Genomic DNA, 57671 nt, shown 5'->3' on the forward strand with positions numbered 1-57671 from the left:
CACACCTGTTCCCATGCCGAACACAGCAGTTAAGCTCTCTAGCGCCGATGGTAATTGGGGTGTTTCCCCTGTGAGAGTAGGACGCTGCCGGGCAAACAAAGGCTACTAGATGATGTCTAGTAGCCTTTGTTTTTTTGTAAGAATGATTAATCTAAATTAGGGTATACAGTAAATGTTGAATATTATCATCGAACAAGAAATTATGGTATTTTTTAAGTAGGTTATGCTAAGAGTGAGGTTAGGAGGATACATACATATGACCCGAGACCATCAAAATGAAAAAGAACAATATCGTGCCACAATAGAAGGACTTGATCGAAGAGGATCTGGTCAAGCAGTTGTCTGGAGAGAAAATGAATTAGGAAATCCAAAGAAATTAAAATTAGTTGTACCGCGAAGTCTTCCAGGTGAACAAGTTAAAGTTGATGTTGATTATCCAACAAAAAAATGGAGTAAAGCACATATTCAAGAAATTATTGATGTAAACCCTGAACGAACGATTGCCCCTTGTCCGCACTTCGATATATGCGGAGGCTGTGTGTGGCAGCATTGGGACTATTCGGGTCAATTAAAACATAAAACAGAGCATGTTAAAAAAGCCATTACAGAACAAGGATTTGATCCTGATTTAGTCAAAGATGCAATTGGGATGGACAGACCATGGGATTATCGTAACAAAATGGAATTTACCTTTTCACCTGAAGGCGCTATGGGACTGCATGAACAAGGTAATTTTAGAAATGTATTTGACCTTGAGACATGTTTAATTGCTGGCGATGATATGGTTGATGCCGCTTTAGAAGTTTCAAGATGGGCGAAAGATCACCAATTAAAAGGATACGAAAAAGAACAGCATGTAGGGTTACTCCGACATTTAATGGTGCGACAATCCTTTTCGACTGGTGAAATCATGCTTGCGGTCATTGCAACTGAACCGCCAGCTGGAGAGCTAGCAGAAATGGTAGATGATTTAGTTCAAAGGATTGAAGGTAAGAATGCTAAGGTAAAAAGTTTATTGTGGATAAAAAATACACTTTGGGCTGATCGTGTACAGGCAGAAGAAGTCCATACATTATTTGGCCGTGATTTTATTTACGATGAAATAGCCGGATATCGATATCGCTTATGGTTCGACACATTCTTTCAGACTAACCCAACGCAGGCTGAAAAGCTTGTTGAATTAGCCCTTGAAGTGGGGAACCCTAAACCGACTGAAACCATGATTGATTTGTTTTGTGGGGTCGGAACCTTTTCCTTACCATTTGCGAATCAGGTAAAGGAATTAGCTGGGGTTGAGATTGTTGAAAGTTCAATCGAATCAGCCAAACGTAATGCAGTCGAAAATGGTCTAAATAATACTTTTTTCTTAGCTTCGGATGCACGACGCGGAATTGATCAGGTATTAGAGAAGTTTGGTCAGCCTGATTTATTGTTACTAGATCCACCTCGTTCAGGTGCGGGAGGTAAGGTGATGCGCCGCATTGGACGTTCCAAACCAAAACGGATTGTTTATGTTTCGTGTAATCCCGTTTCATTTGCCGAAGATATAGCTGAATTAAAACAGTTTAATTATGAATTAATATCCGTTCAGCCAGTTGATTTGTTTCCACATACAGTGCATGTGGAGTTGGTTTCGGAGATTGTATTGAATGAAGGAGCAGAATTCTAATAAGGGTTCTGCTTTTTCTTTATATACTTGTAGACATTAATCTCTAAAGATCTTCTGAACCTCAACATCGAGTTCATCGAAAATAAAAGATTGTGCTTTATCATTGTTTTTATAGGTCTTTAGGTCATTAATACTCTGATCTTCAAAGTGGTACATCGTTAATTCTTTGTTATCAGGGTTTACAATCCAGTACTCCTTCACACCACAGGACATGTAGAGATCGAGTTTCAGGATTAAGTCTTTTTTTCGTGTACTTTTTGAAAGGACTTCAACCATTAAAGATGGAACACCTTTATAGTAATCGTCGTCACCTAATTGTTCCTCAAGGTCACATATAACCATAAGATCAGGTTGAACCATATTAATCTGATCAGGCGTTCTTTTAAGTTCAATGTCGTATGGGGCAACAAAAGGTGTGCACTCACTTCCTTCAAAAAAATTATAGAAGATGGCAAGTAATTTAGTAACTGTATACTGATGCGCTGTCTTCGGTGAAGCGAGTAAATAAATAAACATGAAGCAGCTGCATTTTACGATTTAGAAGAATGGTTTAAAAATAATAAAAAACCGAAGCCAATAAAGAGTTCACCAACCAAGAAAAAAGTAGATTTAAAAGATATATTACCAAGTCTATCGAAAGAACAACTGATAAATATCATCTTATCGATTAGTCATGAGCATGAACAAATTGAAAAACAGCTTTTATTCCAACTTTCCCCTCAGGAAGATGAAATTAAAAATAGTAAATTGCTTATACGAGAATATATAAATGACGCAAAATATCAGGGTTTTATTATTTGGAAAAGAGTACCCGATGCATTACGCGGGGCTGATTTGACATTACAGAAAGCACGAGAGCAGATTAAAAACGGTCAAGAAAAGACGGCCGTTGATCTTGGCTTAACTGTATTACCTATGGTAGTAGACATGCTGCAATTCACCGATGATTCAGGCGGGGAAGTGGGTTTGACGATTGAAGAAAGTTTTAACATCATCAATGATGCACTTGCCTCAAGTATTAAAAAAATTGATCTCGGAACCCAAGAAAAATTATTCCAAGCGATCATGAAGGAAGCGACTCATAAAAGGTATGAAGGTTGGGACGAGTGGCGAATTCGTCTTATGGAGAGTTGTATTATATTTTGTCATAACGAATCGATTAGAGAACAACTTGAAAATCACATCCAAAAGTTGACTAAACAGTATTCAAAAGGTTCATGGTACGAACGGTACCAAGTAACAAATCTTAAGCAATTACAGTTACAAATTATTGAGCTTTTTGATAACTCGCAAAAAGCAATAGAATTTATCCATGAATATATTGAATCTTCTCCTTTTCGCGAGAAAGCTGTGAACGATTACTTAGAAAAAGAAGACTACCAAAAGGTCGTAGAATTGTGTGAAGCGGGGATCGAGCATGATCAACAATATCGAGGATTAGTAAAGAAGTGGAAAGAATATCAACTTCGAGCGTATGAAGGACTAGGTGATTTGGAACAACAGCAAAAGATCGCTTTGAAATTATTATATGGAGGCGATTTTTCTTACTATAAAACATTGAAACAACTCTATCAACCGGATGAATGGCAAGAGATTCTCACAAAGATTTTAACAAAGTTTGAAAAGCAACATTTTGTACCAGTCATTTATACTGATATTCTCATTGAAGAAAAACGGTATGAAAAACTATTGAATTATTGTAAAGAGGATCTACATTCAATCAGACTTTTTTACCCATATTTGATTGAAGATTTTCATGATGAAGTGGAAAACTTATATAGATAATATATTCTACAAATATCGGAGCCCTCTGGTTCAAGATCCCATTACAGAAATATTTGCAGGGAGATAAGAACTTATAAGGAAATCTTTGGAAGTGACCTTGCTTAATCATTGATTGATAAACTTAAAGAAGACTATAATCGTCGACCCGCTTTTATGGATGAGCTGAGAAAATTAAATTGAAATAGATGTGAAATGGACGGGTTTGATTAGTTTGGAAAGAGAAAAGAGCCGAAAAATTAGTAAAGAAATATATCGTAATCTTGAATAAACTTCAGCCTCTCGATTTAGTCGAGAGGCTGTTTTGGATAAAGTTATTTTTCTTTGTGACCTTCTGATTTCGTATCTTCAATCGGTAAGAATTCAAAGATCTCACCGGATTCGACGGACTGGACAAGTCTTTCCAACCAATGGCAATAGTTTTTATAATCTTCAAGTTGCCGTAAATCTTGTTCAGCTCGTTGTTTCGTTTCTTCGCTGATTTCATCATCATTTAGTACTTGTTGCAGTTTCTCTATAGCATAATTGATCGCCGAAAGATTTAATTTAGCTTCCCTTTCCCACTTATCCCCGAAGAAATGGGAGAAATATTGGAAGAAATTTTTCTCAGCCAAAAATAAATCCTTACGGGAACCTTTTTTCCAGATTTTCTTTACAATATTGATGTCTTGTAATTTTCGAACGGCTGTGCTCATGCTCGGCTTGCTCATGCCAAGATCATCTTTCATATCATCAAGTGTCAAAGGATCATGCTTGAAATACATGGTTGCGTATAATCTTCCGATGGATGGTGTGACGCCGTATAGATCCATGGTTTCGGCAATCGCATTAATAACTGAGCGCTCTGCATCCTCAAGCAATTCCTCTGCGTTCTGCTGTTTCTCTCCTTTATGATCTTCCAATGTAATCCCTCTTTTCATATTGTGTTTGGTAGATTTATAAAATTAAACGGGTTAAATATATATTTAACTTCTTTAATTTTAACTATATCGCATCTTGAGTGAAAGTCAAAAAAAATTAATTGAATATAGTCGCTAGTTTACAAAAAATATCCACTGTGGTATATTAAAATTATTAAATACGTTAAAAAATAATTTAACAAAATTAATATAGGAGGATAATGAATGAAAAGATTATTCATCAATGGGGAATGGGTTGAGGCTTGTTCTGGAAAGACGAGAAACATTATCAATCCGTTTAATCAGGAAGTTATTGCAACAGTTGCTGAAGGGGATGTAGAAGATGCGAAGCTAGCGATCTCTGCAGCTCGAGAAGCCTTTGATCATGGGGAATGGAAACATACACCGGCTACTGAACGAGGGGAAAAAGTCCTCCAAATCGCTGAATTGATCGAGAGGGATAAGGAAGAACTAGCGGAGCTTGAATCCCTTGATACCGGAAAAACAATCACAGAAAGCCGTGCCGATATGGATGATATTGCAGGTGTATTTCGTTATTTTGCCGGTTTAGCTGGTAAAGATGGCGGAGAAATGATTGAATCACCGATTCCGAATAGTCAAAGCAAAGTTGTTCGTGAACCGGTTGGCGTTTGTGGACAAATTACACCTTGGAATTATCCACTATTACAAGCCGCTTGGAAAATTGCTCCCGCGCTTGCGACTGGAAATACCATTGTGATGAAACCAAGTGAAATTACACCACTAACTACAGTAAAAGTAACAGAATTAATGGAAGAAGTTGGTTTTCCAAACGGTGTCGTTAATCTGGTTCTCGGTGAAGGCGCAACGGTTGGTAATGAATTAGCTGTGAGCCACGACGTTGACCTAATATCTTTCACGGGCGGTATTGTGACAGGTAAGAAGATTATGCAGGCGGCAAGCGGAAATGTGAAAAAGATTGCACTCGAGCTTGGAGGGAAAAACCCGAATATTGTATTTGCGGATGCTGATTTTGATACAGCGGTTGATCAGGCGTTGAATGCGGTTTTCTTCCATGCCGGTCAAGTTTGTTCTGCAGGGGCTAGGTTGCTCGTTGAAGATTCCATTCATGACCGTTTTGTCGAAGCTCTTGCTGAAAGAGCCAAACGAATTAAATTAGGCAATGGATTCGATGAAGAAACGCAATCTGGTCCGTTGATTTCGGAAGAGCATCGAGCAAAAGTCGAAAAATATGTAGAAATCGGAAAAGAAGAAGGAGCCACCGTGTTAGTTGGCGGATCACGTCCTGATGATCCTGAACTGCAAAACGGCTTCTTCTACTTGCCGACGATCATAACCAACTGTCGTTCTGATATGCGAATCGTACAGGAGGAAGTGTTTGGTCCCGTTTTAACAGTTGAACGTTTTAAAGATGAAGAAGAGGCAGCGCGACTTGCGAATGATACCATCTATGGCCTTGCCGGGGCAGTATGGACGGCCGACGTAGATAAAGCAGAACGTGTGGCATCTCAATTACGAATGGGCACCGTATGGATCAACGACTTTCATCCATATTTTGCACAAGCTCCATGGGGCGGATATAAACAGTCTGGCATCGGACGTGAGTTAGGCAAACCTGGATTGGAAGAATACACAGAAACGAAACATGTTTATCGCAATCTTGATCCTGAACCACTCAATTGGTTTAAGTAAATTTCAAACAAGAATTTGTAAGACTGCAAGGAGGTTCATAACATGAGTGAAACATTTGATTATGTAGTAATCGGCGGTGGAAGTGCAGGTTCTGTACTCGGTAACCGTCTTAGTGAAGATGGGAAACGCAGTGTTTTGATATTAGAGGCAGGACGGAGCGACTATCCATGGGATCTATTGATTCAAATGCCAGCAGCTTTACCGTTCCCAGCTGGTAAAAGCTTATACGACTGGAAATACGAATCTGATCCTGAACCATATATGAATGGACGCCGCATTAAGCACGCTCGCGGTAAAGTGCTTGGCGGTTCAAGTTCCATTAACGGCATGATCTATCAGCGTGGTAACCCACTGGATTATGAACGTTGGGGCGCAGACGAAGGTATGGAGACGTGGAACTTTGCGCACGTACTTCCGTATTTTAAACGTTTGGAAAACGCCTTAGCAGCTGACCCAGACGATGAATACCGTGGCCATGATGGTCCGATTAAACTAGAGCGTGGACCAGCTAAGAATCCTCTATTCCAGGCCTTTTTCGATTCGGCGGTTGAAGCGGGATATAACCGTACGCCTGATGTGAACGGTTATCGTCAAGAAGGGTTCGGACCATTTGATAAGCACATTTATAAAGGACGACGCTTTTCAGCTTCACGTGCCTACTTAGATCCTGTTAAGAGTCGTCAAAATTTAACAATTAGAACACGTGCGTTTGTTGAGAGCATCGATTTCGATGGTACCCGAGCTAATGGCGTGACCTATCGTCGTAACGGAAAAACCCATCAAGTTAAAGCCGGAGAAGTTGTTTTAGCTGGAGGTGCCATCAACACACCACAGTTACTTCAATTGTCAGGTGTGGGTGATGCCGAGCACTTGCAATCACTTGGGATTAAACCGGTCGTTAATCTTCCAGGTGTCGGTGAAAATCTTCAGGATCACCTTGAAGCTTATATTCAATACTCTTGTCCGAAGCCAGTGTCTGAACAACCAAGCTTAAATAAATTACGTATGCCTTGGATTGGCCTGCAGTGGTTACTCGGCCGAAAAGGACCAGCAGCAACCAACCATTTTGAAGGTGGCGGTTTCATCCGTTCCAACGAAGACGTTGACTATCCTAACTTAATGTACCACTTCCTTCCGGTGGCGGTACGCTATGATGGACAAAAAGCGGATACGAAACACGGATTCCAGGTACACGTTGGCCCAATGTACTCTGATGCTCGAGGATCCTTGAAAATTCGCTCGAAAGATCCTAGAGAGCACCCAAGTATGATCTATAATTACTTATCGACTGAACAGGATAGACGTGAATGGATTGAAGCAGTAAAAATTACAAGAGAAATTATGTCTCAGCCAGCCATGGCACCATACAATTCAGGAGAAATCTCACCTGGATCGTCCTTTCAAACGGATGAAGAGATTTTAGAATGGGTGAAAAATGATGCCGAGACAGCTCTCCACCCGTCTTGTACAGCTAAAATGGGACCAGAATCAGATCCTATGAGTGTTGTCGATCCGAAAACGATGAAGGTTCACGGACTCGACAATGTACGAGTAGTAGACGCATCGGCTATGCCATATGTGACGAACGGCAATATCCATGCACCAGTCTTAATGCTAGCCGAGAAGGCAGCGGACTTAATCCTTGGAAAAGATCCACTCAAGCCTGAGAATGTTGATTATTACCGTCATGGAGTGGATCAAGCTGAAGCAGGTATAGTAACGAGTTAAACTATATTAGAACGCATTCTGAATGAATTACCCCCTTTAAAATATATTTATGATAGAGTAAGTAGTTCAATTTTGGATTTATATCCTTAATTGGACTACTTTTTTTATATGAAATTGCACAACTAATTTTAAAACAGAAGGGTGTTCGGTATTTTGTGGCAAAATAAGTTAAAAAACATCGTGCAACTAACTGGACTGCCTAGTAGAATAATAGACAAAGTTTGAAAACAAAAGGACGGTTTAGGAGATGGTTTTTAAAGATATTACTCTATATACTGAGAAAGTAAAACAAGACATGTACGCATCTGGTGCTGCGTTAGTCATTATGAAAGATAACCATATCGTGCACGAATGGTATTCAGGTACCCATCATTTTGAAAAGGGAGCCAGAAATATTGATTCTTCTTCACAGTTTAACGTTTATTCAGTAAGAGTAACTTATGTCAGTTTGGCATTCGCAATAGCTATATATGAAGGCTACATAAGGCTTGAAGATAAATTAAGTGACTATTTAATTGAATTTAATAAAGAAATTCTTGGGGAAACAACTATAAGGCATCTATTGACTCGTAGTACTGGTTTGAAAATAAAAAATAATTCAGTACAACGTGTATTTAAAGCAGGAAGCGCCATTGAGGGAAAAAGACCTGATTTACTAGCGAATATCTTGCTCAACATTACGGGTAAAACAGTTAATGAAATACTTAGAGAAAAAGTATTTAAACCTTTAAATTTAACGAGTACGGAATGGGTAACTGAAGGTAAAAATAATTTAGTATGTGACATACATTCACCTGATCGTTGCCCAACATTAAGAGTAGGATCAAATATAGGTGACGATCGAAATTTATATGTCAGTGCTAAAGAATTGGCTTTGTGGGGTAATTTACATTTAAATAAGGGATCATATAAAGGAAAACAAATTCTTCCTAAAGAAATTTTTAACTATGTTACAACAATACAAAGCCCTACTTCTTTACCAAAACACTTTCCAAAGTTTGGTTTTCTTTGGTGGATAAAAGATAATGAATTCTCTTGGGAATACAACGAATTAGGTTCAGACTTACCAGAGGGTTCGTATCAGATACTTGGAGCCTCAAGTTGTTCGTGTACAGTTATTCCTAAATTAAATGTAGTTGCTGTTAGAATGTACAATAGCTTATACGAAGATTTTGACTATGTAAAAGATATTCAAAGGTATAGTAACTTATTAGTTTCAAGTTTAAAGAATCTTTAATCATAGTCTTCATTAATATTTCGAAAAGCCCCATTGCAATATAAAAGAAGCTAGCCCTCCAAAATGAGGGACCAGCTTCTTTAAAAATTTATCTTTATTTTACCCATTCATCAACTAATTCTTGATTCTCTTCAACCCATTTCTTAGCACCATCAAGTGGTTCTTCGGCATTTTCAACATAGTCTATTAGTTCACCGATTTGTTCGTCATTCATCTTCCAGTTCTTAAAATATTCGCTTACGTTTGGATAATCATCCGCAAAATCTTGTCTTGTCGCATGGTGAATTTTCTCTACACCACCGTAAGTTTCTTGTGGATCTTCTAAGAATTTTATATCATATTTTGAGAAGATCCAGTGTGGAGTCCAAAGTGGTGCCACGATTGGTTCTTCATTTTTAACTGCTTCCCCAATTTCAGCTAACATGGCAGGTTCAGAGCTTGGTAGTAATTCAAAATCAAGGTTATAATCTTCAATTAATTGCTCCGTAACTTCCATCGTACCTGCACCAGGGTCAAAACCGACAATTTTTCCATCAAACAGTTCCTTATGTTCATTTAAGTCTTCTACACTATTAATATCTTCTAAATAGGTTGGAACGACAAGTCCTACTTTGGCATTATCAAACCATGTAGCCTCTGAGAAATTAACGGTATCTTGATATTCTTCTAGATAATTCGCATCTTGGACTGGTAACCATACTTCTAAACTAACGTCGAGATCACCGGTCTCTAAAGCTTGCATCATAGTACCCATGTCCAATACGCTTAACTTCACGTTATAACCTTTATCTTCTAAAATGGCTTTCCACATATTTGTTATGGCAATATTCTCAGCCCAGTTAATTTGACCAATCGTGATTTCTTCAGCATTAACTTCTGTTTCTGAACTTGCCTGTTCACTTTCTGCACCAGCTTGTTCTGCTTCTGCTTGATCACTGTTTGATTCCTCATTATTGTCTCCACATGCAGTCAACACAGCAACCACTAGCAGAGCTAAGCTAAAACTAAGTGCTTTTTTCCAATTGTTCATGGTTAAAAAACTCCCTTTTCTTTTTGTATATTAGTTTAAAATGTTCCAAACGTTAAATCCGTTTAGAAATTTTTTAACAAAATATCAAAACAAAAACTCATCTCTTATTTAGAAGAGATAAGTCAAGCATTCATATAAATGGATAGATTTGCTAACCTTATCTGAAAGCTTTTTTTCTTAAGTAGCTACTTCAATAATTCTGATAACCAATTATTGATTATAGTACTTTTTTGCCTCTTTAACAACACCAATACTTAAGGCTTTTATGAGGTTTTTAAAACGCCTAAAAATTATAAAGAAAATTTCATTAAATATTTTTTAAACGTTCTTTATAGTTTTTATGTTAACGTGTTTAGATTAAATGTCAAGGGGGGCTAGTGATTTGTTGAAAAATCAGTAGAATAAAACGTTAAAAATGAAGTTGCAATAAATTGCGAAAAGCTGATTAGGACAAGTCTAAAGTGTATTCTTTACTTTTTTTATAAATCGTTTGAAATTAACTATTATTAAAATCTATAAGCACTTTCGCATGTATTAGCCATTGGTTCATAGTAACAATGCTGTTTATATTGTCCTGTGATTGGTTGACCGTACCATGTAGATGGACATTCGCCATACGGATTAAAATACCACAGCGCGTATTTAGCAGGATGTTGTCTCCAATATTTTAATACTTTTCTGGCTAACTTTTTTTCCACACCTCTTGCTGGATTATAAAATAGATCACCCTTTTGGACTGCTTCAAAAGAATAATTTCCTCCTTGCACTTGATAAATGACATCCTCTATTGATCGCAAGCCTTCAAAATCTAAACAATCAGCCTTTCGTCGATTGACAATGACATTTCCGACCATAAGCATCCCTAGTCGACCTTCACCTTCAGCTTCTGCCCTCATCATCCTTGCAATTAAATTAATGTCATTTTGATTATGAGCCACTCTAGCCAATTTTCCTCACCTCTACAAGTAATGAATTTAAAAACGATTAAAAGTTCGTATACCAATATAGATATTATTTATGTTGTATAGTGTTCTTGGCATCTGGTGTGGTGTCATTTTAATTGGGCTTTGGTTAAAAAAGTTAGGTAAAGAGGTATATTGAATATGAATGAGGGATGCGGTTCATACAATTGACTATTCATTACTGACGATTGTTTATATGGTAGATTTTAAGTTGCCAAATGGAAGAGAAGTGACCAATCATAAATGGGTAGTGAAAGAAGAGCTTAAGCCATGAGGATTTCTCAAGAAAGTAGAATCCTTCTATAGACGTATCAATTTTTCCATCTGTCCGTTTAAAAAGTAGTTTAACCTACGCTCAAGTATTAACATACTCTGAAACAATGAACTTGTTGGTTCTCTTCTCTTGTGGAGTATTCTCAATCAAAATAAGAATCTAGTTTCAAAGATTCTATTAATATGTTTAAAGCTAATATGGAGGATTCTTACAAATGTTGTCGAAGGTAATTTATAACAATAATATTTTGGGGTAAAAATAAATGGGTAAAATTTATGTACCTTCTAATGGAGTAGATTCATGGAAAAAATTATTAGCTGATTGTGAATCAATAAGTAAGGAAGGAGGATAAGTTTGGATACAGATAAAGCAATTGAAATTGTAAACTTACTAGCAAATGGCGTGGATCCAGAGACAGGAGAAGTTTTTCCTAATAATAGTCCATATCAGCATCCTGAGGTAATAAGATCATTATTTTTAGCTATTAAAGCGTTAGAGAAGATGGATAAAAGTGAAAAGCGTCAAAAGAGGCTACCTAGGAACGCAGGGAAAAGTTGGACTGAAGAAGAAGAATACTTATTAGTAAAAGCTTTCGATGAAGGAAAATCAATTAATGAATTGTCAGAAGTGCATAAGAGGACAAAAGGTTCAATAAGGTCGAGGTTAATTAAGTTAGAGAAAATAGAAGAGTTCAAGATTTAAGTTTATCATTATACTGAAATGGACTTACTTCGTGCTACAGGAGGTCGACTAGCACCTGATAATTATGAGTTTGTTACACTTATTTTACAAATAATAATCATTTGATTTTTATACTGCCTAGTGGAGGTACAATGAAAGCGATCAAGTCATTGATGATTCAGAGCCTAGAGAACTGATGGCCATGGATTAATAACGCTGAGAAGAGGCTTGGAGGAACAGAAATGTATACAATTATTGATTTTGAAGATAACATTAGTCGCTTAGGTAAACCACTAGCTTATACAAGGTTTGAGAACTTCTGGGTTGGAAAGGAAGTATTATCAAAGTAGAGGTGTTAAGATGTTAGACGAAAACACACCCATAAATGGTCTATCTAAAACGATTGTTGATTTTTGGAAATGGGCTTATTCGGATTTATTGATGAATAATCATCGTGGTGTATTTGCAGAGTTTATTGTTGCAAGTTCTTTAGGTGTTGAAGAGACACAACGGATTGAATGGGACGTTGCTGATGTTAGTTTTAAAGGACATTCTATAGAGGTAAAGTCATCAGCTTTTGTTCAATCTTGGGATCAAAACAAATTAACAACGCCGGATTTCGATATAAGTAAAAAACATGTTTTTGGTGAGTATGGTCACTCAAAGAAGAGAAATTCAGATATTTATGTTTTTTGTTTATTAAAGGAAAAAGTATATCATAAGGTTGATCCATTAAATTTAGAGTAGTGGGAGTTCTATATCCTAACAACAAAATTTATCAATGACTATTTTGGTAATCAGAAGAGAGTTTCAATAAACAAAATAAGAAAAATCTCCAAACCTTTAAATTATAGTGAATTAAAAGAAAAAGTTAATAAGTTGATTATCAACAGCCCTTAATATGGGTTTTATGTTTTTTATAATATAGAGAATATTAGAAATGTTTAGTAGAAATGCTATAACCTAAAATAATCGGGAGAAGCTATACTGGTCTCAAACTATCACCTTCACAATAACTATGGTAGCAACCTAAAGGAGTTTACATATGCACTACATCAAACAACTTTTTCATTTTGGGTATCAACAGGCCTTGGCTTGTTTGTTCCCGGGTTTAATTTTTATAACATTAGCCGTAACCAATCTGGTATCTGTTCCTGGAATCCCTCGTTATGATGTGATTTTGATCATTTGTTTACTCATTCAGGTTGTCATGGTAAAGACGGGGTTAGAGACGATAGATGAATTGAAGGTTATAACTTTATTTCACATCATCGGATTGACGTTAGAAATCTATAAGGTACATATGGGTTCGTGGAGTTATCCTGGAGAGGGTTATTCAAAGGTTGCGGGTGTTCCGTTATATAGTGGATTTATGTATGCTAGTGTGGCTAGTTATATGGTACAGGCTTGGCGGCGGTTAGATTTGAAAATTGATAAGTGGCCGTATTTCTTATGGACGGTTCCGCTTGGTGCTGCAATCTATTTAAACTTTTTTACGCATCACTTTGTGTATGACATACGTTGGTTTTTGACAGGTGCATTATTCATTATTTTTTGGAAAACAGTCGTGCATTTTAACGTTAATGGTGAACGTTATAAAATGCCTTTATCGCTTTCATTCTTTCTGATTGGATTTTTCATATGGGTAGCTGAGAACATTTCCACTCTATTAGATGGATATCGCTATCCTAATCAAGGTGACACATGGGAGCTTGTCCATGTCGGGAAGATCAGCTCGTGGTTTTTATTGGTGGTCGTTAGTTTTATTATTGTTGCGCAGTTGAAACGTATAAAAGGGGAAGGGTTTACAGATCAAGAGGTCAAGCCAATAAAGGGCGAACGCAAAAAAGTGCTATAAACTTTAAATAAGCAGGATCCTCAGAAGGGATTCCTGCTTCTTTACAATTCGATTCCTCATACATTTATTAATCATACAACCCATAAGTTTGGTTTATATCTTGAATAAAAATGATGCCGTTACCGGGTTCATCTATTTTAAGCTTTTTCCTAATTGAAGATACAATCGCATCGGTGCTGTCTCGCTCTGATAGGATCATGACGATTTCTTTTTCGGGTTCAATATTCATAGAAAAAAGTTTACTAGTTTCGTGGATGCCTGAGCCTCTTCCGTTTATGATGGTACCACCTTTTGATCCAGCTTCCGATGCTGCATCAATGACATCTTCAGCGTTTCCTTTTTCTATAATCACTGTAATAGCATGATACATTTTTTGATCTGCACCTCGTCTTTCTAACATGTGATCGCTTTTTAGACTCCTTGCACCAATTACGCGGTTGATTGAGGTAGTAAAGGCTATGCCGTGATTGGGTTTTGAGAATTTGAATTTTTGATCGAGTTTTTCAAGAACATAGTTAACTGTTTTTCTGTCGGATCCCATTAGGACGATTTCTTTTTTGACATCGTTTATCGCTAAAAGCTCAAGGAGATGGTTTTTGATCGTCCCTTTTCCTAATAGTACAGTCCCGCCTCGCATACCGTGTTTCTTGGCGGTTTGCAGTACTTTACTTCCTAGTCCAAAGTTGACGATAATACAAACCAAATTAAGATCTGGATTTTTAGTATCAGTCGACATTGTACTTTACTCCCCCTTTGCTTTATTGGATTTATATTTAAATGCTAGACCTAGTATTTGTAAGGCGATTAATGGTGTCATGGCTACTAATGCAATCATACCAAAGCCATCAATTAAAACACTAGCTCCTTGTGTCGCTTCTGCAGCGCCCTGTACAAAGGCTAAAATAAAGGTTGCGGTCATCGGGCCTGATGCTACACCACCTGAATCAAAGGCAATCCCAACGAATAGTTTAGGCGCAACATATGTCAATGCTATGGCAATGATATAGCCTGGTAAAAGGTAATGCCATAATTGAAGTTCTGGTATGAGTACTCTTAATACGGATAAAAGAACGGCCAAGCCAACACCAATTGATAGCGTCACTAATACGGCAGATCGTTTTACATAACCGCTCGTCACATCTTCTATTTGATGTGTCAGAACATATACGGCTGGTTCAGCTAATATCGTAACAAGACCTAGGGCAAAGGCTATGACAATAATATATGCTTTATTATCAAGGTTTGCTATATTATAACCTACAAAGCTACCAACGTCCATAAAACCAGCGTTAACACCTACAAGGAATAATACGAGTCCAATAAATGTAAACAGCAATCCCATTAAAATCTTTCTTACGCCTTTCATAGACATTTTAAAGGAAATTTTCTGAAATACAAGGAAAATTATAAGAATAGGTAATAAGGCTACAGTTATTTCAAACGTTATACTTGGGAATTCGTGTAAGAACGGCCCAATAATAGAGTTTGAGACGGTATTTCCTGCTAGACTCCCGGTCATTTCATCCGTTCCTGAAATGATATTCATAATCATCACGGTTATAATGGCACCTGTTGACGCAATGGCTACTAATCCGAAACTATCTTTCTCGGAGGCTTTACTATCCTTTTTTAGAGCGGAAATACCTAAAGCAAGAGCTAGAATAAACGGTACGGTCAATGCGCCAGTAGTTGCACCGGATGCATCAAAGGAAATGGCTAAAAATTCAGGAGACGTAAAGATCGCCAGTCCAAAAACAATCAAATATAAAATCGTTAACAATTTATAAAGTGGAAAATTATAGACTATTCGAACAAGCCCTGCGGCAATGAGTAGTCCAATGCCAATTGAAACGACTACAACAACACTGGTTTTTGAAATGAGACCTGAGGTTACCATGTCAACTTGATCTGCGAGGATGTGTAAATCTGGTTCTGCAATGGAGATAAAAAAGCCAAGTAATATACCGGCAATCAAAATAATCCAGATTTTATTTGTTTTTGCAATAGCTTTCCCCATTCTTTGGCCGATGGGCGTAATACCAATATCAACTCCAAATAAAAAGATAGATAATCCAATTATGATTAAAATCGCACCTAAAACAAATCGAATCAGTAAAGGGGTATCTAGAGGCGTTATCGTAAAATTTAAGATTAATACCATGACGGTAATGGGGAGAACGGCTATTAATACTTCTTTTAACTTAGAAACGAGTACGCTAAAAATGATTGGTCATTCCTTTCTATTAATTTAGCAAACTATGAATACGAGATCCATAGTTAAGCGCTTACAGATTGACATCGACTTTAATGAGTCGCGCTTCATGTTTATCGATCCCAATATAATGCAACGTATCTGAGGTCGAATGATGATTTAAAATTTTTGAGATGATCGAAATCGCAATCCCTTTACGATAGGCGTGATAGGCAAAGGTTTTTCTTAATGTATGTGTACCGATTTTCCCTTTGACACCTGCTTCTTTTGCGGCATGGTTAATGATACGATACGCTTGCTGACGAGTGATCGGATTGTTATCCTTCTTGGATTTAAAGAGGTAATTCGCTGGGTCAAAATCATACATAGACAGATAGGTTTTTATTTCCTTCTTTACACTAGTATTTAAATAGAATGCCTTCTTCTCACCAGTGTGTGTATCTGCAACATGTATAAAATCCTTGATTCCCTTACCATCCCATACGTCCTCAATTTTTAAGGTTAGTAAATGACTAATTCTTAACCCCGTATTGATTCCGAGCACAAAAAACAATAAATCGCGTTGTGAATGTTGTTTTAATATTTTTTTAATGGTTCTAATGTCATTCAAATTCTTTATAGGATCAACGAATTCCATGGGTTTCCTCCGAACATAATGTTACATAACTATATTATATTTTAATTTAAGTAACATTACAATTTATATGCTTGATATAAAATTATTAATCACCTAATAGATACAATCAGTAAAAATGGAATAAATGTTGGTAATAGGTCATATGATTTAATTGGAATTTATTAAAATCATGGGGTGATTAAGTGTCTAAGGACAAAAACAGCAAGAAGCCGACGGACGAGGACCGTAACAAGAAGTCCATGGACGATGACCGTAACAAGGGTCAGGTACATGGCGACCGCAAAGACGAACAACTGGAATATTACCGTAGAAGAAACACTGGCCCAGGCAAAAAAATGACAGATGATAACGGTGTAAAAGTTTCTAATGACCGGTGGACCTTGAGAGCAGGTAAGCGCGGGCCAGCGTTATTTCAGGACTTCCACTTTTATAAAAAACAATCACATTTTGACAGGGAACGAATACCTGAAAAAGTTGTTCATGCAAGAGGATTCGGGGTATATGGGGACTTTGAGTTGTATAAATCAATGAGAAATTATACAGTAGCAAAATTTTTACACGAACCTGGCAAAAAAACGCCATTATTTTGTCGATTTTCTAATTTTATCGGAAATAAAGGTTCAAAAGATACTGCAGTAGATATACGTGGTTTTGCGGTTAAGTTTTATACAGAGGAAGGGAATTATGATATGTTATCACTCCAATTCCCTGTCTTCATTCTAGCAGATGGCATGAAATTTATGGATGTGACACATGCGGCCAAACCTGAGCCGAAAACACATGTTCCACAAGCAACGACTGCACACGATAGTTTTTGGGATTATGTCGCTAATAATCAGGAATCGGCACATATGGTAATGTGGTTGATGTCCATGCGGGGGCGTCCAAGAAGTTGGCGTATGATGGCAGGTTGGCCAATCAATACGTTTAGATTTATTAATGAACATGGTCAATCGACCTTTGTCAGATTTAAATGGGTGCCTAAGCTTGGGGTTCATTCATTGTTACTTGACGAAGCGAATATTATCGGAGGGGTTGATCCAGACTTTCATCGCCGAGATATAATTGAAGCTGTTCTAAAGGGGGCATATCCAGAATACGAACTTGGGGTACAGCTCATTGAAGAAGGCGATCAATATAATTATGATTTTGATATTTTAGATGATACAAAACTCTGGCCAGAAGAAGTCGTTCCGGTTGAAACCATCGGTAAATTAACATTGAATCGACTTGTTGATAATTTCTTTGCAGAGGAAGAGCAATCAGTATTTGACCCTGCTAATCTTGTTCCGGGAATCGACTTCACTAACGATCCTGTTTTACAGAGTAGGGCATTTCCATATAGGGATACGGAATTACATCGCCATCATTCAGCGAATTTTGAGAATCTACCCGTTAACAAACCTATCGTAGAAAAAAACTATAATCTACGAAGAAGTTATCTGAGACACCGAATTGATGTTGATTCCGTACACTACCATAATAATTCATTAGCTGGAAACACGCCAGAAGAAGCGTCTTTTGAAGAAGGTGGATTTGTCAGTTATCCTGATGAAGTCGAAGGACACATTACGAGAGAACGTCCGAGTGAATCGTTCTATGATTATTTTTCACAGTCACGCCTTTTCTGGAACAGCCTATCAACAGTTGAAAAACAAGATCTAGTGGACACATTTATTTATCACCTCCAATATGTTAAAAGTAAATCTGTTAGACAGCAAAATGTCGATATGTGGGTTAACGTGGATAAAGAGATGGCCTGTACAATTGCTGACAATATCGGTGTGGATCGTCCTAAAGGTTCTCATGTTCCTGTTAGCAAAAGTTCGCCAGCGATTAGCCAAGCGAATACGCCGCATTATGCTTTTACACAAAAAGTTGCAGTCTTAATTGGTGATGGTTTTAATGGTCGTGAGGTCACGAGCGTTCTAGATCTACTTCAGCAAAATGGCGTTTTTATTGATATTGTTAGTGAGAAGCTCGGTACCGTAACGGGTTCGGATGGCGCCACACTTGAAGTGGATGAAACATTTACAACTAAATATCCAGTTCTATATGATTCGTTTTATATTGTTGGGGGACATTCTCACAATCAAGAAAAATTCAATCAGGATATTTTAGAATGGGTCAGTAAAGGATACAAACATTATAAGCCGATTGGTGTGGCCTCAACTGGACAGAACTATATCAGGTCATCAGACAAAAATAACTTAGCTGGCGTCGTTTTTGCGGGGAACAATCCTGACTTTGGAAATAATTTTGTTGCTGCCATTGCACAACAACGTTTTTGGAATCGAACTTAATAAAAGTAAAAACATAGTTTGATAGAAAAGTAGGAATCCAAAAAGGGTTCCTGCTTTTTTTATTCAGAAAAATTTAAAAAAGTACTAAAGGTTGGTAAAATTTAGTTTTAATTATGTTATACTATTAGCAGTTTAGTCAAAAGGGGGATGAAATAAAAATGAAATTAAAGAAGACAAGTGCAGTGGTACTTTCTTCAGCCGTTGTTTTTGGTGGTTTGGCACCAGCTGTAAATGCTGCAGAAATAGCAACGGTTGAGTCACAAGCAGTAGAAGTCGAGCAGAATGAAACGCAAACAACAGCAAACGAAGACTCTTTTACAGTGGACGAGCTTATTCCTAGAATTAAAGAGCTTTTCCCTGAAAAGTTTGAGTCGGCATCTGATGAAAATTTCCACCTAGATTCTTCACCTTACTTTCCTGAGGAAGACATTGAACGCTACCGCGTATCTTACTTCTCACCAGAATCAGATAGCGACCCGAGACATGCTAGCTTTGAATTTGTGGGTGACGACTTAGAACTATTTAACTTTTCTATTGACCCACAGGAACGCTCAGAAGCTCTTTTCCCACCTGAAGTTTCAGAAGATGAAGCTTTAAATCTGGCAAAGTCATTTATGGAAAAGATGAATTTAGACGGCGATTTTGAACTGAGAGAAAATACTAATATTTATTACAACGATATCAACCGTCCATTAACTGAACCGATTGAGTATCAATTTACTTTTGATAAGTTAAGAAGTGGTATTCCGATTCAAAGCCAAACAGCACGTGTTACGGTTTTAGGTAATGGGGAAGTCACACGTTTTAGTGCACCACGTCAACAAGGTGAAGCGGACTTTGAAACGAGGACTGGTGTGATGTCCAAAGATGACCTTCTAGAGAAGTTAAAAGGGGATCTTGACGTTGAGTTGCAGTATATGGTTAGACACGATTATCTGTCTCAGGAAGAAGAGGTTTATTTAACTTACCGTGAATCACCTGCTATTCATGAAGTCTCAGCGAAGGACGGTCAGTACTACATGAACGGTGAATATGTTGACGAGATTCCGGAAGAAGAAGACATCCAAATGCTAGCTGACCAAGCGAAGGCTACTAGCCCAATTACAAAAGATGAAGCGGAGGAGCTAGCTAGAGAACTTCTTGCAACCGATGATGAAAACACGACATTGCATATTGATCGCATCACAGAACGTGAAAATCCAGATGGTACTGAAGTTTACTCTATTAGTTACATGTATCGGACTGGGAATAGTGGATATGGTTCTTCAATCGAGATCAATAAGAACACGGGTGAGCTTGTCAGATACCACAATTCAAGAGGTTTAAATCCGAATGAAGAAGTAGATGAAAATGTATCTTATGAAGAAGCACTAGATTTAGCGGTCGACTATATTAGTGATTATGCCTACTCGAATATGGATGAATATGCTTATCCTGTCAATCGTATGACGACAGTTGCGAATGACCGCGAACATCGTTTTACATTCCCTCGAGTTAAAGACGGACTTGTTGTTGCTGGCGATAGAATCTCTGTCGGTATCTCAAAAGAAGATGGAAGTTTAGCATCCTTGTCTGTCAACTATAGTAATTTTGATGATTGGCCATCAGCTGAAGAGGCAGTAAGTCAAGAACAAGCTTTAGAAGACATTAAGAGTAAATTAGATTTGAAATTGTATTATGTCGATCGAGATAGAGATTCAAACGAACAAACATTACAGTATAAACTCAACTACCTTCGAAATGATAATGAACCAACTTTCTATAATGCCGTTACGGGTGAATGGGAAAGCAACTCTCCGTTTGGTCAAAAAGAGGATGTTGTGATTAGTCACCCATGGGCTGAGGAAGAGCTTAATTTCATGATTAGTAATAACATTTTAGAGATTGACGATCCAGCCAATTTTGATGCTGATCAGGCAGTCACAAAAGGTGAAGCCTTAGAGATCTTAACTAAGTCAATCGATCGCGTATATCCTCGTCCACCGGTAAATGAAGAACGAGAACAGAGTCCTTTCAGTAATATTGATAGTGAGCATGAACTATATAATATTATTATGCAATCCGTGCAAAGAGGTATTGTAGATGACAGCCAGGATACATTTGATGTGGATAGCCCATTAACGCGTGAAAATCTAGCATTCTGGTATGTTCGTGCGCTAGACCTTGATTCTGTTGCTAAACGCTCTGAGATTTTCAGCTATAACTTTAACGACTTAGAGGATATGAGTGACGAATATCGCGGATATGTTGTACTTGCTAACTCGTTAGGACTTCTAACGAATGACGGAGAAAATAATTTCTTACCGCAGCAAGAAGTGACTTATGCTCAGTTAGCAGTTGCCAATTTACGATTGGCTCAGCTAATCACATCTGGGGATTTTAGGTAAGTTGATTTAAGCAGATCTTCCTTTTTAGTGTTAAAGGAAGGTCTGTTTTTTTTATTAAATATTATTAAATGCACCGATAGAAAAGCGATAAACGCCATAGAATTGGGAGATACACCGATAGAAAAGCGAAAAACACCGATAGAATTGGGAGATACACCGATAGAAAAGCGAAAAACGCCGATAGAATTGGGAGATACACCGATAGAATTGGGAGATACACCGATAGAAAAGTGAAAAACACCGATAGAAGTGATAGGTGCTGAGACAAAACTTTATTCACTACGTCAAAATGCTTCGCTTGCCGTGGGCACGGCTCGAGCCTCCTCGGCAGAAAAGCGCTGCCTGCGGGGTCTCGAGACTCGTGCTGTTCCCGCAGGCGTCTTCGCATTTTGACTCCGTTCATTTTCAATTATATGAGATGATATTGTTCGCCTTTCATCACCCTCTAAATATTTTTGTCCCATTCTCTATAAATCAATGTCTAAATAAATTGGACAGTGGTCACTTCCCATCACGTCTGAATGAATTTGAGCGTCATTTAGTTGGTCTTGCATTCGTTCGGAAACAATAAAGTAATCAATGCGCCATCCGATGTTTCGTTCACGGACGGTTTTCATATATGACCACCAGGTAAAAAGGTCATCCCGATCCGGATAAAAGTATCTTAATGTATCGATAAACCCGTGATTCAATAAGCGCGTCATTTTCTCACGTTCTTCAATTGTGAATCCTGAATTGCCTTTATTTGATTTATCATTTTTTAAGTCAATTGGTTTGTGCGCCACATTCATGTCACCGCACAATATGACGGGCTTTTGCTCGTCTAACTTTTGTATGTAATGATAAAATTGATCCTCCCATTCTAATCGAAGCGGAAGTCGAGCTAAAGTACGCTGGGCATTAGGCGTATAAACGGTGACGAAATAATAGTCTTCGAACTCAAGTGTTATGATGCGCCCCTCTGGGTGTGACGCCTCTTCATCCATACCATAGGTCACGTTTAACGGTTGTTGTTTTGTGAAAACAGCTGTACCTGCATAGCCTTTTTTCTCGGCATAATTCCAGTATTGTTCGTAACCTTCTAAGTCCAGGTCAATCTGGCCTTCCTGTAATTTGATTTCTTGTACGGCAAAAATATCTGCTTCTATGTTATTAAAATAATCTAGAAAACCTTTACGGATACAAGCTCGTAATCCGTTAACATTCCAAGACACTAGTTTCATGTATGTATTCCCCTTCCTATTACTCAATCGAACTTGGACACTCACACGGCAAACTTGGCCAGTCACGCGCTTAGACACTCGAACATTACAATTCTATCACATCGAATAAAATTTTTATAAAAACATAGTTGACTTTTAAAGTGTATTAAGCATATAATACACACATACGGTGTATTAAGCGTCTAATACATATTTTTTTGCGCAGGGTGTATTAACACCTTAATACACTTGAACGAGTAAGCTTACTTCAAAACGGGAGTGTGTGTTTTATGAAGATACAGTTTAATAATCGAGATCCCGTCTATGTGCAAGTGATTCGTCATTTTAAAAATCAAATTGCGAAAGGATTTTTAGAGCCTGGGCAGGTCATTCCATCTAGGCGTGAATTGGCCAATCAATTAAAAATTAATCCGAATACAGCACAGCGGGCATACAAAGAAATGGAGGAAGAGGGTTTGATTAAAACTGAAAAAAATCAACCGAGTCGTGTGACCTCTGATGAGCAAATTTTACAGGACTTAAGAGATGAGTTGATTTTACAGGCTGTGAGTGAATTTGTAACCTCTGTAAAGTCGATCAATGTCCCTTTAGATGATGCTTTAGAGTTAGTTAAACAGAAGTATCAACGTGAAACTCGAAAGGAGGATTCCGATGATTGAAGTTAAAGATGTCGTGAAAAAGTTTGGACGGAAACAAGTGCTAAACGGTGTGAGTTTTACCGCAAATAAAGGTGAAATCACTTGTTTAATCGGAATAAATGGAGTAGGTAAAACGACGATTCTTAATTCGATTATGAAATTAACACCGATTCAATCAGGTGAGATTTTAGTTGATGGGAAAAAGGTGACCAAGGAGACGTTTGAGAAGATAGCCTTTATTCCGGATGCTACCATCATGCTACCGGGTATGCGAATTAAAGAAGCGATGGATTTTATGAATGATTTTTACAAAGTGTGGAATCAGCAGCGCGCTGATGAGCTTCTTGAATTTTTTAAATTAAATCGGGAAGATAAGATTTCGAGCTTATCAAAAGGTAATACAGCGAAGATCAATTTATTATTAGGACTAGCTTTAGATGTCGATTACATTTTAATGGATGAGCCGTTCTCGGGTATTGATATTTTCAGTCGTGAACAGATTGCCGAGGTTTTTACAACCCATTTAATTGAAGACCGAGGGGTTATTATTACGACACATGAAATAAATGATATTGAACATTTAATTGATAAGGCTGTGCTGCTTGATCATGGTGTAATTCATAAAGAATTTAGCACAGAAGAAATTCGTGAACAGGAAGGTAAGTCAGTTATCGATGTGATGCGGGAGGTGTATCGCCAATGAAAAACTTTATCAAATTAACGAATTTTGAGATTAATCGAATGTCTAAAGTGTTGTTTTCGTTAATGGCGTTTATGTTGGTCGTTCAAATAGGTGGTGTTATTTACGAATCACTTGATTATCTGAATCGTGTCGAAGAGCGAATGATGGAACAGCAATTAACGCGGGCAGAGGTTCTAGATTCAATTGGGCCGATGAGTTTTCACCCAATTATAAATGGTATTTTCTTTATTGGACCCATCTTCATTTGTGTTGGTGCGATATTATTTTATATCTTTTTGATTTGGTATCGCGATTGGTTTGGGAAGAACACGTTTATTTACCGACTTTTAATGCTGCCAACTGAGCGGATTAATATTTATTTATCTAAGCTAGCAGCGATTGTTATGGCTACGTTAAGCTTAGTTGCGTTTCAGTTAATGGCCATACTTGTCGAGCGGTTCGTGTTTCAAATGATGGTTCCAGATGATTTAAGGACAGATGATTCCATCACCAATCTTATTGTTAATTCGATGACAGGTCAATTGTTTATACCGAATGGATTTGACGCTTTCCTGTTGATCTATGGCGTCGGGGTTATGACGGTGATGGTGCTCTTTACGATGATTTTATTCGAACGAAGCTATCGTTTTAAAGGGATTGCGTTTGGTGTTCTTTATGGGTTACTGTCGGTCGCGCTATTCATATCGCCAATGATTTTAAATGAGTTGTTTCTTGATAAATATTTCTACTTAAATGAGTTGGTCTGGATTGAAGTGATTGTAGGTCTCATCATTATGGCAGTCTCTACATGGGTTAGCTTTAAACTACTGAAAGATAAGATAAATGTGTAAGGAGGGAGAATATTATGAAAAAATTTTGGAAATCGATCTTACTCTTAGTTGTCATTGTCGGAGGGATTGGGACGTATTATGTCCAATCAGCCATCGCCACGAATTCACTTCCTGACGTGACGATTGAAACGGTTGAAGGCGATGAAAGCTTAATAGAACCTCTCGTGTTTGAGGGACTTGTTAGTCATGACGAAAATGAGGAACAATTTCTGTTAAGTCAAGGTGAGACACTTTATAATGGTGATCTATCCTTTGTTGAGCGGTTTGAAGGGGTACACAATATGACGTTGAACCGGCTACGTCAAGGTTATCGTGATTTCATGCGAGGCGTCGATTACCTTTATCGTAATGTCTATGAGGACAATCAGCGTTTAATTTTGGTCAATGTTAATGAGTCATATTCGGCTTATGGTGTGGAAGATATTGAATTAGAGGTTAACATGTTAAATAAAGGTACAGAGAAATCGGAAACCTATACGATGGAAATCGATAGTGAACAAAGAATTAATTTTTATAACATTGCCGATGTGCAATATTCTGATGGTAAGGTTATAGTCTTAACGGATTTATCGGAAAGATACCAGGATGGTTCTAAACCGGGAATCACTGAACTCATTTTTGACATCCAATCAGGGGAATTAGTGAGTCAGGAGACCATCATTTCGTTTGATCAGCTAGAGCAGGATAATATTGATCAAAGAATTAGTCAATTAGGTGAATCTGTTTTATATGCACCAAGTGAGTATGTTGTGTTTCGAAAAAGTCAATATGAGATTGTTAGAAATGAACAAGCAGACAGTCTCACTGAAGAAATGATCGAAAACGAACTTTTAGCCTATAACGTTAAGACCGGAGAAATTGAACAACTTGAAATTCCACAAAATGAAAATTCTGATGTTCGGTACTTTGATGGCTCTAACCTTTATTTCGAAAAGACGAAAGATGGTGAGAACTTCCTTTCTGTTTATAATATTGCGGAACAAGATTTTCAAAAGGATGTTCCGATCGGTTCCGATTCTCACCCATATCCATATATTTTAGTTAACGCTGGCTATATTTATATGTTAAATCAGGAAGAGAATCATTTAAATGTGATTAGTGTCGATACGAATAAATCGGTGTATAAAGGTGAAATAAAAGTTAAAGATGAAGCGGAAATGAATATTTATAAAATGAGTTTTGAGTAAAGAGTAGGATCATGCGGGAGTTGCGCATGATCCTTTTTCTGTAGGAGCTGGGTTTGTTGGGGAGTCAGGAGGCAATTATCTTGTGTCATAGGGGAATTATTTTGGTTTAATGGGCAAAGGTTGAGGGGTAATGGGGAATCAGAGCGATACATTGGGGAATTTCCCCGGTTGATTGAGCAAAAAATGACGTTGAATGGGGAATTATCGTGATACATTGGGGAATTTTCTCTATTTATCGGGCAAAAATTGAGGCCCAATGGGGATTTAGCCTAGCCCATTGGGGAATCAAAAAATCCGTACCGATTATTGAGGTACGGATTTTTTCCTTAAACCTGACCGTCTTCAGCTGATCGATTGGCGGCATGCAAACCAGCGACAAATCCAGTCGAAAAGGCTGCAGTAATATTAAATCCGCCTGTATAGCCGTGAATGTCTAAAATTTCACCGCAAAAGTAGAGGCGGTCCATAAATTTTGATGCCATTTCATTAGGGACGATTTCTTTTAAGGATACACCGCCACCAGTGATAAAGGCTTTTTCAATCGATAGGGTTCCATTGACTTTCATTGTAAAGCTTTTCACCAGATGAGATAACTCTATCACGTTTTTCTTTTTTAAATGGTGATAGGTTGTGCTGGGATCTAAATCGATTTGGTCCATTATAAACAATAAATATCGTTCGGGTAATAAGCTTTTCCAGACTTGTTTGACTGATTTGTTTGGACTGTTTTTAGCTTGTTTCATCAGCTTGTCTATGATTTGTTGCTCACCTTCATCTGGAAAACAATCAATGGTGACATCAATCGTATCGGTTTTGAATTTCTTTAAGGCTTTGACCACAAACTGGCTTAAACGTAAGGCAGCAGGTCCTGATAAGCCTTGATGGGTAAATAAAATATCCCAGCGATGTGACTGAATGGGTTTACCGTTCGGTTTCAAAGCTGTGATTTCTACGTCACGTAATGATAACCCTTGTAGCGTTTTATCTTGAATAAACTTTTCATTCGACGTCATTGGAACTTCGGTAGGGTAAAGCTCAGTAATGGTGTGGCCAGCTTTTTTCGCCCACGCATAGCCTTGTCCTTGACTGCCTGTGTTGGGAACTGATTTCCCTCCGACCGCAATTACGACACAAGCGGTCGTCACCTTTTCGTTTTCTAAAATGATTTCATGCGTCTCTTCTCCATAATGGACAGCCTCAACCTTAGTATTTAACCTTTGATCCACACCGTGTACATCGAGTTGTCTGACTAACGTACTAACGACTGTTTTGGCACTGTCGCTGACGGGAAACATCCGGCCTTTATCTTCTTCTTTCAATTGAACGCCTAGAGATTCAAAGTATTCAATAATCGACGCATTATTAAAAATAGAAAATGCGCTGTATAAAAACCTTCCGTTACCCGGAATATGAGCAATTAGCTCATCATCAGGTAACACATTCGTGACATTACAACGCCCTCCGCCACTGATCGCAAGCTTTCGTCCAAGTTTATTTCCTTTTTCTATAAGTAAGGTTTTGGCGCCATTTCGGCCCGCGGTAATCGCAGCCATTAATCCTGACGGTCCGCCACCAATTACGACTACATCATATGTCAATTTGATTTCATGCCTTTCTGTTCGTTCAACTGTTTATAATATATGATAAAATAAAAGTGATAGATTGAACAATAAAATGTAGGTGAAAACATGTCAAATTCGAATGTGCTGCGCGGTACGATGATGTTAACCGGCGCTAATTTTTTATCAAAATTTCTTGGAATAATCTATGTTATTCCGTTTTACCTACTCGTTGGTGATGCGGGTGGTGCTTTATATACATATGCCTATAACCCTTATCAAATCTTTCTAAGTGTCGCAACACTTGGAATTCCATTAGCGATGTCTAAATTTATCGCGAAATATAATGCGTTAGAAGAATACGCCACAAAGGATGCGATGTTAAAAACAGGTCTAGTGTTAATGCTATCCATGGGGACGCTAGCTTTCTTAATATTGTTTGTAAGTGCTCAATGGTTGGCTCAGCTTATTATCCCGAGTAATGATTTAGCCAATTCGGTAGAAGATGTTACATTCGTCATTCGTATGGTGAGCTTTGCATTAATTATTTTACCCGCGATGAGTTTATTCCGCGGTTACTTTCAAGGTCATGAGTCCATGGGGCCGACAGCTGTATCGATTGTCGTGGAACAAATCATTCGCATTGTCTTCGTACTTGCGAGTGCTTATCTTGTTATTCATGTGTTCAAAGGCACGGTAACGCTAGCTGTTGGACTGGCAACTTTTGCAGCCTTAATCGGTGCTATTGCCTCGAGTGCTGTGTTATTAACGTATTTTAAAAAACGAAAACCGATGATTGATCGTGAAGCCCATCTAAAAGGTTATGGGACGGTAACACGTACGAAAAAAGACATGATGAGTGAGCTTTTTACCTATGCTGGTCCCTTTGTGTTAGTTGGGATTGCAACGCCGATGTATCAAATGATTGATCAATTTACGTTTAATCGTGCGATGGCCAACATCGGTTTAGCAGATATTTCAGAGAAGCTCTTATCAGTCATTCTTTTGTATGGTCATAAACTGGTGATCATACCTGTAACAATAGCTATTGGGCTTGCGATGGCTGTCATGCCAGCGATTACAAGGTCTTTTACTGAAAATAACCAGGCACAATATACGAGCTACATCCATCAGGCGTTTTTAATTGTGATGTTATTAGTTTTACCGGCATCCGTAGGCTTGGCCATCTTATCCGATCAGGCCTATGGTTCGTTATATAATGTGGAGGAGGCCATAAGCTACGCTGGTCCGTTATTAGCTTATTATGCGCCAGTTGCGTTATTTTTTGCATTGTTTACCGTTAGTGCTTCGATGTTACAAGGGATTAACCATCAAAATTACGCCGTTATTAGTCTAGGTGTGGGCTTAGCGGTTAAATTGATTTTAAACATTCCATTTATTCAAATGTTCGAGGCAAAAGGGGCCGTCTTCGCCACAGGCTTAGCTGTCTTAACGGCAGCGGCGCTTAATATTTTAAAAATTTATCGGGTGACACGCTTTAATGTTCGTCCGCTCTATCGTAAATCATTATTAATTGCGATCCTAACAGCTGTCATGGCTGTTGTGGTCCTACTCGTCAAATGGTTTGTTGGTCTACCGTTTGGTGAAGAGGCAACGAAATGGAAAATGATTACACAGTTAATTTTTTCAGTCTTAATCGGTGCCTATGCTTATTTATGGATGGCCTATAAAACAACGCTATTAGAGCGGTTATTAGGGGACCGTGTGAAACGATTTTCAAAATGGTTTATTTAAAGGTGGTTTAAATGAGACTTGATAAATTGCTAGCGAATCAAGGCTTTGGTTCACGGAAAGATGTTAAACAGTTAATCAAAAAGGGGAAGGTCACAATTGATGGGGAGGCTGTTAAAAGCTCTTCCTTTCACGTTGATCCCAAGCAATCTGAGGTTATCGTTAATGGGAAGACATTAGATTACCGGGACTATATTTACATTATGATGAATAAGCCCAAGGGTGTTATTTCTGCAACAAGGGATGATAAAGAGACTTGTGTAACCGATTTACTGGATGAATTTTATACGCCATTTTCACTGTTTCCGGTAGGGCGATTGGATAAGGATACGGTCGGGTTAATGCTTATAACGAATGACGGCGAATTATCCCATCAGCTTTTATCACCAAAGCAGCATGTCGATAAGGTCTATGAAGCAAAAATAAAAGGCCTTGTTACTGATGCGGATGTTGACGCTTTCAAAAAAGGCGTTTGCCTTGAGGACGGTTACGTAACAAAACCTGCAAAGTTAGAGATTTTGACTGCAGATGCGTATTCAGATGTACGTGTTACGATTTCAGAAGGGAAGTTTCATCAAATTAAACGAATGTTTGATGCAAGAGGCCATGAAGTTGTTGAGTTAAAACGGCTAAAAATAGGCAGTCTTGTATTAGATCATCATTTAGATTACGGTGAGTATCGTGAATTAACGGAAGAAGAGCTTAAGCAATTACAGAAGCATTAAATATTTTTTGGGATTTTGACTTTTTTATCTGTTGTTGTCCATTCGCCTTTGCGACAGCTTTCAACTAGTCCATTGTATTGTAGCACATTGATATCACGTTGAATGGTACGATCAGATAATCCGAATTGTTCTGAAAGTTCACTTGTTGTGGCTGAACCGTTTTCGTACAAATACAAATAGATGTCCTTAATACGATTCAACATTGTTTCTGATGGATAACTCAAAGAACCACCCCTAAAAAATTATGAATGATACATTTTTATAAAAATATTGTACAATAAAGTTAATGAAAAAATCAAAAAATTCTAAAGGAAAGAGAAGTGTTGTTTAAAATGACTGGCGATTCACATTACTTTATCGGATTTCCAGTTCCTGAGGTTAAGCGGGGAATACTTGCAAAGTGGCAGGAAGCATTAGAGCCATTTGTGGATTATCGGACATGGATGCACATCGACGATTTCCATATTACGATTCGATTTTTAGGTGCCTTGTCATCTCAACAGGTGGCTGAACTGAAACGTAAGCTTCAATCATTAGAATTGAATGCATTCGATGTCAGCATCAACGGGTTAAATTTTTTCGGAAAAGAAGAACAGCCACGAGTCATGTATGCTGAAGTTGAACGGCAAGATGACATCATGACATTAAAATCAGAAGTCGATCATGTATTAGAGACGTTCGATTTTGATAAGGAAAAACGTCCATATCGTCCACATATCACATTAGCCAAAAAATGGGGTAAAGGAAAGATCCATTTATCCCAAGAGGCTTTAGAACATAAAATCGATGCGGAAAAGCATTTACATTTTACGATGAACAGCTTTAATTTATATCGTGTTCATCCAGATCAATGGCCAAAATATGAAGTCGTACAATCATTTAAGCTAGAATAGGAGACATGATATGGCTCAGTTAATTAAGTTACAGGATTACATATCAAGATATGAACAGGATATGTTTCGTTATCCTAGTCAGTTTATCCGCATGAAAAAGGATAGTTTCCATCGTTTACGTGAGCAATGGGAGTCGGAGAAGGAGATGCCGATTTTAAGTGAACCTGAACAGGAAGAGAAACAATCCTTATTTCAAAAGATTTTTAATCGAAAAAAAGAGTTTAATGTTTGGGAGGAAGAGGAGCACAGGGAGCTACCACTACCAGTGGACGAGCATGAACTTAAGCAATTGTTTTTAAACCAAGTCTTCTCCTTTCAATTAAAGTGGGCATCAAGTACCTTACAAGAAGTCTCTTATTTTGATCAGGTTTATGAGACAGACAATTTATTAAAATATTTTTTACAACGTTTTCCGGATACATATCTATTACTCTATCAGCCTATTTTTAAGATGAAGCAAGCGGTGATTGAAGGCGATATTATCATCGTGACTCCAACCGACATCATGTGTGTTTCGGTATTAGATGGCGCTTCTGGCACGACGTATCAGCCTGTTGATGAGCGGAAATGGCAGACAATCGATGAAGGGCAGGTTCATACGGTCGTCAATCCATTGATCGGATTAAAGCGAATGGAGAAAATGATTTCAAGTATTTTACAGTATCATGAACTTGAATTCCCGATCAAAAAGGTCGTGTTAGCACGGAACCAGCGTATATTAAATCAAACACCAGCTTATCAAACTGAATATGTTGACCTCTTAAACTATGAGGAATGGTTCGATGCGATTCGAAAGACGGGTTACCCGATAAAATATCAACAATTAAAGGTAAGTGAAGCTTTACTAGAGCATACGCAAAAAACGTTTGTTAAACGTCCGATATGGAAAGAAGAAGAGGATCATATTTTGTAAGGTTAAGGGGAGTTATGATGTATGTGTTTATTATAAATCCTGCCGCGGGGAATGGGCGTGGTGAACAGATTGTGCAAGATTTTATTAAACGTCAAGGAGATTTCCAAAAGCAATATCGAACGTATTATTCTCAATATCCCGGACACGCGAAGGAATTAGCTAGTCAGATTGCCAGGTTACATCAAGATAAAATTCAATTATTATTCGTTGTGGGTGGGGATGGCACGCTGTATGAAGTGTTAAATGGGTTAAAACATGACCGTGACATTCCGATATCATTTATACCAGTAGGTTCTGGTAATGATTTTGCGAGAGGGTGCATGACGTCGCTTAATCCCAAAGTGAACCTTAGACAATCGATTGATGAGTTATTATTAAAGCCCTATTGGTTTGGACAATATGTAATGGATTTAAATCCCAAAAATAAGTCTAAATTGTTTGCTTCGAGTATCGGTTTTGGCTTTGATGCTGAAGTGGCTGAGCGTGTCAATGCATCAAAGATGAAAGCCTGGTTTAACCGTTTACGGCTGACGTTTTTAATCTATGTCATCGGTTTAATCATGACGATATTTACGTTTAAACCAAAGGACATTGAGTTGAATATTGACGGGAACTCTAAGACTCTCTCAAACGTTTGGATGATCACGATTAATAATCATCCTTATTTTGGTGGTGGCATGAAGATTGCACCTGATGCTAATATTAATCCACATACGTTTCATGTGACGATCGTTAAAGATATGTCTAAGTGGAAAATTTTATTGTTGTTTGTAACCGTCTTTTTCGGGAAGCATACCTCTTTAAAAGAAGTTGAAACCTTGCCATGTTCAAGCATTGGCTTGAAGTCAGAAAAACCTTTAACCTACCACGCAGATGGGTTTACCTCTAGCTGCTATCAAAGTCGAATTGAAAAAGAACTAGGGGCACGTCAGGTCATAAGAAAATAAGAGGAAATTTTATAAACCCTCTTGAAATGTATACGAAATATAGGTTAATCTAGTCTAGTCTCGTTTATTACATATGAAAGATTATGTGCAAAAAGTGGGTGAGTGAATTGGAGCATGCATTAGGTTCCGAGTGGGTGATTTCTCCAGCTGGCGGCACCACTGGGGAAGCCTTTTTAGCCGAAAATCAGAATGAAAAGTTATTTTTAAAACGGAATTCGTCACCTTTTTTGGCGGTGCTATCGGCAGAAGGTATTGTCCCGAAGCTCGTTTGGACAAAGCGGCTAGAAAACGGCGATGTGATTACAGCTCAAAAATGGTTAGAAGGCCGAGTTCTTGGGAAACGTGAGATGAAGGAAGATAAAGTAGCCAAGTTGTTAAGTAAAATCCACCACTCATCAGAAATTTTGCATTTATTTATGCGGATGGGCAAGATGCCGCTTGAGCCATCAAACTTATTAGTGCGTTTAATCAATCAATATCGAGGTCATGATCAGGTAGACCATGCTTTAATTGCCCATGCACTCGAATATTTACATAAGCATTTAGATCAAGTGAGGCGTCAGGAAAAAGTGGTTTGTCATTCTGATATTAATCATGAGAATTGGTTGCTCGGTGAAGACGATCACTTATATTTAATCGATTGGGATCAGGCAGTCATTGCGGATCCTGCGATAGATTTGAGTATGTTACTTTACCAGTACGTGCCACGTGAGCAATGGCAGACATGGCTATCTAAATATGGTGTTGAGTTTGATCATCAACTGCATATGCGCATCCAATGGTACATGATTGCGTTATCGTTATCGTATTATATCTGGTATTTAGAAAAGGGCGAAATTGACAACGCGTTGAAATGGAAAAATAGGTTAAGCCAACATAAATTAGCTTTTTGTTAAATCTATATTCAAGTGTTTGTTCATTTGAATATAGATTTTTTTACTTTCATAACGGGGTAAGTTGTTATAGGATTAAATTATAAGGAAAATGACGTACTAGCTTTTTTAGGAGTGACAACATGCGCTTAAGACACAAACCATGGGCAGCAGATTTTATCAAGGAACATGATGATATTGCTGTATTAAATCCATTTGACTATCGGGGAAAATGGCAGGAATTGTTTGAAATCAATCAGCCGATTGGATTAGAAATTGGAACTGGTAAAGGCCAATTTATCGCTAATATGGCTCAACAAAATAAACATATGAATTTTATTGGCATTGAAAAGGCTGAGAGTATTATCGTCACAGCGATCCAGAAAGTTTTGGATGCCGAGGTGTCAAATGCACACTTAATCCATGAAAATGCCAAGGACTTAAGAGACATAATTGCGGAAAATGAAATAGATATCATCTATTTGAATTTCTCAGATCCGTGGCCAAAGACACGACATGAGAAGCGGCGTTTAACGTATCATGCCTTTTTAGATCAGTATCAATCCATTTTAAAAGATGATGGAAGGATCGTTCTCAAAACAGATAACCGTCATTTTTTTGAGTACTCAATCGTTAGTTTTTCGCAATTTGGCATGACGCTAGAAGAAGTGACGTTAGACTTGCATAAATTAGAAGATGACACCAATGTCATGACGGAATATGAAGAGAAATTTTCAAGTAAAGGCCAGCCAATTTATCGCTGTATCGCTAAATTTTAATCATACATAAAGGGAGTGGGAGACATGGAAATATTAAAGATTGGACGTGCGACTTTAACCTGGTTAAATGGTGGCGTGACCCATATGGATGGTGGAGCGATGTTTGGTGTCGTACCGAAACCATTATGGAGTAAAAAGTATCCACACAATGATAAAAACCAAATCGAACTTCGTTGTGACGCCATTTTATTGCAAATTGATGGTAAGAACTTCTTGATCGATTCAGGAGTCGGTAAAGATAAATTAAATGATAAACAAAAACGAAACTTTGGCGTTTTAGAAGAATCGAAAATAGAGGAATCGCTATCGGAATTGGGATTATCGCCTGAGGATATTGATGGCATGCTGATGACACATTTACACTTTGATCATTCAAATGGGTTAACAAAGCCAGAGAATGGTGACTTAGTCAGTGTCTTCCCGAATGCAACGATTTTTGTATCCCAAATCGAGTGGGATGAAATGCGAAAACCAAATATGCGCTCAAAGAATACATATTGGGAAAGCAACTGGAAGCCTGTTCAAAATCAAGTTAAGACTTTTGAAAACAGTTTAGAAGTTGTATCAGGCTTAACGATGCAGCATACGAGTGGTCATAGTGATGGTCACGCCGTTATTAAATTTGAAGACGGGGATGATCGTTTTATCCATATGGCGGATTTAATGCCGACCCATGCGCACCAAAATCCGTTGTGGGTTTTAGCTTATGATGACTATCCGGTGACAAGCGTTCATGAAAAGAAACAACTACAAGATGAAGCCTACGCCAATGATAGCTGGTTTATTTTTTATCATGATGCGTATTATCGAGCCATTAAATTTAATGATGAGAAAGAAATTGAAGACGCTGTTAAACGGACGCGGTATGATTATTCGTAAATATGAAAAGCTTGGGAGAGTCTAAGGGTTCCGTTTAGATACATAAAGTAAATAACACACCTCATTTCGAATTTACGTGAAATGAGGTGTGCTGATTCCCCAATGTTGGGAGTTTTTCGCCCAATGCAGGGAGCTAATTCCCCAATGCAAGGTGTTTTTCGCCCAAAGAGGGTTGCTGATTCCCCAATGATGTGAGTTTTTCGCCCAAAGAGGGTTGCTGATTCCCCAATGATGTGAGTTTTTTGCCCAATGAAGCGCGCTGACTTCCCGATACCAAGCAATTTTTTACCCACGTCCAGTTTTCTCACCAAGTTTCGATTTCAGTTTAAAACTATCCCAAAAGTCTATGGTATATTAATGCAAGAGTGTGAATTTGTTGTGATTTTTTATTTTGCTCAAGATAAAATAGAAAATTATGTTAAAATCAATTCAAGAATACAAAAGTTTGTACTAAAAGTAACGGGCAGGATTATTGAACAGTACCTTTTAGCAATAAGGATGGAAATAGAATCCTTTTCACCTTTTCGTCCTTATACTTATTTAAAGAGGGAAAGGAGTGGAATGATTGTTCTTTCAAGCTAAAAGAGACTTACTGTATTTTATAGCAATTTGGGGGACTATATCTATCATCATTCTTGGTTCCATTTTTGATACAGAGCCAATTGTTATTAAGACAGCTTACTATTTAATTGGATTTATTATAATTGTAATTTTAATTTGGATATGGTTTGGAACGGGCTATAAAATTAAGGATAAAGAATTAAAAGTTCATTGTGGACCATTTAAATGGAAAATAAATATACAAGAGATAAGTAAAGTAAGTAAAGTAAAAAGTATATTTACGGCACCTGCCTTATCCTTCGATAGGTTAGAAATCTACTATGATAGATACAATTTAATTAGAATTTCTCCTGAAAATAATTCTGAATTTATTGACCTATTGTTAAAAGAAAATCCTCAAATACAAATAAATGAGAAAAGTTTAAAATAGTAATCAATAATTGACTACAAATATCTTCAACTATCGGGTGCGTTAGATGAAGAAGAGTGAGCATTTTCCGATAAGGAATTTGCTCTTTATTTGTAGCCCAAATTACATTGGTTTTTTCTTGTTTTTTGCAGATCTTCAATAATTATTGTAGGTATGCAAATTGAGTTACATTTTTGTGTGTAAAAAGCAACCCTAAATACACGCGAATATTGATTTAACAATGAAAAAAGAGCATTGAATTGCATTTTTAATGTTTGTACTCCAAAACTAAACTACTTGGAATTTTACCCAAGTGTCCTTTTAGATGTGATTTTAGATTTAAGGTTTTGCACCTAATATCGGAACACGTTGGGAGTCCCAAGCTTTTCGTTATTCCTTTAAATTTTTACGTGTTTCTTCTTGATTTGAAGAATCCTCTATTAAGTTGTTAGCTGATTTTTTAAACTCAGATAGCGTTTGTCCAATGGCAGAACCAATTTCAATATTGGATAATTTATGTATAAAATATAAACTTACCAAGTTTTTGCTTGATAAGTTAATAGACAAAGAAGGAAATCGTCAGCAAAGTGGTATATAATGGGTACAAATAGTAAATATTTGAGGGGTTTCAATGTTTAAGTGGATTACTGAAATTGATCAACCACCATTCGAATTTAATAACGAGAATGGTGAATTTAGACTTAAGAGACTGGATTCAACAGTTGAATTAAACGAAATGAGTCCAGTTTGCCAGTTGTTTGCCTCGTTTGATGTTATATTAGATCATGATGCCCTAACAATATTACCAACCCCAAATGACCATGCATTAGAAACTATACTGAATGAAGTGGTTCCTCATTATTTAGATGTAAAGCAAATATTCATTGATGGGAAGTTAAAAGAAATTAACGTAAGGAGTCTTAAAAAAGAGTCTAAAAAGATTGTAGAGGACTTACTTTCAAATAATATTTATCCAGTCATTCCTGAATTATACCGTACCAAAAATCTAAATTTGCCAACTGAACCAAGAAAATTAAAACACTATTTGGTAAAACTAGAATTGATTGACCCATTATTTATTGAAGAGACAGAAAAGATACATAATTTTTTTAAGAGTTCTTTCTTTACTGAAAGTGGTTCAATAAAACTTCAACCAACAGGATGGAAATTAAATGAACATTTAAAAGAGTCTGTGACTATTCGTGCTTTTAGTACATTTGCAAAACAAATTGTTTTAGTTGTTAATGAAGAAGATATGAGAGTAGTTGGACTTGATATCTACGGGTGATTTATTCAACAGACGGGACAGTTTAGCTCAATAAGAAAATCATCTATAATAAATCTAGTACATATTCAATTGAAAGGTGGATTATGATGACTAAACATAAAATTTATACAATGAGTGTCTCAAAAGTCTATCCCCATTATATAACGAAGGCAGAGAAAAAAGGACGTACGAAAACAGAAGTCGACGAAATCATCCGTTGGTTGACAGGCTATAGCCAGGAAGAATTAGAAGCGCATTTGGAAAAACAGACAGACTTTGAAACCTTCTTTGCGGAAGCTCCCCAACTGAATCCTTCGCGGGCTATGATTAAAGGAGTGATTTGCGGTGTCCGAGTAGAAGATATCGAAGAACCAACTATGCAGGAAATTCGCTAAATGGATAAGCTGATCGATGAGTTAGCAAAAGTAAAAGCGATGGAGAAGATTTTGCGGACATAATCATTTAAATAGTATTTATTTTGGAAATCAATCTTATTTACAAGGCGATCATCGAATTGATTGTCTTTTTTTACTTAAAATGATGATAAAATAGTTGGAATATTATGTTATTACTTTATTAAACATAAAGAGGCTTTCTGGAACAAGGGAAACAGCCCTCATTTCGTTAATGAAGTAGGGGAATGTAAGATGGATTATCTAACTTCCTTCATTGGGGAATTATCAGTCAAAATAGGGGCCTCAACGTGATACGTTGGGGACTCAGACTTGTGTATTGGGCATTCATCAAAGCTCATAGGGGAATCGGGGCACGCCATAGGGCAACCTGCAGTGAAGCAATCAGCTTATCACCTCCATTTGCTCCAAACTACTGATTCGACTCCCGATCAATTTCTAATATATCCCCATTAGTTGCGTCGACTAAAAATGCATATTGAACCGTTTTGCCGTCAATATTACGGGAAATTCCGCCTCGATACACGTGATAAAGCTCGTCTTCTTTACTAAACTCTTCACGCTCCATAAGAATCCAAGAACCACTAATGGGTCCGTTGGTTTTAAAAGCTTCTTTGACTTTTTTTAATGCGACTTCTGGATTCAACCATTGATTCGTCACTTTTCTCCCAATAAGGGTTCCGACGGTCATGCCGATGGCGGCGGGTGCTATAAGTTTATACCATTTCATGTGACTCACTCCATCTATTAGGTTAATCATATTTAGTTCATTATACGATTTCTGATGGTAAATTGAAATAATATCTGAATGGGTTGGAATAATTAGCATTTTTCCGATAAAATAAAAGAAGAATTCTTATTAAAAACGGAGTGATACATAGTGAATGAAGAGACGTTGCAAATGTTCCAAACGTTAACTGAATTACCAGGTGCTCCAGGTCATGAACATCAGGTTCGTCAATTTATGAAGCAGGAGTTAGAGAAATATTCTGATGAACTCGTTCAAGATCGATTAGGCGGAGTGTTTGGTGTTAAAAAAGGAAATGGCCCTCGCGTTATGGTAGCGGGTCATATGGATGAAGTCGGGTTTATGGTCACCCAAGTTACGAAAAATGGGATGATTCGCTTTCAACCATTAGGCGGTTGGTGGAATCAGGTGTTACTTGCTCAACGCGTACAAGTAATCACGGAAGATGGACCAGTTCCAGGTGTCATTGGATCTATTCCACCCCACAATTTAACGCCAGAACAGCGGAAGAAACCGATGGAAATCAAAAATATGCTCATTGATATCGGTGCCGATGACGAGGAAGATGTTAAGAATATTGGGGTTAAGCCTGGTCAGCCGATTCTACCGGTATGTCCGTTTACGCCAATGGCTAATGATAAAAAAATCATGGCTAAGTCATGGGATAACCGTTACGGATGCGGATTATCGATTGAGTTATTAAAGGAATTACAAGGTGAATCATTAGGTCATGAATTATATTCCGGTGCAACTGTTCAAGAGGAAATTGGTTTACGTGGTGCACAGACTGCTGCCAATATGATTCAGCCAGATTTATTCTTTGCCTTAGATGCTTCGCCAGCGAATGATATGGAAGGTAAAGAAAAAGAGTTTGGCCATCTTGGAAAAGGTGCACTTGTCCGTATATTCGACCGTACGATGGTGACACACCGAGGTATGCGTGATTTTGTTTTAGATACGGCTGAGTCGAAAGATATTCCATATCAATATTTTATTTCACAAGGTGGAACGGATGCAGGGCGCGTTCACATCTCTAATTCAGGTGTTCCGTCAGCTGTAATTGGTATTTGTTCACGTTATATTCATACAAGTTCTTCGATTATTCACGTTGATGACTTTGCAGCAGCAAAAGAATTACTTGTGAACCTTGTGAAGTCAGTTAATCAATCGACTGTTGATTCCATTAGAGCGAATAGCTAAATAAAGAGAGATGGTTAATTAAAACCATCTCTCAATAATGTGCTTATTACTGATAATAATATTCTAATACTTGAAGGGCTTGATCTACTGTTTCTACCGTTACCGTGGCTTTATTAGAAAGCTCTTTAAGCGGGTGAATTAACGATTCAGGTCTAATTAAAATTAGAGGTTTGTTCAGTCCGATGGCAATACCGGCATCCATAGCTGTATTCCACTGCTTATAGGATTCACCAAACAGGGCAATAACAGCATCTGCCTTTTGCATCATGATTTCGGTTCTAAAATTATTGATGCTCGCGCCAGTATCATCACGGTATTGTTGGTTAGGCTGTTTACCTAGAATATTTTCACCAATGTCATCAGAAAGGTCATGATTTTCTTGCGGCCCGTGGAACTGAATATCCAGTTGACTATTTTTGGCTTTCTGTTTTAACCGTTCACGCCAGTCATCATGAATTTGTCCAGCTAGATAGATTGATAGACTCATCATTTACAACCTCCATATCTATTTTTCTTTTATCTTCTAATGAAAAAATTGGTTTGTCAACTGAAATAAATCTTAAGAGGAGAGAGAACGTGAATAAGAAAAAAGGATTTTTAGCGCTAATAACCTTAATAAGTATGACGATTTTAGCCGGTTGCTTACAATCCGAAACACAGGTGATGGATCAGGCTGATAACCGGTTAAAGGATGTTTTCTTATCCGAAGAGACGATTGATACGAATTTTGAGTTAACAGATTTTGAAGTCTTTAAACCGGAGTCTTTAGAATTGGTCGAGGAAGCGGAGAATAATATTATATTTAAGGAAGATGACCAGCCTTTTATATTATTTATTAATGAATTTGAAGCACCAAATAGTAAATGGTTTTATAATCAAATCGAATCGAACCAAGATGAAAACAATCTTTATTTAAGTACGTTTGAAAGTGATACTGAATTTGCTTACTTTAGCGTTGATGAACTTGATGGTGATGAACTACAAGTACAACTAGGAATCGGTGGAGTCAAGATGACAACCTTAACAACAACGGGATCCGTCGAACAAGATGTTGAGGTGATGATTAAAATGGTTAAATCGATTCAAGAAAAATAATGAGTTATTGGTTGAGGAGGACGAGCTGTGAAAGCGTTCTTAGAGCGTAAAGGGGTACATATAAGTTTTCAAGCCTATGCGATAACGGCTTTAAGTTATATGGCATTAGGTTTGTTTGCATCATTAATTATTGGGGTCATTATCGATACGATTGGTAACGAAATTCCGAATATGCCTCAGTTTTTAGTCGAGGTTGGCAGCTATGCCATGGAACCTTTCGTTTATGGTGGGGCAATTGCGGTAGCTGTTGCTTATGGATTAAACGCGCCACCTCTTGTGATGTTTAGTGCATTATTTGCGGGGGCCTTTGCAGCTGACTCAGTTGGGGCAGGTCCAGCTGGTAGTTTTATAGCTGCCTTACTCGCGATTGAATTTGGAAAGCTCGTGAGTAAAGAGACGAAAATTGATATTATTGTGACACCACTCGTGACCATCATGGTGGGGTATTTTGTCGCAGTCGTAGCGGGCGTACCCATTGCTGAGTTTTTGAATGGTTTTGGGCAGGTTATTAATTGGGCAACCGAGCTACGTCCATTTACGATGGGGATTATTGTTGCTGTTTTAATGGGATTAGCATTAACGGCGCCGATTTCCAGTGTTGCGATTGCGATTATGCTAGATTTAAACGGTCTAGCTGCCGGGGCTGCTACTATAGGATGTTCTGCTCAAATGGTCGGGTTCGCAGTTAGTAGTTTTAGAGAGAATAAGATAAGTGGACTTGTTTCGCAAGGCATAGGGACATCGATGCTACAAGTCGCCAACATCATGAAAAACCCATATATTCTTATCCCACCTACTGTCGCTGGGGCAGTTTTGGCTCCTATAGCGACGGTCTGGATCCAGTTGGAAAACAATGCTTATGGGGCTGGCATGGGAACAAGTGGACTCGTTGGCCCGATTATGACCTTAAAAACGATGGGCTTCACAATGGAGACCTTTATGATTATTGTGATTTTATTAGTTTTAGCTCCAGCCATCATTAGTTTATTATTATCAGAATTTCTCCGGAAAAAAGGTTATATTAAAGCTGGCGATATGAAATTAGATGCGTAATTTTTAAAGCATGACTGCTTAAACGGTCATGCTTTTTTCTTTACTTATTAAATGGTAAAATAATGACTAGTGTGGCTTCGTAAAGGAGGCAAAACAGATGAAAATGACTAGTGTCAAAATGAAACGTAAATTAGAAGAACGGTTTAAAAACGAAGAGTGGCGAACTCATTTTGACCGTGATCAGGATACATTTCGTATCGAGTGGAAAGACAGTAAGCAAGGGGTCACGATTTCTCTTCCAGGTGTCATCTCTAAATGGGAGAATCGAGAGGAAGAGGCGTTAGACGAGCTTGAAAATCATATACGTGAAGCACTAAAAATCATGCATGAAGAACAGACACTTGAAGGGAAAGAAGCTAATATTTTTCCAGTTATTCGGTCTGGCTCTTTCCCAACTGAATCGAACAACGGTGCTCGATTAATATATACCGATCATACAGCGGAAACAAGGGTATATTATGCCATTGATTTAGGGAAATCGTATCGCTTAATTGATGAGCAGATGTTAAAACAAGAAAATTGGGAAGAAGACCGAATTAAGGAAGTGGCGATGTTCAACGTTCGCCGTTTATCAACGGATACAAAGCAAGAGGATGTTGCCGGAAATACGTTTTATTTCCTATCAACTAAAGATGGTTATGATGCCAGTCGTATCCTTAATGAAGCGTTATTAGAGAAAATGGCAGCTCAAGTAGAAGGGGAGTTAGCCGTTGGTGTTCCGCATCAGGATGTTTGTATTTTTGTTGATGTGAAAAATAAAACAGGCTACGATATTTTAGCGCAGATGATGATGCAATTTTTCGCAGAGGGACAAATCCCCATTACATCATTACCATTCTTGTACGAGGATAAAAAATTAGAACCGATATTCATTTTAGCTCAAAAAAAACCAAAAGATGATAAGGAGTAGAATGCTATGCAAGTTGTCTATAATCCAAAAGGTATTGGTGATGTATTGATCGTGACATTAGATCAACAGGATCAGAAGGTGACAGGTGAAGATTTTAATGACGTGACACGGCTCGTTAGTGAATCTGGGTCTGTTGTCGGTTATAATATTTTTAATTTATCTCATTATATGAATATAGATCAGACAGGCTCAATCAACGTTGATGAATTAATCGTGAATCATATTGAAGATATTTTTAAACAAAATGGACTGGAAGATTCGTTAGATGTTGATATATCACCAAAATTCGTTGTGGGATATGTTAAAGAGAAGAAACCTCATGAAAATGCTTCAAAATTGAATGTTTGTCGCGTTGATGTTGGCGATGAAGAGCTACAAATCGTTTGTGGTGCACCTAACGTTGATGCCGATCAGAAGGTTGTCGTCGCAAAGGTTGGTGCCTTTATGCCAAATGGAATGTTAATAAAGGAATCTAGTCTGAGAGGTGTCGATTCATACGGCATGATTTGTTCAGCGAAGGAGCTCAACATACCTCAAGCTAGTGAGAAAAAGGGTATCTTAGTATTAGAGGATGACCGAGAAGTTGGAGCGCCATTTGAATTATAAAGACATGGCTGATGGTTATGACCATCAGCCTAATTGTACTAACTTGTCAAGAGCATGAGAAGTGGTTAACATTAGGGTATAGGAATACGTTATTTGAGTAAATAATCGGGCGAGGGGTTAGTCATGAAGGAATTTACTTTAAAGCAAAATGGGGAAATTAAACGTTTAACAAATAAAACCTTTAAATTTGATGATCGAGTAGGGGAAGGTTGGTTTTCAGCAGTCTATTTTCTTAAAACAAAGGAAATTGTTGAAAAGCATTTAAAAGATAATATGATTACGATGCAATTTTTCCAAAAGCGTAACGCTGTGCTTTGTGGAACGGATGAGGCCATTGCTTTATTACATACTTTCGCTGAGCGTCCAGAAGAATTGGATATTTATGCGTTGCAGGATGGGGATAAAGTGAGTCCATATGAGTCAGTTTTAACCGTTAAGGGCCCTTATCAAAACTTTGGTTTTCTTGAAGGGATTATCGATGGCATTTTATCTAGACGAACATCTGTGGCAACGAATGTGTATAAAGTGGTAACCGCGGCTAAGTCGGCAGGTGCCGATAAACCGGTTATTTTTATGGGTGACCGAGATGACCATTACACACAGCAAGCAGGCGATGGTTATGCCGCATTTATTGGTGGATCAACGGCTCAAGCCACGCACGCCATGAACGAATGGTGGGGTAAGCAAGGCATGGGTACTATGCCTCACGCTTTAATCCAAATGTTTAAAGGTGATGTCGTCAAAGCGACTGAAGTTTATCAAAAGACTTTTCCTGATGATGATTTACTAGCGCTGGTTGATTACAATAACGATATCATTACCGATGCTTTAAAAGTTGCGAGGCACTTTGGAGATGAATTAAAAGGTGTCCGAGTCGATACATCAAAAAATATGGTTGATCATTATTTCTTCCGGAATCCACAAATCATGGGGTCATTTGATCCTAGAGGTGTTAACCCTCAGTTAATTTTTGCACTGCGGGATGCCCTAGATCAGGAAGGATATAACCATGTGAAAATTATGGCATCTGGTGGATTTAATGAGGAAAAAATTAAACGTTTTGAATCATTAGGTGTACCAGTTGACATGTATGGTGTCGGGAATAACCTATTAAAAATAAATATTGGATTTACAGGTGATAATGTCTTGTTGAATGATGAAAAGGAAGCAAAAGAGGGTCGACGATTTAACCCTAATCCAAGACTAGAAAAGGTGGATTACCCTGTTAATCGAGATTGATTGCATGATATGCAATCAATCTTTTATTTTTTCATACAATAGTCGTAATGTTTTTACGCGAGAATTTTGCTATAATGTATAAAAGCAAAATGAATTTATTAGCATATAATATATACAGGATGATATAAGCGGAGGTTCGATTCATGCCGACTTACCATTTTATAGGAATCAAAGGTACAGGAATGAGTGCATTGGCACAGATATTGCATGATTCTGGAGAGACTGTACAAGGATCTGACTTAGAAAAGCATATTTTTACTGAAGATGCATTGAGAATGAAGAATATAAAAATTTTACCTTTTGATGAAAATAATATTAAAGAAGGTCTCACGATTATAGCAGGTAACGCGTTCAATGATGATCATGAAGAAATACAAAAAGCAAAGGAATTAGGACTAGAGTTTTACCGGTATCATGAGTTTCTCGGTCAATGGGCGAAACGTTATACAAGTATAGCTGTCACGGGAGCTCACGGAAAGACTTCTACAACAGGTTTATTAGCACATACCTTCAAACAAAATATACCGACGTCGTATTTAATAGGGGATGGAACTGGATTCGGTCATCCTGAAAGTGAATATTTTGTGTTTGAAGCATGCGAATATCGGCGGCATTTTTTGGCCTATGAGCCTGATTATGCGATTATGACGAATATCGATTTTGACCATCCGGATTATTTTAGAAGTATTGATGATGTCTTCGATGCGTTTCAATCCATGGCTATGAATGTCAAGAAGGGTATTATTGCATACGGGGACGATGAATACTTACAACGCTTAAAGACGAAAGTACCCGCCGTATACTATGGGTTTGCTGAAGGAAATGATTTTCAAGCGAAAAATGTTCAAGAATCAGAAGAGGGTACAACGTTTGATGTATTCGTTCGCAGTACTTATTATGAAACATTTACGATCCCGACGTATGGCACACATAGCGTTTTAAATTCTTTAAGTGTTATTGCGCTTTTACAATATGAGGGATTTACAGCGCAGCAAATAAAGCATTTAAGTACATTCCCAGGGGTTAAACGTCGCTTTACAGAAACGGAGTGGAAAAATGGGCAGATCTTAATTGATGATTATGCCCATCATCCGAGGGAGATTGAAGCAACAATCGATTCTGCCCGTAAGAAATATCAGGATAAAAACGTTGTGGCGGTGTTTCAACCACATACTTTTACAAGAACGAAAAAGTTTATCGATGAATTTGCGGAAAGTTTGTCTCATGCTGATTACGTATACTTATGTGATGTTTTTGCTTCAGCACGTGAACAGTCTGGATCGTTTACGATTGAAGATTTACAGGAGAAGATTGAGGATTGTAATGTGTTGTTAGAAGGTAATACGGATATTCTAAATCAGCATCCAAACAGTGTCATTTTATTTATGGGGGCTGGGGATATTCAGAAGTATGAAGAGGAATTTAAGCAATTAGCTTAAAATAGTTATGTTTATGATGACGTCCTAATTCACAAATGAATTGGGGCGTTTTTTGTTTGTCTATTTTTAGTCGTTGTAAAAGCTTCGGTCTTCATGTAAAAAGTTCAGTCGTTACTGATCAAACGTCAGTCTTCGGTAAGAATGTTCGGTCTAGGGAATTCAAATCATTTGTAGAAACTCTTAAATAGCATAATATGTTAAACTAAAGACTAATAGAATGCCGATGTAACAAAGTTGCAACCGCAAATTGACAAAGTGCAACCATAAGGATATAGAACACGGAGCGTTGTTTTTATAAAATTTAAATATCAACATAAAGGGGGTTATATAATTGGCATTTGGAGAAAAACTTCACAAGTTAAGAAAAGAAAAAGGACTTTCTCAAGAAGCTCTAGCTGAAAAACTAAACACAACGAGGCAGGCGATCAGTAAATGGGAAAATGGACAAGGGTTTCCCGAAACAGAGAAACTACTCATGATTGGAAACATCTTTGAAGTGTCTATGGATTATCTATTGAAAGATTCGGCTGAACAAAGTCATGAAAGAGAAGAAGGCTATTATGTAAGCAGAGAAATGGCGGAAGGGTATTTGTCGTCTGTACATAAATCGACGAAATACGGCGCATTAGGAGCTAGCCTACTTATTTTGTCCGCAGTACCCTATTTTGTTTTTGATCAGGACCCAGGCATTTATACATTCCTTATCCTAATCCTTGCTGCTATCGGAATTATGGCGCTAGTGTCGGCAGATTTTGCGGAAGAGGATCAATATAAAATACTTAAGAGAGAACCATTAATCTTAGATGAAAACTATCTTAAAGAGTTGACTACGAGGTATGAAGATTTGAAGAAAAGGTATACGGCTGTTATGGCAATTGGAATTGGTTCATTTGTTGTGGCTATGGTTGCATTTGTGCTGGAAAGAAAAGATATAGCTTTAGGTGCTTTAGTGCCTTATTATGCAATTTTTGTCGCATTGTTGGCTGTTGGGACCTATATTTTAATTCGTACTTCATCCATACTGGAAGCCTACAAACTCCTAGTAAAAAATGAGGCCTATATAAATAGCTTCGGTTTTAAGCTCCGAAATAAAGTAAGAAAAAAGGTAGATAATCTCTAAGTTATGAAAAAAGCTGGCTAACTCAAGCCAGCTTTTCGTTTTATTTTAAGTTATCCGGGTTAAGACCTTCTAATTCAGGAATGACAAAGCGTCCGTCTTTACGAACGAGCTCGCCATCGAAATACATCTCGCCACCGCCATAATCTTCACGTTGGATGCAAACCATATCCCAATGAATAGCAGAATCATTGCCGTTATAAGCATCGTCATATGCCTGACCAGGTGTGAAGTGGAAGCTGCCATCAATTTTCTCATCAAATAAAATATCTTTCATAGGATGTAAAATATATGGATTGATGCCAATCGCAAATTCCCCAATATAACGAGCACCCTCATCTGTATCTAAGATGTCATTGATACGTTCAGTATCGTTAGCCTTGGCATCAACAATTTTTCCATTTTCAAATGTTAGTTCCACGTTTTCGAATGTAAAGCCTTGATATGGAGAAGGCGTGTTATAGCTTAATGTACCGTTAATCGAATCACGAACAGGTGCAGTGTAAACCTCACCATCCGGAATGTTCATGCGACCGGCACATTTGATCTTAGGAATATCTTTAATCGAGAATTTCAAGTCTGTACCTGGGCCTTTAATGTGAACCTCATCGGTCTCGTTCATTTTCTTAACTAACGCATCCATGGCGTTATTCATTTTCTCATAATCTAATGTACAGACATCGAAGTAAAAGTCTTCGAACCCTTCTGTGCTCATGCTTGCTAATTGAGCCATTGATTCGTTCGGATAGCGAAGAACGCACCATTTTGTTTTCGGTACACGGATTTTACGGTGGACTTGACCAACAGTTTGGCCATATAATTTACTTTTATCTCCAGGAACGTCGGCATGTTCATTAATATTATCACCAGAACGAACCGCTATGTAGGCGTCCATTTCTTCCATGACGGTGGATTCATATTTTTGCCATGCTTTTAATTGTTCCTCATTCGCCCCTTTTAGGAGAGAGCGCATAATTTTTTGATCTTTCAATTCGACAAAAGGTTGTCCACCTGCTTCGTATGCTTTTTCAATAATTGCGGATACTAATTCTTGTTGGATACCCGTATTTTCAATTAATAATTTTTCATTCTCTTGTAATTGAACCGAATAGTTAACTAATAAATCAGCTAGTTTGTCAATTCTTTGATCGCGCATTTTCATCCCTACCTTTTTTTTGAATATATCTTATATTTTATCATATTTTAAATGATGATAAGTAAATGAGAATTCATATTCGTTTGACATTAAATTGATTGGGGTATATTTTTAATATAAAATAGATATAGGAAGGTTGTGTTAATGGTGAATATATTACATATATCCGCACTCATCGCATCAATCGCATTTCTAATTTTAGTTATTTATATTTCCTATACGTTAGTATCCGTCAGAAAAACCTTTCATCATATGGCAAATACGACTGAAGCATTAGAAAAACAAATGCAGGGAATCACACATGAAACAACCGAATTATTAAAGAAAACGAACTATATGGCAGCTGATATTTCGGGTAAAACCGATAAACTAGATGTTTTATTTGACGGGGTCAAGGGAATTGGACAAACTGTGCAGGAATTTAATGAATCACTACAGAAATTGTCTGATGAATTAAAGGAACAAGCGAGTGAACATGCTGAAAAAACTTCCCAGACGATTAAATGGGGAGAAGCGGCAATTCATTTATGGAAAAAATATAAAGATAAATAATCCTAAGAGGAGGAATATTCATGGCAAATGAGAAAGAATCGCAAGAAAGTATTAACAGCAAGGACTTTTTAATCGGTAGCCTAATCGGTGGAATCGTCGGAGCTTCAGTAGCTTTACTATTTGCACCGAAATCTGGTCGTGAGCTTCGTGAAGATTTAAATACCGGTGCTCAACAGGTACGTGACCGTGCGAGTGAGTGGCGAGATGTTGCTTATGAAAAAGGCTCGGAATGGTCATCACAATTGCAAGAGAAAAGCAGGGAGTTTTCTGACCGTGTTAAGGATACGAAAGATCAAGTACAAGATCGCGTTAATCAATTCAGGGATGAAAGAATGAATGGTGATAACAAAGAAGCGCTTGAAGTGGCTGAAGCCATTGAAGAAGCGGCAGATGAATTAGAGCGTATTGAAGCAAACGAATCGTTTGAACAATCGGTTAAAAATAATTAAAATTGTATGTAACTTTAAAAGTTGTTGGTACTAGACCAGCAACTTTTTACACTTTAAGAATGTTTAACATTGTTAAAGGATTAAAGTATAAGAAAAACTAAGGCTTTCGCCAGTAAGACTTGCACTCACAGAGCATAAGTCATTCTAAGCAAGTGAAAAACACTTGCTTAGTAATGCTATAGCGATAAGCCAAGTTTTTCTTTATTAAATAAGATGAAAAAGGAGTGCCAATCATGGAGTTATTGACGTCTAAGGAAGCTTTTGAACAAGCTTTAAAGGATCATGAAGAACTTATATTACTTAAACATAGCCTAACTTGTCCCATCAGTGGAGAAGCAAAAGGGCAACTAGAAACGTTTGAAGCATCGCATGAGGATGTTCCTACTTTCATTATTCATATTCAAGACAATCGTGATGTTTCCAATTTCGTTGCGGATTACTTTGATATTAAACACGAATCACCGCAAGTTTTCTACATCGAAAACGGGGAAGTGAAGTTCCATGCCTCACATTGGGATGTAACATCGAAAAAATTAGAAAGTGTAACGGTTAAATAAAAAAAGTAGCTAATTGAACACAACAAGCACTTGGGAGTTAGTCCAAGTGCTTTTAATTGTTCAATATCATAATAGACAATAACAGTTATAAGAACTTAATATCAGACCATCACAAGGATCTATCGTGCAAGTTTTATAAAAATATTTCCTTTTAAACGTAGGTCACTGTTTTCTAAATGCAAAGTGAATATTATATCTAAAAGTCCAAATAATATTGGGAAGAAATACGCTGTAATGTGTGGTGGAATTTAATGGAAACTGAAAGGAACATAAAGCTAACTTCTGCAGAGCTTTCCCAACTTTGGGCTTCTTATCAAAATGATAGTGGTTCTAGGAATCGCAACTTTAATCGGTTTTAGTCAAGTATCGAATTCAAAAAAAGTTGTACAATACTTTATACGGGGCAAGGAAATTGCATCAAAACATAATGAGGTATTCGGCTCCATCTTACGTGAGGGTGACATTCCAATTCCTATGACTTCGGATACTTGTGTAACGGAGTCAAAAGTCTCCCCCTTTTCTGACAGAATTATGATGTTTATCGTCACTAGTTTAATTGCGTTGGGAATCGGATATTATGGAACAAGTATATCAACTAGTCTAAGGCGTGATTTAACGTTACACTATGACCGGTTCATACATGAGATCCTGAAATATTCAGAGGATGGAGCGAAATTCTTATTGATAACGGATGGATGGAAGAGCCCCCACGTGCAAGTGATCGTGATGAACTAGCGAAGAAAAAATGAATGGAGAAAGTTAATACACGTGAATTTTTTTTGAATTCACTTGTTATCCTGTAACTTTATAAAGGATAAAAGTATAAGTGAAACACCGACCTAATAGGTCATCAATTGACAAAATTTATTAATAAATTTACGTAACATGATTAACGAATAATCCATGCAACAAAGAGCAATACGACAATAATCAAACTAACGATTGAAGAAAGTCGAAACATAAAGATATCTGCTTCAGAAATATCTGGTTCCTCTTTAAACATCCAACGCTTACCTAACAAGTAACTCTCTTCTGGATTCACAATTGACCAAACCAATAACGCCACCAGTGGTACACCGATTACAATAATAATAACCCACTCGGCAAACGGATGTGGTGAAAAATCGGGAATTTTTTGTTCATTTTCCTACTCTCCCTTAAGAATTATGGTTGAAAAATGACTACCAATTGATATACAACTTGGTAGTCATTTTACTGTTATTCGTGCGACAACTCTTACGATAAAGTTTTATGACTGTCCCAATCAATAGCCAATTGATCGCCATCAAAAATTTCCGTCACAAATCCAGCCTCGTCACCGTTTTTATATAATTTGAAACGACTACCTTTCATTTCGTCTAAATCCATTTCAATAACGCGGAAAATATCTTGAAAAATAAACGGGTCTTGTTGTCTCTCTTCTGATATGATTTGATCGCCAGGATAAATCAAAGTGTTTTCATTGGCTTTTTCACCATTCCGATAAAATAGGTGTGATTCTTTTGTTAAGGTTAACGGCTTTTGGTTATAAAAGACGGTGATGTCTTCTTGATCTTTGATTGCTAAATGTTCAGTCAAATCTTTAAGTGTCATAGAATCGGTCATGGTAATGGTTAATTGGTCACCATCATGGATTTCATCCGTTAAAGATAAAAGCTTATCTTGCTTCTTAATCGTTACGATTTGATCGGTGATTTTTAGATCTTTATGGTTATATAGAATGGTAAAAGGCTTTGACTGATCTAAATAAATATCTAATCCACATTGAATAAGAGCTTTTTCAATGGTTAGCTGATGCTCCCAATGAATGCTGTCGCCATCTGATAATTGATAATTTAGATTGACAGTTTCTTGATTTACTTGAACGGCAGGTTTAACCGTATATTGTTTTTCATTAATAAAAATAGATTGCTCAGGTACATCGCCAATAACATCTTTTACGGTATAGACAGGCGTTTCACCGTCGACTCCTTTTTCAACTTCAATGACATCCTGATGTTTAATATCATCCTTAACAGATGCTTCTTCACCGTTAATTTTAATGGTTGGGGCTTCTCCAAGCGTCCCAGGAAGAGTTACTTTCCTTCCGTTTAATCCAACCATGATGGCCATACCTGGTTTACCATAGAGTTTGTTCATTTGAATACCTGCTGCTAGTAAGCTATCGCCGATTGTAAGTTGTTTTAAGTCAAACAACCGTACCGTCCGATTATTGACCTCAACACTAATATAATGAATCGGGTTCTGTTTGGCTGCAATCGCAATCCCAATAGGGGTTACGTATTCAGGGCTATCTGGTAGTTCTTCCTTTTCATCTAAAACTTGGATCGCATCAATGCCACGTATGGCAACACGGTTAGTCGGCAGATTTAAATAATCAGCGACTTTTTCTGGTAGAGCGGGGGTTAAGCTACCACCGCCAACAAGCATCACCGCTTTTGGAGCTTTTTGATTTAATGATAGGATTTGCTCGCAAATCGCTTTAGCTAAAGCATCAATCGCATATTCTACAGACTGAACGACTTCTTTCTTACTTAATTCGCTTTTAAACCCTAATATGTCTTCGATTTGGATTGAATCTTGTTGAACAAGATTTCGCTTAGCTTCTTCTGCTCTATGAAAATCAAGTAAGAATTGTTCACTCATCGCTTCTGTAATTTCATCTCCGGCTTTTGGAACCATCCCATAAGCTGTTACTGTCCCTTCACTCGTGAGGGCGATGTCGCTTGTACCAGCACCGATATCGACCAGTGCTACATTGAGACGGCGCATTGATTGTGGAATCAGGACTTGAATCGCTGCTATGGGTTCTAGTGTAAGAGCCTCCATATCTAAACCAGCGCGCTTTAAAGCTGATAATAGTGAATCAACAACGACTTTCGGTAAAAAAGTCGCAATGATATCGACGCGGGCTTGTTCACCTTGTTGATCGAGTAAGGACCCTATTTCGTCATCGTCTAAGTAATAATGCAATACAGAATAACCAACGCAATAATAATTTTCTACTTGTTGATCTCCTTCAGCTAAGGCATACTGTGCTTGTTGAACAGCTGATAATTCCAAATGTAAAATATCCTCATATGTCATGAGTGGCTGTTCATAGATGTTGGTTTCATACGTGCTTTTCATTGTTTTGAGGGCACGACCTGCTGCTGCAACACAAACTTTTGTCAAGGGACCATGTTTTTCTTCAAGTTGTTGTTTTACTTTTTGTATGACATACGAAACATCTAAAATATTATGTATTTGACCGTCAAGCATGGAACGTTCACCATGTTCCTCACTAACCATATCGATTACGCGATACCGATCATGCTGCAATTCTAATATAATGCCTACGACACTTCTTGTTCCGATATCTAATGCAAATAATTTTTCGTCCATTCGTTATGAACCCCCCTTTTAATAGCGATTAAATGACATTTGGGTAAGCGTCTTATATAATACTAAAAGAATACTTATTTAAGCATAATGTACCATAAAATAGACAGGACATAAACTAGAGTGGAGGAGTCGCTATGAATCCGAACAATTTAGACAAGCTTAGAAAAGAAGTTGATCAAGTTAATCTTCGGATACTAGATTTGATCAATCGCAGAGGGGAACTTATTAAGCAAATCGGTGATATTAAAAAGGAACAAGGTATAAAAGTATTTGATCCAATTAGAGAAAGAGAAATGCTTGATTTAATCATACAAAATAATAATGGTCCATTTGAAAAATCAACGGTTAATCATTTGTTTAAGGAAATTTTTAAAGCGGCAAAAGAGTTGATTGAAGAAGAGCATTTGAATACTTTACTTATCTCCCGTCAAAAAAAACCAAATGATACCGTCGTTGATATTGATGGCGTTAAAGTCGGTAATAGTCATCAGGAATTTATATTTGGGCCTTGTTCTGTCGAAACGTATGAACAGGTTGATGAAGTAGCTCAAGCTATCAAAGCTCAAGACTTAAGCCTTTTAAGGGGTGGCGCGTTTAAACCAAGAACATCGCCATATGATTTTCAAGGTCTTGGTATTGAAGGGCTAAAAATTTTAAAAGATGTTGGAGAAAAACATGATTTAAAAGTGATTAGTGAAATCGTTAATCCGAAAGATATTGAGGCGGCGCATGAATATCTTGATGTCATTCAAATTGGTGCCCGAAACATGCATAATTTCGAATTGTTGAAAGAGGCGGGGCGTTCTTCTAAACCTATTTTCTTAAAACGTGGACTGTCGGCTACGATTAATGAGTTCATGAATGCTGCGGAATACATTATGTCACAAGGGAATGGGCAAATCATTTTATGTGAAAGAGGAATTCGTACTTATGAAACGGCTACACGGAATACATTAGATATAACAGCCGTTCCTATATTGAAAAAGGAAACGCATTTGCCTGTATTTGTTGATGTCACGCATTCAACCGGCCGCAGGGATTTATTATTACCAGCAGCTAAGGCTGCACTTGCTATTGGAGTTGATGGCATCATGGCTGAGGTTCATCCAGACCCAGCAACTGCTTTATCCGATTCACAACAACAAATGGACATTCCAACCTTCCAGTCCTTTATGCAAGAAATAAAATAAACAGAAATGCTATCCATAGTATTTCTGTTTTATTTTTATATTGTAAAAAGTTAATAAAGATTCACTTTTTGGGATTTTTCAATATTGATAGAATGGTTAGAATGTCGTATGCTAACAATATTATAAAGAATATCGGTCAGAAAGAAATGAGGGATTTTGATGAGTGTCACAATTTATGATGTAGCAAAAGAAGCAAATGTATCAATGGCGACGGTATCACGTGTCATTAATGGAAACACCAATGTTAAACCAACAACACGAAAAAAAGTACTAGCAGCAATAGAGGATTTAGGGTTTAGACCCAATGCCGTTGCAAGAGGACTTGCAAGCCGAAAGACCACCTCTGTTGGCGTCATTATTCCGGATATCTCCAATATGTTTTTTGCCGAATTGGCCCGCGGTATCGAGGATATTGCCACGATGTATAAATACCATATTATTTTAAGTAGTTCGGATCAAAACACGAACAAGGAATTAGATTTATTCGACAATATGCTGGAAAAACAAGTGGATGGGGTTATATTTATGGGTGGTTCCATCTCTGAGGAGCACGTCAAAGCTTTTAAAAGCTCCAATATACCGGTTGTATTAGCTGCAACGGTTGATGAGTCGAATGAAATACCATCTGTCAATATTGATTATTATTCAGCGATTTTTGATGTCGTCAATCGTTTAGTTGACAAAGGTGAAAAACAAATTGGTTATATTTCTAATTCTTCAAAGTCAAGTATAGAGAATTCGAAAATTCAAGGATACAAAGATGGATTACAAGAAAACAAAATCGAGTTTGATGAGCATATGATTTTTGATGGTGACGATACTTATCAAGCTGGTATCGAGGGCGTTAACCATCTCTTAAAGCAGGAACCTAAACCAACAGCTATCATGACTTCGTCTGACGAAATGGCATTAGGCGTTATACATGGTGCACAAGATCAGGGGTTACATGTACCTCAAGATTTATCTGTTGTCGGGTTTGACAATACACGTTTAGCTGTTATGGTGCGCCCTGAATTAACGACAGTCGTTCAGCCGATGTATGATATCGGTGCGGTTTCGATGAGATTATTAACTAAAGTATTGAAAAATGAGGAAGTAAAGGAGCAACAAGTCATTCTTCCACATCGAATTATTAAAAGAAGCTCAACAAAAGATTAAACATACCGATAATAGACATATAAATAAATTGTCGTAATAGGGTGAGAGGCGAATGAAGAGAAAAGATATATTAACACCAGTCGGTATCGCTTTAGGGGCGACGATGATTTTGTTGGGGATTTATTTTAACAGTGGAATGGATGGTTTTTCCACCTTTCTACAAATGTCGTCATTTATTATTGTACTTGGTGGATTGACCGGTGCGTTATTAATTAACTTTAATTTAAAAGAAGTGAAATTAACGTGGCGAGTGTTTAAAGAAGCTTTTAATAAATCGGATCATAACCTTCGTGAATTAATTCAGTTGTTTATTAAGCTATCTGAAAAAGCTAGACGTGAAGGTTTATTAGCGTTAGAAAGCGAAATTGAAGACTTAGATGATGAATTTATTAAAAAGGGTGTTTATTTAGCTATTGATGGAATAGAGCCCGAAGTTATTAATGATATTATGAATGCCGAAATAACAGCTATGGAAGAACGTCATGGAAAGGGGCGAGCGATTGTTGAAAAAGCGGGAGAATATGCACCGTCGTGGGGGATGATCGGGACATTAATCGGACTTGTTTTAATGTTAAATAATTTGACTTCTCCTGAAACGATTGGACCAAGTATGGCGGTTGCTCTTTTAACAACGTTCTATGGTATGGTATTAGCTAATTTGGTCTTTATCCCAATTGCCGGGAAACTATTCAATATGACTGAAGAAGAAGTTTTTATGAAACAAGTGATTATTGAAGGGGTTATAGGGGTTCAATCAGGTCAAAATCCAAAGATATTAGAAGAAAAACTAAGTGCTTTCTTATCCAATGATGAATTAAAAGACGAACAAGAAGGTGATGAGGAAGTCATTGGAGAGACCGTCAATGAATCTTAAAAATAAGCGTCTAAAAAGAGAAAAAAAACAGGCCCCACTTTGGATGGTTACATATTCCGACATGGTCACACTTATTTTGGTATTTTTTATACTATTGTTCTCGATGTCACAAATAGATGCGGAAAAATTAAAAACTGTGACAGAATCATATCAACAACGCGTCATCTTTGATTTTTATTCTTCTCCAGTACCTATGGATCAAGCGAGTAACATTGAAGATCAAAAAGATGAGTCTGAGGATCTGGCAGATGGCGGACTAGATGAGGGTGCAGGTCAAAATGATATGGCAGAAGTGACTGAACCTGATCAATTACAAAATCTACTTGAGGAGATTGAAAGGTATTTAGAAAGCGAAGGTTTGGCGGAGGTTATTAAAGCCAATCGAACAGAACGTGGTGTTGTATTAGTCTTACAAGAGAATGTATTGTTTGAATCTGCTCGAGCCGAACTGAAGGAAGAAGCATTACCTTTTTTAGATAAGGTCGGGACTTTACTCGATAATATCCCGAACTTTGTAAAAGTAGAAGGTCATACTGATACAAGACCTATTAACACGTTACAGTTCCCTTCAAACTGGGAGTTAAGTGGTGCACGTGCCAGTAGTGTCGTTAGATATTTTACAGAGGAAAATGGGTTAGATCCTGTTCGTTTTCAAATCGCTGGTTATGCTGATACAAGACCTGTAGCTCCTAACGATACGTCGGAGAATATGCAGTTAAATCGTCGCGTTGAGATTGTCATATTAGATACAGATAATTAATCAAAAAGGAGGACCTATGGCTTGGGTCCTCCTTTACTTTAAGAAAGGTGTAAAAAATCATTACCCATAACAAAGGGCGATGATCAATTATATTTTGAATCACTTAATGTAATGGTGTGTCATCAAGTATATTTTTGTTGGTTTTTAATTAATTTTAGTGATTTTTCGAGTGAGATTCTATTTTTCTCTGTTATTTCATTTTTTCTTGGTATTTCATTATATATCCCAGACTCGTCACGCCAAGTAGTGGGTAATGTCACGGGACTTTTCTCTGACCACGTAT

57 protein-coding genes, 1 rRNA gene and 1 pseudogene (1 of these 59 running past the window's edge) are annotated in these 57671 nt (G+C 37.6%); 43 read left to right on the plus strand and 16 right to left on the minus strand.

What is annotated here, in order from left to right; all coding sequences use genetic code 11:
• Positions 1-93, plus strand: a 5S ribosomal RNA gene (gene rrf / locus BLP77_RS12445); the annotation flags it as partial.
• 163 nt (positions 94-256) lie between these two features.
• Positions 257-1669: a 23S rRNA (uracil(1939)-C(5))-methyltransferase RlmD gene (gene rlmD, locus BLP77_RS12450; RefSeq protein WP_093857464.1), complete on the plus strand. Its 1413-nt coding sequence runs from the start codon at positions 257-259 to the stop codon at positions 1667-1669.
• Positions 1670-1705: 36 nt separating this feature from the next.
• Here the strand turns inward: rlmD and BLP77_RS12455 are convergent, their stop codons facing one another.
• Entirely contained in the window at positions 1706-2185 is a 480-nt protein-coding gene (locus BLP77_RS12455) for a Uma2 family endonuclease (RefSeq protein WP_093857465.1), read from the minus strand.
• Positions 2186-2503: 318 nt separating this feature from the next.
• Here BLP77_RS12455 and BLP77_RS12460 point away from each other — a divergent pair, with 318 nt between their 5' ends.
• Positions 2504-3454 (plus strand): hypothetical protein, encoded by a 951-nt coding sequence (locus tag BLP77_RS12460; RefSeq protein ID WP_143001442.1) that lies wholly within the window; start codon positions 2504-2506, stop codon positions 3452-3454.
• A gap of 311 nt (positions 3455-3765) precedes the next feature.
• On the opposite strand, the gene cudC is transcribed toward BLP77_RS12460, so the two are convergent.
• Positions 3766-4353, minus strand: a complete 588-nt coding sequence (gene cudC, locus BLP77_RS12465) for a choline uptake/conversion transcriptional regulator CudC (protein ID WP_093857467.1) — start codon at positions 4351-4353, stop codon at positions 3766-3768.
• Positions 4354-4575: 222 nt separating this feature from the next.
• Here cudC and betB point away from each other — a divergent pair, with 222 nt between their 5' ends.
• From betB to BLP77_RS12480, 3 genes are all read left to right on the plus strand, one after another.
• Complete coding sequence (gene betB / locus BLP77_RS12470) at positions 4576-6042, plus strand: betaine-aldehyde dehydrogenase (protein WP_093857468.1); 1467 nt, start codon at positions 4576-4578, stop codon at positions 6040-6042.
• Between the two features lie 42 nt (positions 6043-6084).
• The gene (gene betA, locus BLP77_RS12475; protein WP_093857469.1) at positions 6085-7770 is read left to right on the plus strand and encodes a choline dehydrogenase; all 1686 of its coding nucleotides are present in this window, start codon (positions 6085-6087) and stop codon (positions 7768-7770) included.
• A 247-nt stretch (positions 7771-8017) separates the two neighbouring features.
• Entirely contained in the window at positions 8018-9007 is a 990-nt protein-coding gene (locus BLP77_RS12480) for a serine hydrolase domain-containing protein (protein ID WP_093857470.1), read from the plus strand.
• A gap of 94 nt (positions 9008-9101) precedes the next feature.
• Here BLP77_RS12480 and BLP77_RS12485 read toward each other — a convergent pair whose 3' ends face one another.
• A complete protein-coding gene (locus tag BLP77_RS12485) occupies positions 9102-10037 on the minus strand; it encodes a glycine betaine ABC transporter substrate-binding protein (RefSeq protein ID WP_093857471.1) in 936 nt (311 codons plus the stop codon).
• A gap of 506 nt (positions 10038-10543) precedes the next feature.
• Entirely contained in the window at positions 10544-10936 is a 393-nt protein-coding gene (locus BLP77_RS12490) for a cell wall hydrolase (RefSeq protein ID WP_218118856.1), read from the minus strand.
• A gap of 208 nt (positions 10937-11144) precedes the next feature.
• Between BLP77_RS12490 and BLP77_RS15675 the strand changes: the two genes are divergently transcribed.
• The 4 genes from BLP77_RS15675 (at position 11145) to BLP77_RS12505 (ending at position 13812) form a co-directional block, all read left to right on the plus strand.
• On the plus strand, positions 11145-11273 hold the full coding sequence (locus BLP77_RS15675) for a DUF1541 domain-containing protein (RefSeq protein WP_143001443.1): 129 nt from the start codon (positions 11145-11147) through the stop codon (positions 11271-11273).
• Positions 11274-11627: 354 nt separating this feature from the next.
• Positions 11628-11975, plus strand: coding sequence for a hypothetical protein (locus tag BLP77_RS12495; protein WP_093857473.1), 348 nt, complete (start codon positions 11628-11630; stop codon positions 11973-11975).
• A gap of 339 nt (positions 11976-12314) precedes the next feature.
• A complete protein-coding gene (locus tag BLP77_RS12500) occupies positions 12315-12701 on the plus strand; it encodes a hypothetical protein (protein WP_093857474.1) in 387 nt (128 codons plus the stop codon).
• Positions 12702-12999: 298 nt separating this feature from the next.
• Positions 13000-13812: a DUF817 domain-containing protein gene (locus BLP77_RS12505; RefSeq protein WP_093857475.1), complete on the plus strand. Its 813-nt coding sequence runs from the start codon at positions 13000-13002 to the stop codon at positions 13810-13812.
• A 67-nt stretch (positions 13813-13879) separates the two neighbouring features.
• Here the strand turns inward: BLP77_RS12505 and BLP77_RS12510 are convergent, their stop codons facing one another.
• The 3 genes from BLP77_RS12510 to BLP77_RS12520 form a co-directional block, all read right to left on the minus strand.
• On the minus strand, positions 13880-14548 hold the full coding sequence (locus tag BLP77_RS12510) for a P-II family nitrogen regulator (RefSeq protein WP_093857476.1): 669 nt from the start codon (positions 14546-14548) through the stop codon (positions 13880-13882).
• Between the two features lie 6 nt (positions 14549-14554).
• Positions 14555-15973: a DUF1538 domain-containing protein gene (locus BLP77_RS12515; RefSeq protein ID WP_093857477.1), complete on the minus strand. Its 1419-nt coding sequence runs from the start codon at positions 15971-15973 to the stop codon at positions 14555-14557.
• A gap of 124 nt (positions 15974-16097) precedes the next feature.
• The gene (locus tag BLP77_RS12520) at positions 16098-16661 is read right to left on the minus strand and encodes a tyrosine-type recombinase/integrase (RefSeq protein ID WP_093857478.1); all 564 of its coding nucleotides are present in this window, start codon (positions 16659-16661) and stop codon (positions 16098-16100) included.
• A gap of 239 nt (positions 16662-16900) precedes the next feature.
• Here BLP77_RS12520 and BLP77_RS12525 point away from each other — a divergent pair, with 239 nt between their 5' ends.
• Positions 16901-18964: a catalase gene (locus BLP77_RS12525; protein WP_093857572.1), complete on the plus strand. Its 2064-nt coding sequence runs from the start codon at positions 16901-16903 to the stop codon at positions 18962-18964.
• Between the two features lie 158 nt (positions 18965-19122).
• Positions 19123-21351: a PepSY1/2 domain-containing protein gene (locus tag BLP77_RS12530; RefSeq protein ID WP_093857479.1), complete on the plus strand. Its 2229-nt coding sequence runs from the start codon at positions 19123-19125 to the stop codon at positions 21349-21351.
• A gap of 467 nt (positions 21352-21818) precedes the next feature.
• Here the strand turns inward: BLP77_RS12530 and BLP77_RS12540 are convergent, their stop codons facing one another.
• Positions 21819-22574 (minus strand): exodeoxyribonuclease III, encoded by a 756-nt coding sequence (locus BLP77_RS12540; RefSeq protein WP_093857481.1) that lies wholly within the window; start codon positions 22572-22574, stop codon positions 21819-21821.
• 269 nt (positions 22575-22843) lie between these two features.
• Between BLP77_RS12540 and BLP77_RS12545 the strand changes: the two genes are divergently transcribed.
• Genes BLP77_RS12545 through BLP77_RS12560 form a run of 4 tightly spaced genes read left to right on the plus strand, consistent with a single transcriptional unit; the run spans position 22844 to position 25932 of the window.
• Positions 22844-23233, plus strand: coding sequence for a GntR family transcriptional regulator (locus tag BLP77_RS12545; protein ID WP_093857482.1), 390 nt, complete (start codon positions 22844-22846; stop codon positions 23231-23233).
• Positions 23226-23915: an ABC transporter ATP-binding protein gene (locus tag BLP77_RS12550; protein ID WP_093857483.1), complete on the plus strand. Its 690-nt coding sequence runs from the start codon at positions 23226-23228 to the stop codon at positions 23913-23915. The genes BLP77_RS12545 and BLP77_RS12550 overlap by 8 nt, the downstream gene beginning before the upstream one ends.
• The gene (locus BLP77_RS12555) at positions 23912-24745 is read left to right on the plus strand and encodes a hypothetical protein (protein ID WP_093857484.1); all 834 of its coding nucleotides are present in this window, start codon (positions 23912-23914) and stop codon (positions 24743-24745) included. Before BLP77_RS12550 ends, BLP77_RS12555 begins: the two co-directional genes overlap by 4 nt.
• Positions 24746-24759: 14 nt before the next feature.
• Positions 24760-25932, plus strand: a complete 1173-nt coding sequence (locus BLP77_RS12560; protein ID WP_093857485.1) for a hypothetical protein — start codon at positions 24760-24762, stop codon at positions 25930-25932.
• Positions 25933-26258: 326 nt separating this feature from the next.
• Here the strand turns inward: BLP77_RS12560 and BLP77_RS12565 are convergent, their stop codons facing one another.
• The gene (locus BLP77_RS12565) at positions 26259-27530 is read right to left on the minus strand and encodes a BaiN/RdsA family NAD(P)/FAD-dependent oxidoreductase (RefSeq protein WP_093857486.1); all 1272 of its coding nucleotides are present in this window, start codon (positions 27528-27530) and stop codon (positions 26259-26261) included.
• Positions 27531-27620: 90 nt separating this feature from the next.
• Here BLP77_RS12565 and BLP77_RS12570 point away from each other — a divergent pair, with 90 nt between their 5' ends.
• Positions 27621-29246, plus strand: coding sequence for a putative polysaccharide biosynthesis protein (locus tag BLP77_RS12570; protein ID WP_093857487.1), 1626 nt, complete (start codon positions 27621-27623; stop codon positions 29244-29246).
• An 11-nt stretch (positions 29247-29257) separates the two neighbouring features.
• Positions 29258-29968, plus strand: coding sequence for a pseudouridine synthase (locus BLP77_RS12575; protein WP_093857488.1), 711 nt, complete (start codon positions 29258-29260; stop codon positions 29966-29968).
• Here the strand turns inward: BLP77_RS12575 and BLP77_RS12580 are convergent.
• Positions 29965-30171 carry a DeoR family transcriptional regulator gene (locus BLP77_RS12580; protein ID WP_093857573.1) on the minus strand — a complete coding sequence of 69 codons (207 nt, stop codon included), beginning with the start codon at positions 30169-30171 and terminating at the stop codon, positions 29965-29967. The genes BLP77_RS12575 and BLP77_RS12580 overlap by 4 nt on opposite strands.
• A gap of 129 nt (positions 30172-30300) precedes the next feature.
• Here BLP77_RS12580 and thpR point away from each other — a divergent pair, with 129 nt between their 5' ends.
• The 9 genes and pseudogenes from thpR to BLP77_RS12630 all read left to right on the plus strand — a co-directional run bounded on the left by thpR (position 30301) and on the right by BLP77_RS12630 (position 37946).
• On the plus strand, positions 30301-30861 hold the full coding sequence (thpR, locus tag BLP77_RS12585; protein ID WP_143001444.1) for an RNA 2',3'-cyclic phosphodiesterase: 561 nt from the start codon (positions 30301-30303) through the stop codon (positions 30859-30861).
• Positions 30862-30871: 10 nt separating this feature from the next.
• Positions 30872-31774, plus strand: a complete 903-nt coding sequence (locus BLP77_RS12590) for an NERD domain-containing protein (protein ID WP_093857490.1) — start codon at positions 30872-30874, stop codon at positions 31772-31774.
• A gap of 17 nt (positions 31775-31791) precedes the next feature.
• Positions 31792-32721, plus strand: coding sequence for a diacylglycerol/lipid kinase family protein (locus BLP77_RS12595; RefSeq protein WP_176753072.1), 930 nt, complete (start codon positions 31792-31794; stop codon positions 32719-32721).
• A gap of 98 nt (positions 32722-32819) precedes the next feature.
• Positions 32820-33617 carry a phosphotransferase family protein gene (locus BLP77_RS12600; RefSeq protein ID WP_245686883.1) on the plus strand — a complete coding sequence of 266 codons (798 nt, stop codon included), beginning with the start codon at positions 32820-32822 and terminating at the stop codon, positions 33615-33617.
• 119 nt (positions 33618-33736) lie between these two features.
• Complete coding sequence (trmB, locus tag BLP77_RS12605) at positions 33737-34372, plus strand: tRNA (guanosine(46)-N7)-methyltransferase TrmB (RefSeq protein ID WP_093857493.1); 636 nt, start codon at positions 33737-33739, stop codon at positions 34370-34372.
• 24 nt (positions 34373-34396) lie between these two features.
• Positions 34397-35251, plus strand: a complete 855-nt coding sequence (locus BLP77_RS12610; protein ID WP_093857494.1) for a YtnP family quorum-quenching lactonase — start codon at positions 34397-34399, stop codon at positions 35249-35251.
• A 565-nt stretch (positions 35252-35816) separates the two neighbouring features.
• On the plus strand, positions 35817-36242 hold the full coding sequence (locus BLP77_RS12620) for a PH domain-containing protein (protein ID WP_093857496.1): 426 nt from the start codon (positions 35817-35819) through the stop codon (positions 36240-36242).
• A gap of 610 nt (positions 36243-36852) precedes the next feature.
• Entirely contained in the window at positions 36853-37509 is a 657-nt protein-coding gene (locus tag BLP77_RS16060; protein WP_245686884.1) for a hypothetical protein, read from the plus strand.
• A 110-nt stretch (positions 37510-37619) separates the two neighbouring features.
• Positions 37620-37946 (plus strand): annotated as a pseudogene (locus BLP77_RS12630) (DUF2200 domain-containing protein).
• Between the two features lie 367 nt (positions 37947-38313).
• Here the strand turns inward: BLP77_RS12630 and BLP77_RS12635 are convergent.
• Positions 38314-38631, minus strand: a complete 318-nt coding sequence (locus BLP77_RS12635) for a PepSY domain-containing protein (protein ID WP_093857497.1) — start codon at positions 38629-38631, stop codon at positions 38314-38316.
• Positions 38632-38781: 150 nt separating this feature from the next.
• Here BLP77_RS12635 and BLP77_RS12640 point away from each other — a divergent pair, with 150 nt between their 5' ends.
• The gene (locus tag BLP77_RS12640; RefSeq protein WP_093857498.1) at positions 38782-39849 is read left to right on the plus strand and encodes a M42 family metallopeptidase; all 1068 of its coding nucleotides are present in this window, start codon (positions 38782-38784) and stop codon (positions 39847-39849) included.
• Positions 39850-39895: 46 nt separating this feature from the next.
• On the opposite strand, the gene BLP77_RS12645 is transcribed toward BLP77_RS12640, so the two are convergent.
• Positions 39896-40336, minus strand: coding sequence for a YtoQ family protein (locus BLP77_RS12645; RefSeq protein ID WP_093857575.1), 441 nt, complete (start codon positions 40334-40336; stop codon positions 39896-39898).
• 89 nt (positions 40337-40425) lie between these two features.
• On the opposite strand from BLP77_RS12645, the gene BLP77_RS12650 reads away from it, so the two are divergent.
• The 7 genes from BLP77_RS12650 (at position 40426) to BLP77_RS12680 (ending at position 47311) form a co-directional block, all read left to right on the plus strand.
• A complete protein-coding gene (locus BLP77_RS12650; protein ID WP_093857499.1) occupies positions 40426-40944 on the plus strand; it encodes a hypothetical protein in 519 nt (172 codons plus the stop codon).
• 27 nt (positions 40945-40971) lie between these two features.
• Positions 40972-41997, plus strand: coding sequence for a PTS sugar transporter subunit IIC (locus tag BLP77_RS12655; RefSeq protein ID WP_093857500.1), 1026 nt, complete (start codon positions 40972-40974; stop codon positions 41995-41997).
• Positions 41998-42094: 97 nt separating this feature from the next.
• Positions 42095-42907 (plus strand): DUF1444 domain-containing protein, encoded by an 813-nt coding sequence (locus BLP77_RS12660; RefSeq protein ID WP_093857501.1) that lies wholly within the window; start codon positions 42095-42097, stop codon positions 42905-42907.
• Between the two features lie 6 nt (positions 42908-42913).
• Positions 42914-43513: a YtpR family tRNA-binding protein gene (ytpR, locus tag BLP77_RS12665; protein ID WP_093857502.1), complete on the plus strand. Its 600-nt coding sequence runs from the start codon at positions 42914-42916 to the stop codon at positions 43511-43513.
• A 123-nt stretch (positions 43514-43636) separates the two neighbouring features.
• Positions 43637-44752, plus strand: coding sequence for a nicotinate phosphoribosyltransferase (locus tag BLP77_RS12670; RefSeq protein WP_093857503.1), 1116 nt, complete (start codon positions 43637-43639; stop codon positions 44750-44752).
• 143 nt (positions 44753-44895) lie between these two features.
• Complete coding sequence (gene murC / locus BLP77_RS12675) at positions 44896-46191, plus strand: UDP-N-acetylmuramate--L-alanine ligase (RefSeq protein WP_093857504.1); 1296 nt, start codon at positions 44896-44898, stop codon at positions 46189-46191.
• Positions 46192-46522: 331 nt separating this feature from the next.
• A complete protein-coding gene (locus BLP77_RS12680) occupies positions 46523-47311 on the plus strand; it encodes a helix-turn-helix domain-containing protein (protein ID WP_093857505.1) in 789 nt (262 codons plus the stop codon).
• Between the two features lie 40 nt (positions 47312-47351).
• On the opposite strand, the gene BLP77_RS12685 is transcribed toward BLP77_RS12680, so the two are convergent.
• Positions 47352-48464, minus strand: coding sequence for an aminopeptidase (locus BLP77_RS12685; RefSeq protein ID WP_093857506.1), 1113 nt, complete (start codon positions 48462-48464; stop codon positions 47352-47354).
• 144 nt (positions 48465-48608) lie between these two features.
• Between BLP77_RS12685 and BLP77_RS12690 the strand changes: the two genes are divergently transcribed.
• The 4 genes from BLP77_RS12690 to BLP77_RS12705 all read left to right on the plus strand — a co-directional run bounded on the left by BLP77_RS12690 (position 48609) and on the right by BLP77_RS12705 (position 50757).
• Positions 48609-49016 carry a DUF948 domain-containing protein gene (locus BLP77_RS12690; protein ID WP_176753074.1) on the plus strand — a complete coding sequence of 136 codons (408 nt, stop codon included), beginning with the start codon at positions 48609-48611 and terminating at the stop codon, positions 49014-49016.
• 20 nt (positions 49017-49036) lie between these two features.
• Positions 49037-49465 (plus strand): YtxH domain-containing protein, encoded by a 429-nt coding sequence (locus BLP77_RS12695; protein WP_093857507.1) that lies wholly within the window; start codon positions 49037-49039, stop codon positions 49463-49465.
• A 233-nt stretch (positions 49466-49698) separates the two neighbouring features.
• A complete protein-coding gene (ytxJ, locus tag BLP77_RS12700; protein ID WP_093857508.1) occupies positions 49699-50022 on the plus strand; it encodes a bacillithiol system redox-active protein YtxJ in 324 nt (107 codons plus the stop codon).
• Between the two features lie 318 nt (positions 50023-50340).
• Positions 50341-50757 carry a DUF3231 family protein gene (locus BLP77_RS12705; protein WP_245686885.1) on the plus strand — a complete coding sequence of 139 codons (417 nt, stop codon included), beginning with the start codon at positions 50341-50343 and terminating at the stop codon, positions 50755-50757.
• Between the two features lie 154 nt (positions 50758-50911).
• Here the strand turns inward: BLP77_RS12705 and BLP77_RS15890 are convergent, their stop codons facing one another.
• Both BLP77_RS15890 and pilM read right to left on the minus strand, forming a co-directional pair.
• The gene (locus BLP77_RS15890) at positions 50912-51154 is read right to left on the minus strand and encodes a DUF6199 family natural product biosynthesis protein (protein ID WP_483855329.1); all 243 of its coding nucleotides are present in this window, start codon (positions 51152-51154) and stop codon (positions 50912-50914) included.
• Positions 51155-51258: 104 nt separating this feature from the next.
• A complete protein-coding gene (pilM, locus tag BLP77_RS12710; RefSeq protein ID WP_093857509.1) occupies positions 51259-53406 on the minus strand; it encodes a cell division protein FtsA in 2148 nt (715 codons plus the stop codon).
• Positions 53407-53540: 134 nt separating this feature from the next.
• On the opposite strand from pilM, the gene BLP77_RS12715 reads away from it, so the two are divergent.
• The 4 genes from BLP77_RS12715 to motS all read left to right on the plus strand — a co-directional run bounded on the left by BLP77_RS12715 (position 53541) and on the right by motS (position 57388).
• Complete coding sequence (locus BLP77_RS12715) at positions 53541-54596, plus strand: bifunctional 3-deoxy-7-phosphoheptulonate synthase/chorismate mutase (RefSeq protein ID WP_093857510.1); 1056 nt, start codon at positions 53541-53543, stop codon at positions 54594-54596.
• A gap of 159 nt (positions 54597-54755) precedes the next feature.
• Complete coding sequence (gene ccpA, locus BLP77_RS12720) at positions 54756-55754, plus strand: catabolite control protein A (protein ID WP_093857511.1); 999 nt, start codon at positions 54756-54758, stop codon at positions 55752-55754.
• 52 nt (positions 55755-55806) lie between these two features.
• A complete protein-coding gene (motP, locus tag BLP77_RS12725; protein ID WP_093857512.1) occupies positions 55807-56628 on the plus strand; it encodes a flagellar motor protein MotP in 822 nt (273 codons plus the stop codon).
• Entirely contained in the window at positions 56618-57388 is a 771-nt protein-coding gene (motS, locus tag BLP77_RS12730; RefSeq protein ID WP_093857513.1) for a flagellar motor protein MotS, read from the plus strand. Before motP ends, motS begins: the two co-directional genes overlap by 11 nt.
• Positions 57389-57510: 122 nt before the next feature.
• On the opposite strand, the gene BLP77_RS12735 is transcribed toward motS, so the two are convergent.
• Positions 57511-57671, minus strand: the 3' end of a protein-coding gene (locus BLP77_RS12735) for an acetoin utilization protein AcuC (RefSeq protein ID WP_093857514.1). The gene runs 1006 nt beyond the window's last position; 161 of the gene's 1167 nt are visible here — the last part of the coding sequence; its start codon lies off the right edge, out of view — the gene reads right to left on this strand; the stop codon is at positions 57511-57513.

Source organism: Tenuibacillus multivorans, assembly GCF_900103915.1.
GTDB classification, from domain to species: domain Bacteria; phylum Bacillota; class Bacilli; order Bacillales; family Alkalibacillaceae; genus Tenuibacillus; species Tenuibacillus multivorans.

Bases quoted from the DNA above. Each gene is read 5' to 3' on its own strand.
- rlmD (WP_093857464.1), top strand. From the start codon at position 257: ATGACCCGAGACCATCAAAATGAAAAAGAACAATATCGTGCCACAATA.
- BLP77_RS12455 (WP_093857465.1), bottom strand. From the start codon at position 2,185: ATGTTTATTTATTTACTCGCTTCACCGAAGACAGCGCATCAGTATACA.
- betB (WP_093857468.1), top strand. From the start codon at position 4,576: ATGAAAAGATTATTCATCAATGGGGAATGGGTTGAGGCTTGTTCTGGA.
- betA (WP_093857469.1), top strand. From the start codon at position 6,085: ATGAGTGAAACATTTGATTATGTAGTAATCGGCGGTGGAAGTGCAGGT.
- BLP77_RS12480 (WP_093857470.1), top strand. From the start codon at position 8,018: ATGGTTTTTAAAGATATTACTCTATATACTGAGAAAGTAAAACAAGAC.
- BLP77_RS12485 (WP_093857471.1), bottom strand. From the start codon at position 10,037: ATGAACAATTGGAAAAAAGCACTTAGTTTTAGCTTAGCTCTGCTAGTG.
- BLP77_RS12490 (WP_218118856.1), bottom strand. From the start codon at position 10,936: ATGATGAGGGCAGAAGCTGAAGGTGAAGGTCGACTAGGGATGCTTATG.
- BLP77_RS15675 (WP_143001443.1), top strand. From the start codon at position 11,145: ATGAGGGATGCGGTTCATACAATTGACTATTCATTACTGACGATTGTT.
- BLP77_RS12500 (WP_093857474.1), top strand. From the start codon at position 12,315: ATGTTAGACGAAAACACACCCATAAATGGTCTATCTAAAACGATTGTT.
- BLP77_RS12505 (WP_093857475.1), top strand. From the start codon at position 13,000: ATGCACTACATCAAACAACTTTTTCATTTTGGGTATCAACAGGCCTTG.
- BLP77_RS12510 (WP_093857476.1), bottom strand. From the start codon at position 14,548: ATGTCGACTGATACTAAAAATCCAGATCTTAATTTGGTTTGTATTATC.
- BLP77_RS12515 (WP_093857477.1), bottom strand. From the start codon at position 15,973: ATGGTATTAATCTTAAATTTTACGATAACGCCTCTAGATACCCCTTTA.
- BLP77_RS12520 (WP_093857478.1), bottom strand. From the start codon at position 16,661: ATGGAATTCGTTGATCCTATAAAGAATTTGAATGACATTAGAACCATT.
- BLP77_RS12525 (WP_093857572.1), top strand. From the start codon at position 16,901: ATGGACGATGACCGTAACAAGGGTCAGGTACATGGCGACCGCAAAGAC.
- BLP77_RS12530 (WP_093857479.1), top strand. From the start codon at position 19,123: ATGAAATTAAAGAAGACAAGTGCAGTGGTACTTTCTTCAGCCGTTGTT.
- BLP77_RS12540 (WP_093857481.1), bottom strand. From the start codon at position 22,574: ATGAAACTAGTGTCTTGGAATGTTAACGGATTACGAGCTTGTATCCGT.
- BLP77_RS12545 (WP_093857482.1), top strand. From the start codon at position 22,844: ATGAAGATACAGTTTAATAATCGAGATCCCGTCTATGTGCAAGTGATT.
- BLP77_RS12550 (WP_093857483.1), top strand. From the start codon at position 23,226: ATGATTGAAGTTAAAGATGTCGTGAAAAAGTTTGGACGGAAACAAGTG.
- BLP77_RS12555 (WP_093857484.1), top strand. From the start codon at position 23,912: ATGAAAAACTTTATCAAATTAACGAATTTTGAGATTAATCGAATGTCT.
- BLP77_RS12560 (WP_093857485.1), top strand. From the start codon at position 24,760: ATGAAAAAATTTTGGAAATCGATCTTACTCTTAGTTGTCATTGTCGGA.
- BLP77_RS12570 (WP_093857487.1), top strand. From the start codon at position 27,621: ATGTCAAATTCGAATGTGCTGCGCGGTACGATGATGTTAACCGGCGCT.
- BLP77_RS12575 (WP_093857488.1), top strand. From the start codon at position 29,258: ATGAGACTTGATAAATTGCTAGCGAATCAAGGCTTTGGTTCACGGAAA.
- BLP77_RS12580 (WP_093857573.1), bottom strand. From the start codon at position 30,171: ATGTTGAATCGTATTAAGGACATCTATTTGTATTTGTACGAAAACGGT.
- thpR (WP_143001444.1), top strand. From the start codon at position 30,301: ATGACTGGCGATTCACATTACTTTATCGGATTTCCAGTTCCTGAGGTT.
- BLP77_RS12590 (WP_093857490.1), top strand. From the start codon at position 30,872: ATGGCTCAGTTAATTAAGTTACAGGATTACATATCAAGATATGAACAG.
- BLP77_RS12595 (WP_176753072.1), top strand. From the start codon at position 31,792: ATGTATGTGTTTATTATAAATCCTGCCGCGGGGAATGGGCGTGGTGAA.
- trmB (WP_093857493.1), top strand. From the start codon at position 33,737: ATGCGCTTAAGACACAAACCATGGGCAGCAGATTTTATCAAGGAACAT.
- BLP77_RS12610 (WP_093857494.1), top strand. From the start codon at position 34,397: ATGGAAATATTAAAGATTGGACGTGCGACTTTAACCTGGTTAAATGGT.
- BLP77_RS16060 (WP_245686884.1), top strand. From the start codon at position 36,853: ATGTTTAAGTGGATTACTGAAATTGATCAACCACCATTCGAATTTAAT.
- BLP77_RS12635 (WP_093857497.1), bottom strand. From the start codon at position 38,631: ATGAAATGGTATAAACTTATAGCACCCGCCGCCATCGGCATGACCGTC.
- BLP77_RS12645 (WP_093857575.1), bottom strand. From the start codon at position 40,336: ATGAGTCTATCAATCTATCTAGCTGGACAAATTCATGATGACTGGCGT.
- BLP77_RS12660 (WP_093857501.1), top strand. From the start codon at position 42,095: ATGAAAATGACTAGTGTCAAAATGAAACGTAAATTAGAAGAACGGTTT.
- ytpR (WP_093857502.1), top strand. From the start codon at position 42,914: ATGCAAGTTGTCTATAATCCAAAAGGTATTGGTGATGTATTGATCGTG.
- BLP77_RS12670 (WP_093857503.1), top strand. From the start codon at position 43,637: ATGAAGGAATTTACTTTAAAGCAAAATGGGGAAATTAAACGTTTAACA.
- murC (WP_093857504.1), top strand. From the start codon at position 44,896: ATGCCGACTTACCATTTTATAGGAATCAAAGGTACAGGAATGAGTGCA.
- BLP77_RS12685 (WP_093857506.1), bottom strand. From the start codon at position 48,464: ATGCGCGATCAAAGAATTGACAAACTAGCTGATTTATTAGTTAACTAT.
- BLP77_RS12690 (WP_176753074.1), top strand. From the start codon at position 48,609: ATGGTGAATATATTACATATATCCGCACTCATCGCATCAATCGCATTT.
- BLP77_RS12695 (WP_093857507.1), top strand. From the start codon at position 49,037: ATGGCAAATGAGAAAGAATCGCAAGAAAGTATTAACAGCAAGGACTTT.
- ytxJ (WP_093857508.1), top strand. From the start codon at position 49,699: ATGGAGTTATTGACGTCTAAGGAAGCTTTTGAACAAGCTTTAAAGGAT.
- BLP77_RS12705 (WP_245686885.1), top strand. From the start codon at position 50,341: ATGATAGTGGTTCTAGGAATCGCAACTTTAATCGGTTTTAGTCAAGTA.
- pilM (WP_093857509.1), bottom strand. From the start codon at position 53,406: ATGGACGAAAAATTATTTGCATTAGATATCGGAACAAGAAGTGTCGTA.
- BLP77_RS12715 (WP_093857510.1), top strand. From the start codon at position 53,541: ATGAATCCGAACAATTTAGACAAGCTTAGAAAAGAAGTTGATCAAGTT.
- ccpA (WP_093857511.1), top strand. From the start codon at position 54,756: ATGAGTGTCACAATTTATGATGTAGCAAAAGAAGCAAATGTATCAATG.
- motP (WP_093857512.1), top strand. From the start codon at position 55,807: ATGAAGAGAAAAGATATATTAACACCAGTCGGTATCGCTTTAGGGGCG.
- motS (WP_093857513.1), top strand. From the start codon at position 56,618: ATGAATCTTAAAAATAAGCGTCTAAAAAGAGAAAAAAAACAGGCCCCA.